A 57671-nucleotide genomic window follows, 5' to 3' on the forward strand; every position below is an offset into this window, starting at 1 on the left:
CATAGAATGTTGTCAGTCTCGTCGAGCAAGATAGTTTTTCCAACCCAGCCGTTGTAAATCATCCCCGAATATTTGTGCTGGGCAACCTTGGGCATACCAGTGGTGCCGCCAGTATGAAAATAGCATGCGACACGGTCAATCTGGGGGTCTTCGAACTGCAACTTGGTCGGTTGCTTGGCCATCTCAGCGTTGAAATTCTTGTAGGTCGCCTGATTTTTGATTGTCAGTTTGGGCCGTATCAGCGGCACGATGATCTTTTTGAGACCGGTAAGGTAACGGTGCAGATCGACCTCGAGTACCGTCTTCACATTCGGCGCCAGCGCCACCGCCTCTGCGGTTTTATCAGCGACATCCGTCTTTGGGAACGGGCGCAGAGTAACCACGACCTTTGCATTCGTCTCCCGGAGGATAGAGCCGATCTGCTCGGCGTCCAGCAGCGGGTTTATCGGATTTACAATGCCCGCAATCGACCCGCCAAACAGGGTAATCGCGGTTTCCATGGCATTAGGCAGCACAAAGGCAACAACATCATCGGGACCGATGCCGAGACTGCGAAACAGATTGGCGGCTTGCACGGACTTATCATGCAGTTCCTGCCATGTCAGCGTCTCGGCAGGGTCTTTGGGCCCTGAGAACAGCTGATAGCTGATGGCGTTGCGCTTCGGAAATTTGGATGTGGTATCGGCCAGCAGACTATAGAGTGTCTTGTGCACATCGCGGTCTTCCCACGTGCTTTGAGCCTCGATAGCGTCACGGTCGATTATTCCAGAAAATCCCATGTGTCGTCCTCCCCTGTGCTGCCACTTTTTGTGACATGCGTAATTTGTCAAATGACGATGAACCGCTTGCGAATGAATTTCAAGCAAACCATCACATTAGACGTAGCGTTATGGGCGTCCCTGCCCAAACGTCAATTAACTAAAAGGGATATGAGGGCATCCCGCTCGTGCAGGAAGGGGCTGCACACCGGGTTTCTCACCGGAGTGCAGCAGACTGAGTTAGACCGCAGGAATGCGCAGTACCTGACCGGGATAGATTTTATCGGGATGCGTCAGCATCGGCTTGTTAGCCTCGAAAATCTTCTCGTAATGTGCGCCATTTCCAAGTGTCTTGGCGGAAATCGCCCAGAGAGTGTCACCCTTCTCAACGGTGTGGAACGTAGGCTCGCCCTCACCACCTGTCACATCGTCCTCGACCTGCGCCACGCCTTCGACATTGCCTACGGCAAGGATGACTTTTTCTCGCATTTCTTGTGAGGCGGCTTTTCCGGTAACGGTGACTTTGTCTCCCACAACCTTGATGTCCAAACCTTCGGCATCAAGGCCCAGCTCTTTTAGTTCGTCCTGCAATGCGGCGCCGGAAACTTCGGCATCATCACCACCGCCGAACACTTTTTTGCCGGCATCTTTTACGAAACTCCACAGACCCATTTTAATACTCCTTGAATGGATTGGTTTATGTGCAGAGTCTTTTACCCCCCGCACTCATTGCGCAAGAGGGAATTATTCAGCCGCAATGCCATCGGTAAATTGCAAGCGGGCCAACCGTGCGTAAAGCCCACCTTTAGCCACCAGCGCATCATGGGTGCCGGTATCGACAATATGTCCGGCTTCTAGCACCACGATACGGTCTGCTTTTTTTACGGTTGCCAGACGGTGCGCAACGATCAGTGTTGTGCGGCCAGCGCTCAATTCCTCAACCGCTGCCTGCACCGCACGCTCGCTTTCGGCATCTAGCGCACTCGTAGCCTCGTCCAGCAAAAGCACAGGGGCCGCGCGCAAAATGGCGCGGGCAATCGCTATGCGCTGCTTCTGGCCACCCGACAGCATCACACCCCTCTCTCCCAGATAGCTGTCATACCCTTCTGGAAGTGCTGCAATGAAATCATGTGCGGCGGCAGCGCGCGCTGCGGTTTCGATTTCGGCATCGGTCGCTTCGGGACGACCAAAGCGAATGTTTTCGCGGGCGGAAGCGGCAAAGATAACAGGGTCCTGTGGAACCAGCGCGATTTCGCGGCGAAAGGCATCTCGGGACAGATCACGAAGATCCACACCGTCAAAGGTGATGCGCCCTGACTGCGGATCATAGAAGCGCAATATCATCTGGATAATTGTTGTTTTACCCGCACCCGAGGGACCGACAAAGGCTACGGTTTCTCCCGGCTTAATCTCGAGCGTAATCCCGTCCAATGCTGCCGTTTCGGGCCGCGCCGGATACCGGAAGCTGACATTCTCGAAGCGGATATGTCCCTGAACCGGCTGAGCGAGAATTTGCGCAGCGGCAGGATCGTTCACGGGGTCCTGTGTTTCCAACAGGTCAACCAAACGCTCGGTAGCTCCCGCAGCACGCTGTAGCTCTGACCAGATTTCCGACAGGGCGGCAACGGCGCCTGCAACCATTACAGCATAGATCAGGAACTGGATCAGCGCGCCCACAGTCATTACCTCTGCACGCACATCGCGCGCACCGATCCACAACACGCCGACCACGCCAGAAAACACGAGAAAAATCACAATCGACGTCAGATAGGCCCGCGTACGGATACGCCTGCGCGCGGCCTCGAACGAATTTTCGGTCATATCTGCAAACTGCTTGCGGCTCGCACTCTCGTGGGTGAAGGCCTGTACCGTTTGTACCGCACTCAAACTCTCGGAGGCATTGCCGGACGAGGCCGCGATCCAGTCCTGATTCTCGCGGCTAATCACCCGAAGACGGCGACCCAGCACCAGAATTGGAACAACCACCAGCGGCACAATCAGTAAAACCAGTCCCGCCAGCTTGGCCGAGGTCAGCAACATCAGGATCAAACCGCCAACAAATGTTAGAAAATTTCGCAACGCAATCGAGATACTCGAACCGATGACACTCAGAATCAAGGTGGTGTCGGTGGTAATCCTGCTCAAAACTTCACCGGTCATGATCCGCTCGTAGAACACGGGGCTCATCGAGATTACGCGATCAAACGTGGCCTTGCGGATGTCTGCGACCACTCTCTCTCCCAGCCGCGTCACCAGCGCGTAGCGCAGCGCAGAGCCGATAGCCAACAGACCTGCAATCGCCAATGCGGCTATGAAATACTGATCCAACAGCGCTTCTTCACCCACATTGAAGGTGTCGATTACGCGGCGGACGGCAAGCGGCAGCGCGAGAGAAATCATCGCAGTGGCCACCAATGCGGTCAAAGCTGCGGCCATTAGAATGCGATAAGGTCGCAGAAACGGAACAAGTGCGCGTAATGCCCCGATCTGGCGCGAGGTCGCGCGTTCTTCGGTGGCCGAGGGAGGGGGCGTGGAAGCATCCGCCATGCGCTGTCCTTTACAAAATCTTGCACCGCTTAGTGGCGCGCAGACTGCGCAGGGTCAAGCGCTGCACTGTCGCATCAGTCTTGGGGAAGTTTTTGGAGCGGGCGGAGGGAATCGAACCCTCATCTTCAGTTTGGAAAACTGAGGTCTTAACCATTACACAACGCCCGCGCTGATGCTTGGGTATGACATCACCGGCGGAGCGTCAAGATGGAGCGACGTTAGATTTGCACGGAATTTATCCTATCTTCCGACAACCTGCCCCAGCAGACCCGGTACGGCGGCGCTCAAACCGGTTTTGCGCGCCAGTTGCCAGCCCAGCACCTGATTGCTTGACAGGCACGGCAGGCCTGTTGCGGCCTCGATGCGTCCGATCACATCAAGCGTCCGCAAGTTTGTACAGGAAAGAAATACGCCCTGATTCTCGCCCTGCGCAGCCAGATCACAGGCTGCCTCGAGAATGGAATCGGCGGAAATACGAACAACACTTGCTTCGTCCGCTTCCTCGAAACTGCCGAAAGCCTGCGTCTCGATGCCCGCAACGCCTAACGCGGCGCGCAGGCGATCCGATACATCCGCCGTGTAGGGCGATAAAAATGCCAACCGCTTTAGATGGAGCACCCTGCACGCTGCAATTAACGCACTCAGCGGATCCGCGACATGCGCAGTCTGCACCCCCGCCCCGATCAGTTGCGCGACCTGAAGAGAGCCAATCTGCGCCGAGGCCGATGTACAGCCGTAGCCTACAGCGGCATAGGGCAGCGCCTGAGGTAAAAGACCCGCAGCACCGGTCAAATGGGCCGACATGGCGCGCAGGCTGTCGGGGGTGACCTGCGGCGCGCTTGGGACGCGGCTCACATAGAGCGGCACACCAGCAGGCAGAATACGGCGCAGATCGCCCTCAATCGTCTCGTCGGTTTGCAAGACGATCAAACCCAATGGTGGCGGCCCGTCCGGCACCCGGGTATAAGAATAACGCGTCACAGGATCACGATCTCGCGCCCTGCGCGCGGGGACAGAAAGCGCGGCGCACCATTCGTGATTACGATATTTTCCTCATGCACCATCATCCTGCCCTCACCCGTTGTAATCCCCGGCTCGAGTGTGATGACCATGCCCGCCTCCAGCACCGTATGATCCGCGGGGACAAGTGAAAGCCCTTCGGTCAATTGCATGCCCAAGCCGTGCCCAAGTCGCCCCGCATCAGAGCCAACACCGCCCCCTGTTACAATCAGGTCCATCGCGCGAAAAAGCTGTGCGGCAGTCGTGCCCGGCCGTGCAATATCTGCAGCCGCATCGACCGCATCAATAAGACGTGCATGGGCCGACTGCGTCTGTGCAGAAGCGGGGCCTACACTGAAATTCCTGTCGAAATCACTGAAATAGCCGTCGCGTACAAGGCCCGTGTCGAGCATCAGCACATCACCCCAAGCCAGTGGCACATCACTGGCAGGCGAAATCACATCGCCGTACCCTCCCTGCGCCGATGCCCCTGCCAGATAGGGCACCCAGTCGGCTCCCTCCTCAAGGCACATGCGCTGAAAGTCACGGAAAACCCGTGAGAGTGCGACGCCCTGTGCCGCAATCTCTGGCACGCGGGCAAATGCGCGGCCCGCAATGGCGCAGGCTTCAGCGATTTTTTCAATTTCAACCTTTGATTTGACAGCACGCAAACGGGCCACGATGCCGGCCTCACTTTGCACCGTGCCATGTAACCCCGCCTGCACCCGCCCCCAATCGGCCAATGGCATGCGCAGATGGCTCTCATATCCCATGGGCGTACCGATGGTAGCTGACCCAAGTTCGTTAAGCGTCTCCATGAGCAGACTGACGCCATCATCGGTCAAATCAGGTGCGCGCCATGTGCGGATGTCGTCGATCCACGTCTGGCCCATCAGCGCTGCACCAATGGCAGGTATCACAGCTACGGGCTTACCCTCGGCGGGCAGAACCAGAAACCACGGACGTGAGGGGCTCTCCCAAAATCTGGTAAGGAACCCGCTGAAGTAGCGAACATCGGCCTCGGTTGTAAGCAAGATTGCATCGAGGTTTGCGGCCTGCATGAGCGCTTGGGCACGGCGGGTCCGCGCTTCGTATTCCGTCTGCGCAAAACCGCGTTGCATCACGCTGGGCCTTCGCTCAGCACGCAGAAAATCCGCGATTGTGCGGTAACGTCCAATTCCTCGCGCTGCGCTTCGCTCAATGCCATCAGCGCCGATACTCCCGCAGCACCCGAAGGCGAGGATCCTAAGCCTGCAACCATACACAGACCAGCGCCCGCATGCCCTTCCGACTCCGAGATGAGCGCGAAAGCATCGGCGTCCCGTGCCAGCCCCCTGAGCGCGACGAGCGACGGCATCTTACAATCAAGGCGGCCCATCTCCGATACCGGGCCCGTACTCTCGACCGCTCTTCCGGCCTGGACAGAGCCATACAACGCCGCGGCAGCTTCCGGCTCAACAACAATAATGCGCGGGCCATCCCCCCATGCCTGACGCGCCAATGCAGCACATGCGCAAGCCAGACCGCCCACACCCGCTTGCAAGAATATATGCGTGGGGACTTCGGGCAGTTGTTCGATCGCCTCGGCCATCAGCACTGTATAACCCTCCATCAAGCGGTGAGGCCGCTCGGTGTAACCGTGCCATGATCCGTCCGAGAGCAGGTCCCATCCATTAACTTCCGCTGCTTTACCTGCCGCAAGAAGGCTTTGTTCATAGGTCTCGCCCTCGCGGATCACCTTTGCCCCTTGTTCCCCAAGCCGTGCGGCGAAAGTTTCGGGCACAGTCTGCGCAATATAGACCACCGATGATGCCCCGAATGCCGTAGCACCCGCAGCAACCGACATGCCATGATTGCCAGCGCTTGCGGTTACGTAGGTGCGTGCCGTTATATCGCCCTCCTGCGCGTCGCTGGCGATAACATATGCCGCCCCCAGCGCTTTGAAGCTGCCAAGGCCCATGCGCCCGCGCTCATCCTTGATCCAGACGTCTCTGACGCCTGCTTCGGTGGCGATAGCCGTTGCCGCGTGCAGCGGTGTGACCGCTGCCACGGGACAGCGCGCCACCAGTGCCTGCGCGCGCGCTGCGTCCTCGGAAGGCATCGGGATGTCATCAAGACCGACAAGCGGCGAAGGGCGGGTGGTGTGTAAAATTTCCATGACTGCAGCGTGAGGGCCAAGCCGCACTTGCGTCAAGGATTTTTGCAGCACCTTCCCCCAAAGGAACGGCGGATAGCGACAATCCGGAGCATCGCCCGCCTTTGCCCGGACTAAAGCACTGTCACAAATGCAAGTCGGGCAAGGATAAATGCGCAAGAACAGAGGGCGAAGAAATGCCATCTGTCAACTTTCGGCTGAGTTCGCCTGCGAAATCCTTTCAACTCAGCCATACAAGATCGAGGAACTTAGTCGCTCTCGCAGGGCGTACCTGCGGCAGCCCAGATTTCCAGATCCTGCGCCAGATCCTCGACGGAGCCAGGTGCGGGTGTGCGCCCTGCCCCTGGCACGAAGCCGTAGTTTACAAAGGCACTTGTGCGAACATGCTCAACCAACTCGACCAAATCAAAGCCGTCATTTGTGTCGGGGTTTCGCAACTGTGTGCAAACTTCGACGCTTGTTTTCCCATGCCACGCAAGCTCGACTGGCGGCAGCCGCCAGGCATCATCGATTTGGGGAGCAGCATGGGGCATTGCATTTTTGCCATCTGTACTGATGTGACACACACGGCAGGGAATGCTCTCGGCGCCGATCCGGCTTTCGCCTGCGACGATGTTCATGCCGTGCGGACGGGCCTTACCATAGCCGAGGTCGTCCCATACAGGCCGCCCGCTGTCGCCCACATGGCAATTGGTACAGCGCGGATGCGAGGTTACGGCAAAGATGCGGTCCCATGCGGCGGCCCCGCCCTCTTGCGCTTGCGCGCCTGCGGGTAGGGCTGCAGCGAGGAGTAACGCGAGAAACCTCATACGAAATCCACCGTGTTAAAAAATGGCATTTCGCGCAGGCGCGTGCCTGTTGCAGCAAAAATCGCATTGGCCAGAGCGGGTGCTGCGGGCGGTACAGGAGGCTCGCCGATGCCGCGAATGGCGGGATTATTTTCGAGGCCTCGCACTTCGATCACAGGGCACTGATGCATGCGCATCCCTTCAGCAAGGTGGTAATTGTCCTGCTCTGCACGTCCGTTTGAATAGGTGACTTCAGAATTCATCGCATGGCCCAAGCCCCAAATGACACCGCCCGCCACAATATTTTCGAAGTTAACCGGATCGACCACGCGGCCGACTTCGGCGGCGACCCAAACGCGGTCGATCCTGATGCCCGCATCGGTATCGGTCACTTCAACCACCTCCGCCACTGGCACCCCGAAGGAGGTGACAAGTGCAACGCCGCGTCCCTGTCGGGGCCCAAGAGGCGAGCCCCAATTGGACATCTGTGCCACAGCTTCCAGTACGGCGCGGGCATCAGGGTCGTTTGCAAGACGCAAGCGTTCCCCCATCGGGTCGGCACCTGCCGCATGGATAAGCTCGTCCATAAAACTTTCAGCGAAGAAACCGGCAGAAGACGCGCCGACAGAACGCCATGATGAAGTAGGGGCCAATTCAGGCACGGCATAGGCACGCACGCGCAAGTTCGGCACGGCATAGCGCATGTTCCATGCTCCCGCTGCGATCTGCGTATCCGGCCCCGGCACAGGCGCACCGAGACGGCGAGATTGAGAGCGCGATGCCGAAACGGTTGCGATATCAAGGTCCAATGCGGTCACCTGACCATTCGCATGCGCACCACGCCCGCGTGCCATACCAATCTGGCGGTTATAATCCTGCGCAAAATCCTCTTCACGGCTGAAGGTGAGTTTGACCGGTGTGCCCATAACCGTGCGTGCAATGTCAACGGCGACATCGACATTGTCAAATTCCAGACGATGACCAAAGCTTCCGCCAGCGTACTGGTTATGCAGATAGACCTGCTCTGTCTCCATCCCCAGACGCTTGGCGATGCGCTGCTGTGCAAAACCGGGGAGCTGGTGAGACACCCAGATATCCACACGCTCGGGCGTTACTTTTGCAACAGCACTTAGCGGCTCTAGCGGCTGGTGCGCCACGTAGGGGGCGCGGTATTCGGCCTCGACGGCCTGCACACCTTCCAGGGCGGCCTCGACGTCACCGTCATGACGCCACTCTTTATCCAACCGCTCGGGCGTAAAGGAAGCGGTGACGGCCTCCCAATGCTGGGCCTGTTCGGCGGGAAACGGTGCCTCGTCCCACTCATAAATAATTTCGTCCAGCGCCCGAAAGGCCCGCCATGTGTTATCTGCAATCACCGCCACACCATAAGGAAGCTCGACGATCTGCTTGAGGCCGCGCATCCCTTGGGCAGCAGAAGCATCGAAACTGCGCAGCGCGGCCCCCTTGCGCGGATTCATCCGCACAGAAGCATGTACCATGCCCTCCACCTTGAGATCGATGCCGTAGGTCTGCGCGCCAGTAGACTTATCGACAATATCCATCCGTTGGAGCGGTTTTCCAATCAATCGCCATTGCGATGGATCCCGCAGCACGACCTCGGTGACAGGTTCAATCTGCGCCGCAGATGCGGCAAGGTCCGTATACTCTATGCGTGCACCATCGGGTAGGATCACAGCACCGCGGGCGGTCTTGAGTTGGGTTACGTCAAGACCGGTTTGGATCGCTGCTGCTGCTTTGAGGGTTTCGCGTGCAACGGCGCCCGCCATCCGCAACTTGTCGAAACTGTCAGGCACCGAAGTAGAGCCGCCAGTCACCTGCGCGCCCAACACCTTCATCACAGCGCCCATCGTTGTGCGCATGGTTTGCGCGGCGAAGCTTTCGTCGTTGGACCGAAACGGCACTGCCTCGGCGGCGAGTGCGGTATTGTAATAGGCAGCGGCCGGCACGCCAGTGGTGGTCGTGATCTGGTCAAGATCGACGTCCAACTCCTCGGCGATAAGCATGGCCTGCATCGAGGCCGCGCCCTGTCCCAAATCGGTGTGCGGCGTCACGAAAGTGATGCCGTCCTCATTAATCTTCACCCATGGGTTAAAAATCGCATCCCCTGCATGTGCACTGTTCAGCAGCGGATTGGCCGGATCGCGCTTGACCAGATAGGTGCCAAAAGCCACCCCGCCCAGAATTGCGGCAGAACCCACAAGAAAAGTGCGGCGCGCGATTGTTTTCATGCGACCCATGGCTCAGGCTCCCTGCAATTTGGTTGCGGCGGTTTTGATGGCGGCGCGGATGCGCGGATAGGTTCCGCAGCGGCACAAATTACCACTCATCGCTTGATCAATCTGAGCGTCCGTAGGCTCGGCGTTCAGATCAAGAAAGCTGGCGGCCTGCATGATTTGGCCGGACTGGCAGTAGCCGCATTGGGCCACTTGATGTTCGATCCAAGCAGACTGCACTGCGTGCAACGCCTCGGCCGTGCCCAGCCCCTCGATGGTGGTGATTTCGCCATCAACATCCCCCGCCGAAAGTTGGCATGACCGCACGGCCACGCCGTCAACATGCACAGTGCACGCACCACATTGCGCGATGCCGCAGCCATATTTGACGCCCGTGATCCCCAGCTCGTCGCGCAGGACCCACAGCAGGGGCATGTCATCCTCGACGTCCACCTCGTGGGAATTTCCGTTAACTGTAAGTTTCATAGCATCGCACCTCAGGACAGGTCGTTTATTTATATTGCATCCGCTCGATCAGTTTGAGCACGAGACGGCGCGGCAAAAGCGGTATTAACCAATTGACCACAAAGCCGAGCGGTTGTTCGTTCACGGCCACCAGCGCACCCCGAAACATAGCATCGTAGCCGTATTTCGCCACAAAAGCAGGTGTTTTACCGCCATCCGCCACCAGTTTCGTACCATGCAGATCGGCGCGATCCGCAAAGCCGGTTTTGACATATCCGGGTGCCAGAACCGTGACCGTAACACCCTGCGGGCGCATTTCATGGTCCAGTGCCTGCGAAAAGCTTTGTACAAATGCCTTTGTGGCAAAATAAACCGCCTGCAACGGGCCAGGCATGAAGCCGGCAGTAGATCCTACATTAAGGATCCGGCCTTGCGCGCGTCTCGCCATATCGCGACCAAAGTGATGGCTGAGCTTGACCAGTGCCTTTACGTTGAGATCGATCATCGCCATCTCTTCGTCAATGGAGCGGTCGATATGCCGCCCGCGTCCGCCAAAACCTGCATTATTGATCAAAATGTCGATAGGAACGCCCAATTCGGCAACTCGCGCAATTAATTCCGCAGCGCCCTGATGGCTGCCCAAATCAACCGCTACAACATGCGCTTTGATTCCGTGTGCGTCCTCCAACTCGGCGGACAGCGCCTTGAGCTTACCCTCTGAGCGGGCGGTCAGGACGACATCACCACCCTTACTTGCGTGATAGCGGGCAAATTCGGTGCCAATTCCGGACGATGCGCCGGTGATGAGGGCAGTATTAGACATGTAAACTCCGACATCTGGGCAGCCTCTTGGCCGACCTTTCAATTGCCGTCTGGTCTATCATGAATGGTCACTTGCGCAACAGTAACGGGGGCGCGGGCCCTGCTTACCTTGCGCAACAGGCGCGCCGCTTGCGGGGGGCGCGCCTGTTTGATGGCTTGTGTCTTTGATTGTCTCCTGCGGCCTCGCTCAAAACTCGACAACAGCGCGGATCGATTTCCCCTCGTGCATCAGATCGAAGCCTTCGTTGATCTGATCAAGTGTGAGCTTGTGCGTGATCATGGGATCAATCTCGATCTTGCCGGTCATGTACCAATCGACAATCTTTGGTACATCGGTGCGGCCTTTTGCACCGCCAAAGGCCGTCCCGCGCCAGACACGCCCCGTCACCAGTTGGAAGGGCCGGGTAGAAATCTCGGCACCCGCAGGGGCAACACCGATAATGATGCTTTCGCCCCAGCCTTTATGCGCCGCTTCGAGAGCGGTGCGCATGACTTTTGTGTTTCCGGTTGCATCAAAAGTATAATCAGCGCCGCCCCCGGTCAGCTCGACCAGATGCGCGACGAGATCGCCCTCAACTTTTGACGGATTAACGAAGTCGGTCATGCCGAAATAGGTTCCCACCTCTTGCTTGTCATCGTTCAGGTCAACGCCAACGATCTGGTCTGCACCCGCAAGGCGCAAACCCTGAATTACGTTGAGGCCAATGCCGCCCAGACCGAAAACAATGCAGCGGGCGCCAATCTCGACCTTGGCCGTATTAATCACTGCACCGATCCCCGTGGTCACCCCGCAGCCGATGTAGCAGATTTTATCAAATGGCGCGTCCTTGCGCACCTTTGCCAATGCAATCTCGGGCACGACAGTATGGTTCGCAAAGGTAGAGCATCCCATGTAATGATGGATGGGCGTGCCATCGAGCATCGAGAAACGCGTGGTGCCATCGGGTAACTGACCGCGACCTTGCGTGATACGGATCTTCTGGCAAAGGTTGGTTTTTCCAGACAGGCAATACTCGCATTCGCGGCACTCGGGCGTGTAAAGCGGGATAACGTGATCACCCACTTCAAGGGTGGTCACCCCTTCACCCACTTCCATCACGATGCCCGCACCCTCGTGGCCAAGAATGCAGGGAAAGATGCCTTCGGGATCATCGCCCGAGCGGGTAAATTCGTCGGTGTGGCACAGCCCGGTTGCTTTAATCTCGACCAAGACCTCGCCACGCTTTGGTCCCTCAAGGTTTACCTCCATGATTTCAAGAGGTTTTCCTGCCTCGACGGCAACGGCGGCGCGGGTTCTCATCATGGTATCTCTCCTCAAAATATTCGCCCCACAGGGCCTAAAGGGGGCGGTTTTGTCAAGCAGGTCACGCGGGGGGGGGGCATGGCTCCGCACCAGGCACCAGAAAAAACCCCCTGCCCTACTGTCCCAGACTTCCCGTCAAGAAACGCAAGGGCGCGTGCCCTTGCGCTTTTCGCTACGTTCTAGACTTTGGTGATAACCGGATCTGAGGGGGCTGGCAGGTCAGGCTCGACCTCAGTGTAATCGGGCGCATCGAAAGTGGCCCATTTTTCGCCCTCCGGCAGTTCGGGCGGCATGTCACAGGACCGAAGGTGCATATTCACTTTTGCAATAAAATGCGCGGAAATCGGGGCGGTAACGAACAGGAAACCCATTACAAGCAGCTCTTGAATTGCACCGTTGTTAAATACCCCATTATAGATCACCGAGGCTAATAGAAGCGCGCCGATCCCGATGGTTCCGACCTTTGTGGGGGCATGCAGACGCGTCATGCTATCGTTGAATTTGAGCAGGCCAATCGCCCCAACGAGAGTAAAGCCTGCACCAACCACAAGGCAAAATATGACAGCGTAGATTGCGATAATTTCATACATCATTCGATGATGTCCCCCCGCAAAATGAACCGTGCGTAAGCTACGGTCGAGACAAAACCCAGCATCGCAATGATCAGCGAAGCCTCGAAATAAATCCGCGTACCCTGCGACAGCCCCATAAGTACAATCAGGCCAATCGCATTCACCACCATGGTATCAAGCGCCAGAATACGGTCTCCGGTACCGGGTCCGATCAAAACGCGGACCATCGACAAAATCTGGCACAAGCCGACGATTACAAACGCCAGTATGAGCGCGTAATCCATCAGTTCGGTTGCAAGGGTCATACAAAAATCTCCTTCAATCGGGCCTCATAGCGGTTTTTAATTTCGTCGCGTTCGGCATCAGGGTCTTCGGTGTGCAGGACATGCACCAACAGGTAGTGGCCGCTCTGCGACAGATCCGCCGAAACGGTGCCGGGGGTCAGCGTGATAGTACCGGCCAGCAGTGTAATCGCCTCCGGAGCGCGCAGATCCAGGGGGATGGTGATCCACGCAGGCTTAAGCTTGGAATTGGGGACCGAAAGGACAATCCAGGCGACCTGAATGTTGGCCACGATGATGTCCCACATCACCATCAACGTATAGCTGATCATCTTCACCGCGCGAAAGCCGACTGGCCGCTCGGGCCAGAAAGCGGCAGTCACGCGCGCGATGATAATGCCCAGGATCAGGCCGAACACGACCATCCCCGCGGTTAAGTCGTTTTGCAAAAGCGTCCAGACAACCGCCAGAAGTATCGTCAGCAGCGGGTGCGGAAAGAGCCAGTTGAACATTCGTGCCATTCTAGTGATCTCCTTCTTTGGCTGTCGCATCCGCACCATCCTTGCCACCGCTCATTTTGCCTGACGTGCCTAGAACTGTGGCGATGTATGTGTCAGGCGCAAAGAGTTGGGCCGCTGTCGCGGTGGTATAGCCGTACATGCGACCGGCAAATACCGTATGCGCGACCAGCAGCGCCAGCAGGCCGGCCACGGCGACAAACGACAGCGCGGCGGGCGCACTTCGGCCCGCAGGTGGCACAGGGGCTCCATCAGATTGTGCCTTCCAGAACAGGACAGATCCTGCCCGCGCAAAACCAACGACACTGATCAGGCTGGAAATCAATACGACCGCCCAGACCATGACTGCCGAAGGCGTATCGAAGGAGGCATTCAGCACCATAAGCTTACCCACAAAGCCCGACAGGGGCGGCAGGCCGGTCATAGCGATAGCGGCAACCATAAACAGCGCAGCGATCAAAGCGGCTCCCATCACGGGTGCCTCTGTCCGCAGTTCCAGATGACCGCGGCTTTTGCGTACCAGATCAACAATCAGGAAAAGTGCACCCGCGGCTAGCGTTGAATGGACCATATAATAAAGCGCCGACGCCATGCTCTCTTGTGTGAACAAGGCGATCGCCACCATCACCATCCCCATCGAGCTGATGACAGAAAAGGCCACAAGCCGGTCGAGCTTTTTCGCGGCGAGAACACCGATCGCACCCACCGCCAGCGACAGCAGCGCCACCGGCAGGAGCCATGTGCCATGCAGGCCTGCAGTGGCCTCAAGGTCGACAGGAAAGATCATCGTATACACACGGATGATCGCATAGGCGCCCACTTTGGTCATAATCGCAAACAGCGCGGCCACGGGCGGAGGTGCTTCGGCATAGGAGCTGGGCAGCCAGAAGTGCAGCGGAACCACAGCCGCCTTTATCGCGAAGACAAGGATCAAAAGAACCGCCGCAACCCGGATGCCCACAGTCTCGTTTGCGGTAATCATCTGGGCGCGCTGTGCCAGATCAGCCATATTGAGCGTGCCCGTTTCTGCATAGATCGCGCCCAGAGCAAACAGAAACAAGGTTGAGCCGAGGAGATTGAACAGAACATATTGCACGCCTGCGCGCAGCCGCGCATTGCCACCAGCGTGTATCATCAAACCATAAGACGCAATCAGAAGAACTTCGAAGAACACGAACAGGTTAAACAAATCCCCCGTCAGGAAAGCGCCCGCAATTCCCATCAGTTGAAACTGGAACAGCACATGGAAGTGGCGTCCCCGCTCGTCCCACCGCGATCCGATCGCGTAGAGCAGCACAAACAACGCCAGCACCGCCAACAGAAGGACCATCATCGTGCTCAGCCGGTCGCCCACCAGCACGATACCAAACGGAGCCGCCCAATCACCGAGCTTATAAAGCATGACAGTGCCGTCAGATGTTTCGATTACGAGGCCAAGTGCCATCGCGATCATGGCAAGCACGCCTGCCACCGAGAACACCCGCTGAATGCCCATATGATAGCGCGCCGCGAGGATAATAAACGGCGCAAGCATAGCCGGTAGAACAACCGGCATAATCAACCAATGATTCATGTCGCGTCCTTCCCTGTGCTGGGCTGATCGTCGATATGATCATCGTCCGTCCCCAGGTACGCCCCCAGTGCGATCATCACCACCACGGCTGTCATGCCGAATGAAATCACGATCGCAGTCAGTACGAGAGCCTGTGGTAAAGGATCTGAGTATGTGGTCGCGTCGGTCAGGATCGGCGGCGCGCCAATCGTCAGACGCCCCGAGGCAAACAAAAACACATTTACCGCATAAGTGAGGAGCGACACCCCGAGGATCACCGGAAATGTCCGCATGCGCAGCACCAGATACAGGCCTCCTGCGGTGAGAATACCGATAGCGGTTGCAACAAGGAATTCCATGTTATGCTTCCCCCCCTTTTAGCGCTTTGTTCTCGGATCGGGACGGGTTTATGTCCATGGCATAATCGCTGTCTTTGATGTGGGCGCGCCTTGCAAGGCGGCTGAACCCGTCGAGTGACAACATCACTGCCCCCACAACAGCCAGAAATACACCAAGGTCAAAGAGCGCAGCGGTCGCAATTTCGAACTCCTGAAACGGCGGAATGCGGACATAGGTAAAATCGGATGTCAGGAACGGCTTTCCCACAAACCATGACCCGATGCCCGTGAGGCCCGCAATAAGAACGCCTGCGCCAATTACCCCATGATGGGGATAGCGCTGCCGCTGGCTGGCCCAGCTGTAGCCGCTGGCCATATACTGCATCACAAGACCGATCGACACGACAAGACCCGAGATGAAACCGCCGCCAGGCTCGTTGTGGCCGCGCAGGAAGATGTAGAAACCCACCATCATGACCACGGGCATCAACACCCGAGTCATGACGACCATCATCATCGGATGCATATCGCCTGCCAACTCTTTGTCCGGCGTACGGTTCAGCAAACGTGCCCGTACAGGCCCCCCTAACAAGGTTTCGGTCAGCGCAAATATCAGCACAGCGGCAATACTCAGCACGATTATCTCGCCAAAGGTGTCGAAGCCACGGAAATCCACAAGGATCACGTTGACAACGTTTGTTCCGCCACCGCCCTTATAGCTGTTCGCGAGGTGGAATTCGGAAATTGGAGACGTGATCGCATCACGCAGCAGATAGTGATAGCTCAGGGCCATTGTCGCGGCCCCGCCCAACACCGCCACACCTGCGTCGCGGATGCGCCGCAAAACCGTGCTCTCGACGGGGGTCTCGTTGGGCAGAAAGTTAAGTGCGAGCAGAAGCAGGATCGTTGTCACAACCTCAACCGTGATCTGTGTCATTGCCAGATCAGGTGCCGAGAAAAATACGAAACCCACAGAGACCATGAGGCCCACAATACCGATCAGAACCAGCGACAGCAGGCGGTTGCGATGCAAAAACATCATACCTGTCACAGCAGCTACCAACATCAGCCACCCCGCAATCTCGATCGCACCGGCAGGTTGCACTTGCCGCGTGGGCGCGCCGACAGTGCCGGTTGCCCATGCGTAATATCCCGCAACAACCACAGTCACGGCCATCACAGCGCCATAGCGCGAGAAAGCACCATTGTGCAGCGGTAGCGTCAGCGCTTTGGCCAGCAGAACGACGCCATTGATCAGACCCTCGAAAATCGGCTTGGCCTCGGGGCGCGGGGTCGCGTCCCAAAGCTTGAGCAGTGGGTTGAAAAGGGCCAGAACAATCAAACCACCGAGAACTGCCACAATGGACATATAAAGCGCCGGTACCAAACCGTGCCAGATTTTGAAGTAGGCGGTGGGCACATCCGCCACACCTCCCAGCACTGCGGCAGTGATACTTTTGACCGCAGGCTCTGCTATAAATGGTGCGACACCGATCACCACAACCAGAACCACCAAAAGTGCTGGCGGCAGCCACAGACCCGCTGGGGGATCGTGCGGTTTTGCCGGATAATCGTCGCGCTGCGGTCCCAGAAATGTGTGACCGATTAGCCGGAAACAATATGCAGCGGAAAAGAGCGAGCCCACAACCGCAAGTGTCGGCACGATCCAGTGATTGCCACCCAGCACCGTATGATAGGCCTCTTCCAGCATCATTTCCTTGCTCAGAAATCCGTTGAGAAGGGGAATACCTGCCATTGAGAGCGCAGCAAGAGTTGCGATGACAAAGGTGACAGGCATGAGGTGGCGCAACCCACCAAGACGGCGGATGTCGCGGGTATGCGTCTCATGGTCGATGATCCCTGCCGACATAAAAAGTGCTGCTTTGAACGTGGCATGGTTGAGAATGTGAAACACCGCCGCCATCGCACCAAAGGCTGTGCCAGTACCCAGCAGCATCGTGATCAGACCCAGATGCGACACCGTCGAGAATGCCAAAAGTGCCTTCAGATCATGTTTGAACAATGCGATCACAGCCCCAAGGACCATTGTGATCAGACCTGCGCCTGTGACTAGCCAGAACCATTCGGGCGTACCCGACAGCACGGGCCACATACGCGCCATCAGAAAGATTCCCGCCTTAACCATCGTGGCTGAATGCAGATATGCGGATACCGGCGTGGGTGCCGCCATCGCATGTGGCAGCCAGAAGTGGAACGGAAACTGTGCAGATTTCGTAAAACAACCCAGCAGGATCAGAATAAGAGCGGGCAGATACAGCGGACTTTCCTGAATAAGTTCGCGGTTTTGCAAGATCACACTCAGATCATAGCTCCCCACAATCTGGCCGAGGAGCATCATGCCCCCGATCATCGCAAGGCCACCCATGCCCGTGACAGTGAGCGCCATACGCGCGCCCTCCCTGCCTTCTGGCAGGTGCTTCCAATAGCCGATGAGCAGAAAGGAAGAGAGCGAAGTCAGCTCCCAAAAGACCAGCAAGAGGAGGATGTTATCGGATAAAACAATCCCGACCATCGCGCCCTGAAACAACAGCAAATAGGTGAAGAACTCACCCATGTTGTCCTCACGCGCCAGATAGAACCGTGCGTAGGTGATGATCAACAGTCCGATACCCAGAATAAGCGTGGCAAAGAAAAAACCAAGCGCGTCGAGCATCAGGGTGAAATTAAGCCCCAGCGAGGGGATCCAGTCGGCGCGGAACGTAACGACATCACCGGCCATTACCGTGGGCAGGTTTGTCAGCAGCCCGATAAACGCCGCCAGCGTTATCGTAAACGTGACGCCCGCGCATGCGGCACGTCCCGCTTGATTCATCAAACCTGGCAGCAAAGCGCCGAGAAATGGCAAGGCAACTATCAAAAGAAGTGACACGTCTGCTCCATACTGTTGGGGCCCGCAGATGTTTCCCTGCTGGGCTTGTCGGCTCGCCCCGATATGGAATCATGACGAAAGTTCACATTAGTCTACGCGACATTTAGGAAAGGTGCGAACCGATACCAAGATGCGCAACGCAATTTATTGAGGTTTTCGTCATATACAACGGCCACCGTCCACTTCCATGCATACGCCAGTGATCATAGATGCCTCGTCCGAGCACAGATAGCAGGCGGCATTTCCCATATCCTCGGGCGTGGAAAACCGGCCCAATGGAATGGTCGAGATAAATTTTGCGCGCATCTGGGGCGTGTCCTCACCCATGAACGACTTGAGCAATGGCGTCTCCCCCGCCACGGGATTGAGGGCGTTCACACGCACTCCTGAGGGTGCCAGCTCGACTGCCATTCCCTTTGTCGCATTGTTCATCCAGCCTTTGGAGGCATTGTACCAGTTGAGGTTGGGGCGCGGTGAAACGCCTGCTGTTGACGCGATATTAAGGATATTGCCCTGCCCGCGTGCTTTCATCAACGGGACGATATTGCGCGCCGTGAGATAGACGGATTTGCAATTCACTGCAAAGACACGGTCGAATTCATCATCGCTGATCGTCTCCATCGGTGCAGGAAGATGGGTGATCCCCGCATTGTTGACCAGAATGTCGATGTGGCCCCATGCGTCCACCGCCTGCGCAGTCATGGCAGCAACGCTGGCTCCGTCAGCTACATCGACGGTCGCAACAATTGCATGTGCGCCCATTTCCTGCCGCAGATCTTCGGCCATGGCGGTATTAAGATCGGCAATCATGACCTGGGCGCCTTCGGCCACAAACTTACGAATTATGCCCGCGCCAAAGCCCGAAGCGCCGCCTGTTACAATGGCTGTTTTCCCTTTGAGACGCACCGCATGATCCTCCATGTTATCGTGAATATTATCCGTGAAACGCTGCGACAGTTTTAAGCGCAGTAAAACCGTAAAGCGCCTCGAACCCTTTTTCGCGGCCATGTCCGGACAGGCCCGACCCGCCAAAAGGCAGCTCGACACCTCCACCGGCACCGTAATTGTTCAAAAACACCTGGCCCGCGCGCAAAGCACGTGCCAGCCGCATCTGCCGCGCCCCGTCGCGTGTCCAAACTGAGGCGACAAGCCCGTAGGCCGTACCGTTTGCAATCGCCAATGCCTCTGCTTCGTCCTCAAACGGGATAATCACCTGTACAGGGCCAAAAATCTCGTCTTGTGCAAGCGTGTGACCGTGCGGCACGCCCTCGAATAGCGCAGGCGCGAAATAGGCCCCGCCTGACGGGGCACCCCCCTCAACCTCGCCCCGCGCGACCAGATTGAGGTCGGCGCCTTTGGCCAGAAACCCTTCGACGATCTGTTTTTGTCGCATGGATACCAGAGGTCCGACGCTCAGGTCCGCCATAGCCGGACCGGCACGGAGCGCGCGGTACCGCTCCGCCATTTTGCTCACTACCGCATCATACACGCCGCGCTGCACCAGGATCCGCGAAGAAGCAGAACAGGTCTGGCCCGCGTTCTGGATTCCAGCATTGACAAGAAACGGCAGAGCCGCGTCGACATCGGCATCGTCAAACACCAACTGCGGAGATTTTCCGCCCAGCTCCAGCGTAACGGGCACGAGATGCTGCGCGGCAGATTGCTGGATCAGCCGCCCCGTGCCCACCGATCCGGTAAAAGAGATGTGATTTATCCCGCTGTGCGCCGTGAGCGCCGCTCCGGCCTCCGCGCCCAGGCCGGACACAATATTGAGGGCACCATCGGGCAACCCTGCGCGCCGCGCCAACTCGCCAAAGGCGAGTGCTGTCAGACAGGCCTCCTCGGCGGGTTTGAGGACGACCGCGTTGCCTGTGGCCAGTGCAGCCCCGACCGAGCGGCCGATGATCTGCATGGGATAATTCCACGGAATGATATGCCCCGTGACGCCATGCGCTTCGCGCAGAGTATATACAGTATAGCCGTCAAGATAAGGGATCGTCTGGCCGTGCAACTTGTCCACCGCACCTGCATAAAACTCCAGGTACCTTGCAAGTGCGACAACGTCCGCACGCGCCTGAGTGAGTGGCTTACCCACGTCCAGCGCTTCGAGCTCTGCCAGTGCGTCAATGTTCTCAAGGACCAGCGCGCCGGTCTTTTGCAAAATACGCCCCCGCTCTACCGCAGTGGCGCGGCCCCACGGCCCCTCGAAGGCGGACCGCGCTGCCGTCACGGCACGGTCTATATCCGATGCCCCGCCCCGCGCAATCTCGCACAATGTGCTACCATCAGATGGATTCACCAAAGGCAGTGTCTGTCCGCTGTCGCACGGTGCCCACCTTCCTCCGATCAGGCAATGGGTAGGATCAATATCAAGCGGGCGCAGGGGCATGGGATCGTCCTGAATGAGTTTTTCGCAGCTTGGCAATCATGCGCGATCTTGGCAAGGTGGTTAACGCGCTGCCTCGCTCGCAAAGCCGCTCTCCTTTTTCCGGCACAGGTTCATGTTACCGCATCACGTATTTCCGGATAACGCCACGGAAACTCGGCCTCGGTCTCTATTAAAGTTGCGGATTGACAAAACATGGCCACATTTAAGTCCCAATTTCGGTTCTAATTACAATATGTGTTTATTGTTCACTGAAGGAACTAGGTTATGTCACGTACATGGATCATTGGCGCGGTTGCCATTACCGCAGTTGCAGCGCTGAAGACCTTTATTATTATACAGTTTCTGATGCCCGATACTGCTGTTAGCTTCGCTACGGTATCCGGCCTCTTCGCGCTATTTTTTGCTCTTACCGCAGCAGTGGCCTACGTCAGCTTCACCCAGTTGCGCGCCCTGATGGAGCGCCAACGAAAAGAAAAACTGGCCCCCGGTGCCGGAGAGCCTGTGGCGAAGGAAACCGTAATTTTGCGCAATGCGACCACATGGGGATTGTCGCAAGCGGAAGCAGATGTGGCAATTTTTGTGGTCAAAGGTTTTTCGAACGGTGAAATCGCGGAAATGCGTGGTTGCGCTATTGCTACTGTTAAGACCCAACTGGGCCGCATTTACCAAAAATCGGGCCTCGCTTCGCGTTACCAGCTCATCGCTTTTGTAACCGACGAAGTATGCTCGATGGCCAATGAGCATGAGGAAGAACCAGCGCAAGTGGTGACACGAAATGTCCTCCCTCTTTCAGGGCGAACTAAATCGGCTGCACCGCAGAACCAAACTCACCTCGCCTGAGGATAGCTTTTCCAACGGCACCATTTCTTTTGACAGCCGCCCAGACTGGTCCCTGCCCTAGCGGACCAGTTGGACCGTTTCGCAATGATGTCCGGTGAGTTCCAACTCCCCAGCACCCAGTTCAAGCCCCGCCGCGCCCAGCGCAGAGTCGAGCACAGCATCAACCGGTGTTGTCAGGGTAGACAGTAATCTGCCCGGCAGAGCGTTGAGCAATGTCGCGATGAGCGGTGCGGCAGCACCTGCGACCAACCCCTCCTGCCCCGGCTTTACACGAAATTCGGTGTTTTGCGTCGACAGCAGCCCGCCCACGGCGGAGGTCAACAATTCCCCGGAGCCGAATGAGCGTATAACGTCAGCGTTCATAATATCTTGGCGTGTGAATGTAACAGTCTCAGACTGAGATTGCCCCACTGGAACATAAGAGCGGGCCTGAATCGTAATGCCCGTGACCTTGAGCGAGGTGACGAGTAACGGGATCGTCAGGTTAACCTCCAACATGTCAGCAAACTCAAGACTGGCAGGATCTACCGCTCCGGATGATTCGGGAAGTTTGCCCAAATAGAGGGCGGCCACAGCTGTGCCATTGGCGGGATGCAGCGGGATCGATGATGTCGAAAACCGCGCCGCTACATCAAGCGGGTTGGGAGTGCTACAACCGATCTCCTCAAGGGTGGCAGTAGCGCCCGCGACCTCGGCGTAAATCGGAAGATTGACAGAGGCAATTTCGATACCGTCACCAAAACCGCCAAGCAAAGATGTCGCAACTTTGGTTTCCGATTTCAAACGGACTGCCGCGCGGTGCAATTGCACCCCCTCCTCACCCAGAGCGATGAGGCCGGACCGTGCAGGCGGCTCACCTGCTGTCAGGATCGTTTTAGTGGACAGGATGCCCGATATATTCACGTTAGTATTAATATTGATACCGGTTCCCACGGTTTCCGTAGCCGCCAAAGAACGCACTACATCAAGCGCCGAAAAGCGCACGCCCGACAGGAACTCTGTTGCTGTTAGGCCAAGGTCCGTATCAATACCGCCGACCAGCGACCGAAGTGTAAAATTATCCCCGCCTGCCGCATTGCGCAGCCCGTCAAGCTGAACAGCCAAGGCGGTAGGCAAAAGCGTTTGAAGTGCTCCAACCAGTTGTGATCCGTTTGCCGTGGCATTCAGGATTTCGGCCGGATTGCGTCCCACTTCGATATTGAGCGCGGCGAACAGCAGTTCAAGATCTACGCTGGTGTCATCAAGCCGCTGCAGGTCACCCGCGTTGATTGTCGCATCAATGCCGAATTCCTGCGCCAATAAGGTGTTGAGAGCATCCCCATCGAGATTTGTGATATGACTGCTCAACGAAAAACTGGCCGCACCAGTGCGTGTTGCGAGGGCCGATCGATGAAGGTTTACATGGGTATCACGGGTGAAAATACGGGCAAAATGCAAGGGTGCATCCTGTTGCAAAACAACGCGCACGCCGTTGATCCCCGGACTGCCAGCCGCAAGGACCTGAAACCGGTCTTCGGGTGCGATCGCGGGATTGCGAAGGAAACGGCCCAACTCAAGGGTTTCAAGCGCGTCAGTGCGGCTCCTGTTGCGGGCCAGCGTCTGATCGGCACGCGCAGTCGCCTCATCGGGGTGGCCAACCGCACTCATTGCTGTGAGATCGCTTGTCGATTGCAACATCGCCCGCTCGCGGTAAAGGGACGCGACGTCGACACCAAGTGCCGCGAAGCCAAGCAGCACGACCAACAGCAGCGCCACGATAACGGCAACCGCGCCATCTTCGTCGCGGGCAAAACCGGAAGTCGGGTTAATATGCAACGTATGCGCTTCCGTTAATTGTTGTGATCCCGAGCTTTAAAAAACCGTTCGCGATATCCAACAACGAGCCGTCCACGTCGTATACTACGGACACTGTGATCCCATCTACTTCCGCTGTGTCGAAGGCGATTGTGGAGGTTACGGCATCCTGAACCAACAAGGGATAGCGCGCGCCTGCTTCGTTCAAATAGCTGCGCGCGATCGCACGTCGTTCTGCCTCGTCAAGGCCCGACACACTGGAGCGTGCAGCACCCGAAGCAAGCTGGCTCACGGAATGGCTGACACCCATGAAATATCCAACAGTCACGATGCCAAACACAAGGGTCAGCAGGATCGGTGCAATCAGTACAAACTCCACCGCAACGGCGCCGGACTGATCGGCACGAAAACGAGACAGAAAGCGGGATTTAAAGGGGACCATGTGCATCAGCCTCCGTTCAGAATGTTGTCAATAACACTGAGCGCGGCAGGGCCAACCAGCACGACAAATACCGCAGGCATGATGCAGAAGATCAACGGCAGTGTCATGAGTACAGGCAAGCGTGCGGCTTTTTCCTCGACCGCCATCAAACGGTTTGCACGCTGTTCGTCGATAAGGGTGCGCATGGCGCGCGAAAACGGGGTGCCGTAGATATCCGACTGGTCGAGGGTCTGGGTAAAGACGCCAATCTCCGGCAGCGGGACACGAACGCCCAGCTTTTCATAGGCAGCGCGGCGATCATTGGTCATCTGCATTTCTGACACCATTTGCAGGATTTCCTGCGCCAGCTCAGGGCTATTGGTGGCCAATTCGGCGGCAACACGGTGCAAAGCGGGCTGCGGCCCCAGCCCAGCCTCCGAAGAAATCACCAAAAGTTCCAACAGATCGGGAAAGCTGCGGCGGATGCGGCCCAGACGTTCCTTGCGGCGCTGGTCCACGAAAAAATCCACCCCTTTGGAAAGGGTAAGGGCCACAGCAATTACACCCGCGCCGGGCATGACCATCGCAATACCCAAAGGTTTCGTCATCAATACCCAGATTACACCGGCCACCACAGCAACCAACGGTACAACAGTTTTGAGAAAGGCGTAGATCAGTAGTGCATCACGCCCTCGATATCCGGCCGAGGACAGATCGGCGGCAGCATCACTTGCCTCCCCGCCTAGAACTACAGATACACTTTCACCCATGCGGGCGACGACACGGCGCAATTTGCCCAAGTGATAGGCAAGGCTGCCGCCCTGTCGTTGAGGCGCGGAGGTTGTACGCGAAAAGCTGCCTGTGCCCGTTGCACGTTCAAGACGTTTGGACAAGCGCACACGCTCCCGCTCGGACTGGAACAGGGCAGCGATACCCATCATCGAGAGAAGCAGCCCGCCAAGAGCGAGCCAGAACACGGTTTGCGTCAGAATATCAGACATCAAGCTTTCCCATCTGACGCATCATAAACACCCCGAGGCCGATACTTGTAACAGCGACAGCTGACATCATCTGCCCGCGTGGATCAGAATAGAGCGGAGCAAGATACGCGCCGTTGAGCACTGCAATCGCGAGCGCCACGGCAAAGGGCAATGAGGCAAGGATCAGCGCGCTCGCGCGGGCCTCGGAAGACAATGCGCGGGCTTTCTTTCGCAGCTTGCGGCGTTCGCGCAACTGGCCTGCGAGGTTCTCCATCGTCTCGATCATATTGCCGCCCGTCTCGGCCTGAAGGGAGGTGGCAACTGCGAAGAAGCTGACTTCGGGTGTGGCTACGCGGGCCTGAAGGCGCGCCAGACTGTTGCTCAGAGTCTCGCCCATGCAGATTTCGTCATGACAGCGGGTAAATTCACGATGAACCGGCCCTTTTGAAGTCTCGACAACAATTCCGATGCTGTCCGAAACAGGCCGACCAGCCCGCAGGCCACGCGCAAAGACATCCAGTGCCTCGGGCAACTGCTCGGTAAAGGTGGCGCGGTAATATGCTTGCGCAATTCGCACAGCGGCGAATACGATCAACAGCGGCACAGCAATGGCCACAGGAATTGCCAGCAGCGGATGCAGGCCCAGCGCCAGCACCGATAGCGCGTAAATCCCGAGCGTTCCGAGTGAGGCCTGAACCATCAACTCTGTGATGCTAACGTGCAGGTTCGTTTGGGCAAGTTGTGCGTCGAGATGGGCGAACAGGCTGTTCTTTTCATTCTTGCGCGGCTTTGCGCGGTCCACTGATGGGGCGATGGTCAGGGCAGTGCCCTGCCGCACCCGCTGAAGGCGCGCAGTGTGGCGGCGGCGCTGACGATCAGCGGCAACTACAAGACACAGAACCAACCCTGCAAACAGAGCGATACCGGTGCCAAAGATCAGAACGGTCCAAACCATGCCTCAGCCTCCCAACAGCGCGTCGAGCGCGTCACCAAGGCCGTATTCGGCGGCGCGGCGCGCAAATTTCGGGCGATAGCCGGAGTATCGGAACTCGCCTTTTACCTCTGCCCGTGTGCTTGAGGGATCGGCATCAAAGGTAAACAGCTCTTGCAAGGTGATTGCATCGCCCGCAAGGCCTGCAATCTCGGAAATCGAGGTGATCCGGCGTTTGCCGTCCCGCATACGCGAGACCTGAATGATGAGGTGAACCGCATCCACCAACTGGCGGCGCACTACGCCTGTACCAGGTGCGAACCCTGCAAGGGCTGCCATACTCTCAACCCGTGTCAGCGCCTCGCGGGGGGTGTTGGCGTGCAACGTGGACATCGAGCCGTCATGGCCGGTGTTCATCGCCTGAAGGAGATCGAGCACTTCGTCGCCGCGAATTTCGCCAATAATTATCCGGTCTGGGCGCATCCGAAGAGCGTTGCGTACCAGCGTCCGCATGGTAATCTCGCCCGTTCCCTCGACGTTGGGTGGGCGTGTCTCGAAGCGGACAACATGGGGCTGCTGGAACCGCAACTCTGCCGCATCCTCGATCGTCACAAGGCGCTCGCCCTCTGGAATGAATTGGGACATGGCATTCATCAGCGTTGTTTTGCCAGAGCCGGTGCCGCCTGATACCAGTATGTTGAGGCGCAATATGGCAGCCATGGCAAGGAAGTCAGCCATCTGCTGGGTCATGCTACCGCCTTTTACCAACGCCTCCAGCTTTACCGGATTTGCGGGAAATTTACGGATGGTAATGGTAGGCCCATCAATTGCCAGCGGGGGCACCGCGACGTTTACACGGCTGCCGTCCTTTAGGCGGGCATCGACCATCGGCTGGCTTTCGTCTATGCGGCGACCAACGGCTGCCACGATCCGGCTTGCCACAGCGAACACATGGGCATTGTCGCGAAAGCGGATGTTGGTGAGGACAAGCTTGCCAGAGCGCTCGACATAGACCTGATGCGGGCCGTTCACCATGATATCGGTCACGGTATCGTCTGCCAACAATGCCTCCAGCGGGCCAAGACCAAGCATATCTGCCAGCACTGCCGTCACAAGATCGGAAACCTCGCGTCCGTTCAGGCGCATCTTGCGCTCCTCCGAGACCGTGCGGATCGCGTCGCGGATCAGCTGCTCCTGCTCGACCCGTGGTTGCGATACCAATTTGGAGAAATCCAGCGTTGTGGACAGCGCCTTTACCACCTCGTTTGAGGTGTTCATCAGATCGCCCGACGGCTCACGCACCAACGGGGTGGTTTTAGGCAACGCCTCGATTTGTGCTGCGGATTTGGGCGCCTCAGGTCTTTGCGGGCGTGGTTGCGGCGATTTGGCAGGGGTGGCTGCCTTCACTGCTGCTGGTGTGGCGGGGACGACTTCAAGCACCGGCTTTAAATTGGCACTTGGCGTACCAGGCGCGAGCGCGGCAGTCGCAGCCTTGAGTATTTCGCGCTGGACGGACAGCGGCCATGTCACGCCGGAGTTCTCGATTACATAAGACACAGCAACGTTTGCACGTTCAGCAGCCGACAGACCGGCAGCATTAATCTGCTTTGCGATATCAAGCACCTGAGACAGAGCATCATCCATCGCCACATTCGGGGAAAGGAGGGTCATGAGAATATCCTTTTAAGTAGCGGCAGACGTTTTGATTTTGCAGCCGGCGCAGGCCGGGCGCTCGCCTTGGCCCAGATCGCTGCAACAGATTTTGCATATGCACCGCGCGGCTGCATCTCGATCAGCGGACGGGCGGCGCGGTGTGCGCGCATCAGCGGTACATCGCTGCGCGGAAGCGTTGCGGCGATAGCATGACCAATCGTTTTGGCCACATCTTTTTGGGACAGTTTTGCATCTTTGCGCAGGTCCGACAGCACGGGGATAATCCGCAGATCGGGTGCTTGTGCCGCAAGCGCATCAATCAGGCGGCGCGCTGCATTCACGCCGGAAAATCCGGTCGGGATCACAAGAACCAGCACATCGAACCGGCGCGCCAGTTCGGGCTGTTGCATCAGGTGATCGCGGGTCACATCTGTGATCACCACATCGAATTCGGCGCACAGCGGGGAGTATAGACCAGAAAGCCCCGCCTCATAGGTTCGGGCATCCTGCCCGATCCGAACCTGATGGGAATACAGCGAGAGACGGTCGTTCAAATGATCCATCGTAGCTGCAATGAACGTCTCGTCGATCCGGTCTGGAGACATTAGCGCCTCGAACAAGCCGACAGTCTCTTCGCGGTCCAGATCAATCGCTTGGGAACCAAAGCGTAAATCGGCATCGATCAATGCGGTGCGCAGGGCCGCGCCCTTTGCCGCGGCCGCATGAAAGCCAAGGTTCTGAGCCAAAAGGCTGGCGCCCACGCCGCCGTTACTGCCGACCACAGCGATAGACATTGTTTTTGTGATGAATTCAGGTGCGGCAGCGGCCGGCTCTGGCACGAGGGAGGCTGGAACGCTCCGCTGGACCGAGAGGATCTCCTCGGCGGTGACGGGAAGGGCGAAGTATTCAAGCGCACCTGCTTTTATAAGGGCGCGGTAGGTGGTGATGTCGGATTGTGCGCCCAGCACGATAACATCAGTACCTGTGCGGCAGATCTCTGTCACACATTCGCAGGCCATCTCAACGGGAATATGCCCTATCTCCGCAAGGATGATCAGGGGCGCATTTTCTTCGGTGCAAACGCGCGCTGCGCCACTCAGACCACCACCATGCAAATCGTCACTATCGCCCACGCTGGTCTCGAGGACCGAACGGGCAACTGCCGCACCTTCATCAGTGCAAACATAAGCGGCGATATGGACGGTGGTATGATTGACGTTGGCATCGAATGGCATGGGACTTACCTGTGGATGAAAGGAATATGGCGGTGCGCGCCAAGAACTGCGCACACCGCATTTTCTTCTAAGATTTGTTATGGAGTGGCTGTTGAAGCGGGCTTGTTGTCTGTCAGCGCCTGGCTCATGGTTGCGAAGCCTTCGTTTGTCTGCCCACCGAGTGTTGCAACAGTACCGACGATCACCGCGCCTACCAGAGCGGCGAAGAGGCCGTATTCGATTGCAGTGGCGCCATCTTCGTCCTTGGAGAATGTTTTGGCGAAGGCTTTGATTGCTGTGCGTGTCATTGTCATTTCGTGGTCTCGCTTTCGAGGTTGGGGGGGATCGTTGGTGACCCGTTGATGAGACTGAACATGCAGCACAAATTAACATTGTTATATCCACCAAGGGTCGCTCTGCCCCAACTCCGCCCTAAAGAACCACCTGTATCATACCAAGGTCGTACGCCTTTCGGACCGCATTGTGGCAGGGCACCGCCCCAATTACGGCAGAGTTGCGATGCGGTTAATTGCGGCACTTTTTCCGCTGCCAACGAAGGCAAAAGTTCGGCACATCCGGTGGGTGTTGCACAGATTTTCTGGTCCATTCGATCCCAAAATTAACCGAAATTTAACGGTGTTCGAATCGCGACGGAATCGGCTTTTGCCGCATCTTCTTTCGTCCGAATGGGGATGTATCGCCTGCGGTCACATGACCACGTCGACAATGCTGACAAATATGCTTAGGCATCAGAGATGTTTTTGCGCAGATGTAATGCGTTGGAACCGGACATCGGCCCCGCGGCAAAAGGCATTCCATGACCCCCTTTATCCTCAATACACTCAGCGACCTGCGAAACCTTGGTGTCGATACGATCATTGATGTGCGTGCCCCTGCCGAATTCGCCGAGGACCACCTTCCCGGTGCCGTCAACATGCCCGTGCTCACCGATGAGCAGCGTGCCGAGGTCGGGACGATCTATACTCAGGTCAGTCCGTTCAAGGCACGCAAGATCGGTGGCGCACTTGTAGCACAGAACACCGCACGCCATTTACAGGGACCTTTGGCCGATAAGGAAGGCGGTTGGCAGCCGCTGGTCTATTGCTGGCGCGGAGGCCAACGCTCGGGCGCGTTTGCCACCATCCTCGATCAGGTCGGCTGGCGCGTGCAGCTATTGAAGGGCGGGTACAAGAGTTACCGCAGTCAGGTTGTCGCAGCCCTCTACGACACCCACCTGCCCCATCGCCTGATGCTTGTGGACGGCGGCACGGGCACGGCAAAGACGGCGCTGTTGCACGAGCTTGCGGCGCAAGGCGCGCAAATACTGGATTTGGAGGGACTGGCGGCGCACCGAGGGTCCCTGTTCGGGCGCACCGCAGAGGCACAGCCAGCGCAAAAGATGTTCGAAAGCCGTCTTGCTGTACAGCTCGGCACACTTGATCCTCACAAGATAACGTTTGTGGAGGCCGAAAGCTCGAAAATCGGTGAGCGGATGATACCTGCCGCACTTTGGGCGCGGATGGCGGATGCGCCGCGTATGATGATCAGTGCACCAATAGGGGCACGCAGCAGTTTTTTATGCGATGCCTACGCCGACCTGACGCAGGACAAGATTGAATTTAGCGCGCTGGTTGACCGTTTGCGTCCCTACCACTCTGCTGCCCGAATTACCGAATGGCAAACCGAGGTTGAACACGGAAACTGGCAGAAACTGGCCGCAGATCTGATCACGCACCACTACGATCCCCGCTATGCCAAATCTGTAGCGCGCAGGGAGGATGCCGTTCATCATGTTACATTGCCCGATCTGGAGGTAGGCACACTTGCCCGCGCCGCCAAAGCGCTGGTATCGCGATTCAGCTGAGACGCAGGCGGCCCGAACCGGCGGACAATCGGCCAATCACATGGCCCGCACAACCTTGCGCCTCAAGCGCTGTGATAACTTGCGCGACCACGGTCGCGGGCACTGCCGCGAGCAGACCGCCCGCCGTCTGCGGATCATATAGCAGGTCGTCCCCAGCGCCCTCTACCGGCGCATCCGCACGGTTGGACGCCATGAGCGAGGACGATACACCCGCCTGCGACAGCGCCTGCGCTCCGGCATAAACCGGAATTGCATTGGCATTGATCCATGCATCCAGCGCCGCGCCCTCACACATTGCGAGCACATGCCCGGCAAGGCCAAAACCGGTAACATCCGTCATCGCATTTGCGTGCGGAGAAATGATCGCCGCCTCGCGGTGCTGCGGTTGCGACATGATGGCAAGGGCCGCTGCGACATCGCGCCCATCGGCTTGACCGGCCATATCGGCAGCAAGAAGAACGCCGGAGCCGATCGGCCGCGTCAGGATCAGGACATCGCCATCCTGCGCGCCGCTCACAGTGAGTGGCATCGCGTCGCGTGTGCCCGTCACCGTAAAGCCGATTGTGAGCTCTGAACCCATGGTCGTGTGACCACCGACCAACTGTGCACCCGCGGCAGCCATCACTTCGTTGGCTACGGCCGTGATCTCGGCAATGGTGCGCGCCTGGAGCGCCTCAGACATCTGCGGCACCACAATCGAGGCAAGCGCAACCTGAGGCCGCGCGCCCATCGCCCAGACATCGCCCAGCGCATGAACAGCGGCGATCCGCGTCATCATTGCAGGATCTTCAATAGCGCTGCGCAGGTGATCCGTGCTTATCACCTGAAATCCGCCTCCGTCCTTTCGCAAAATGGCTGCATCATCGCCTGCCCCGGTAACCACTTCGCCTGATGGCTGCGCCAGTCCTGCCAGCGCACCTGACAAAATTCCTCGCCCGACCTTTGCACCACAGCCGCCGCAGAGGGGCTTTGCCGTGAGTATCTGCGCGGCCCCTATTGCCATTGAGCCCCTTGGTTGTGGCACTTGCATCGTTGACAGATCGCACAAGCGGTCCATGAAACTTTGGTCGATCCGGTCTTTCCAGCGCCACAAATATGTGCCCTGCACCGCCAAACCAAACTTCTCTGCGATGGCAGATTTACCCCCTAACGAGATCAACTTGAGATAGTTTTTTTGGGGCTTCCATGTCTTGCGCCTGCCGCCACTTAGAGCGGCACGCAGGTTGTGATGCAGAACGGGTGCGGCCCGCACTGCAAACACCCCAGCCTTGGGGCGTGGCGCATGGGGCATGACGGCGCAATCTCCAACAGCAAACACGGCTTCATCATCAATCACGCCAAGATCAGGCCCTATCTGGATGAAGCCGTCTGTCAGAGGAAGATCGGTTTGGGCGATCCATTTATGGGCAAACGCCCCTGCCGCCCCGACACATAATGCAGCCGGAACAGATTTGTTCCCCTCCAACTCAACCGCGCCTTCCTCGATGCGGACAACTTTTGCATCTGTGAGCACCGTTATGCCCAACTGAGCCATCGCGTGCAGTATCCGCCGGCGCACCATGTTGCCCACGCCCGATATTTGCGGCCCTGCCTCGATCACGGTGACGCGGGGCATGACATCCGAAGCGCGCAATGCAAAGGCCATCGCCATGGCCAATTCGCACCCCGCGACCCCGCCGCCGATCACCGCGACATCCGGCGCCACCTCTCCCTTTGCTGCGCGGGTTGAAAAATCGCGCCATCGCGCGGCGTAGATATCCAGCGGCTTGGCCCCGATGGCGTGCTGTGCAAAGCCCGCCAGATTCATCTCTGCCGTTATCCCTACGTCAATCGAGGCGACATCATAGGCCACCGGGCCGCGACTCTCCAGCATCACCTCGCGGCGCGTGCGGTCGATACCAACCGCTTTGTCGAGCAGCAATCGCGCGCCTGCATGACGGCAAAGGCGCACCAGATCAATCTCAAGATCATCGCGGCCATAATGCCCCGCGACATGACCGGGCAACATACCGGTATAGGGTGCGGTCGGGCCGGGGTTGATAACAGTAAGCCGCGCGCCCGGAAGGGGGTTCATCCCCCACGCCCTGAGCACCAAAGCATGCGCATGGCCCCCGCCCACCAGAACAAGATCACGGGTAAATGGAACGGTTGGGGTCACTGTATATCCTCGGACTTTGGTATCGGCTGTCTAAAGCAAAGCGCAATATATACATGCGGAAAAGCGATGTCGTTCATATCACGGTCGAGACCGAAAAGCGCCCCACCGGTAAAGCGAACCAATTAGGATTGACGCTTTAGTCCGCAGTATCCGCATTTGTCCTGCCATAGCAACAGTATGCCTTGACCGTGTTACTCACGCTTGCGTCAGACATGCGTCAGGCTGATCAAGGGCGTTTTTCCGTCCAGCCATTATGCAATTTCATCATAGGATGGTCTTGCCTTGTGCCACAACTGGTGAGAACGTTAACCTTTAGCGAAGCAGCCCCAAAGACCGCAGCCGCTATAAGGTTAATTTCTTGCTCACAGCGAGGAGTCAGCAAGACAGTCCTAAGCAATGAAAATACTCACACGCAAACCATGAGGTGCCGGACAAATGTTATCCAAAACTGGAATTTCGTCAAATGAGGGTGTTCCTTTGACCCCTATGCAGCTTGGCATGATTTCGGAAAGCGTTGCCTCCGGCATGCCTTGGGTAAATATAGAGCAAGTTGTCGTGCATTTTTCACCAACGCCTATAGCAGATGAGGAAGTCAGTGCAGGGCTTGGAGCACTTCGGGACAGGTACGATGCGCTGCGCGTCATGCTTTACACGAATAATGTCGGCCGCCTGGGTCAGTCTTTCGAGGTGCCTGGACCCATACCTTATGACGTGCTCGAACAAGAGGCACTTTCAGACACATCGTGGCAAACAGATCTTGAAAACTTTCTTGAGGCCGATCGCCTTCGCGGGTTCGATCTGGTTGGGCGACCTTTATGGCGTGCTAGTCTTTTGCGGTGGCAAGGGCAGAAAACGGTGCTGGTGCTAACGATGCACCATGCAATTGCCGACGGGCGTAGCATGGCACGATTGGCAAGGGAGTTGATAGAGTACTTGCGCAGCGGCGCCTTGCCGTCAGCCTCGTCCGGTACGATGAGTTTCGAGGCATTTTGCAAGGCTGCATCCAGCTTTGTTCCCAACGAAGATGCCACAGCCGCTTATTTCAGGACTTATCTAAAAGACATCGAGGACGCGGGTGCGCTTTCTTTCGTTAACAGTTCAGAAATCGTTGCGACGGGTGTGAGGAAACGCCAGCTAGTGGCAAGTCTGCCTCCCGATGATAACCGGAAACTGGCACAGGCAGCTGCCCTGTTGGGGGGGACCACAGCCAATATGGTGCAGGCGGCATGGGGCACGCTGATTTCTCGCTGGCAAGGAAAGGACGCCGTAACCTTCGGCGTTGTCAGATCAGGGCGTCATGCATTTCCCGACACTGAAGCGACTGTCGGATGCCTGATTAATACATTGCCCACCTGTGTAAAGCTATCGGCTGATTTGACGGTGGCCGCATTGGTGACTGCGCTGCGCGACCATACACTGTCCCTACATTCGCTCGAACAAACACCTCCCGATCTGATCCGAAAATCGATCGGCCTGCATGGGTCAAAACCGCTTTTTGAAACGGCAATCATGTTCGAGAACGCAGCGATGGAAGACCTCATTACGGGCGGTGAGAAGTCTGGTCTTGTCGATAAAGTCGAGCTTCGTGAAGAAGGGGGCTTGCCCCTTATGCTGTCTGCCTATGCTGGTAGTGCGCTTAAACTACAGCTTGAATATGATCCTTCCATTATATCCGAGGCACTCGCCGGACGCCTTTTTGCACACCTCGAAAGATTAATGCACGCCCTATCGCAAGCCGGTGAAAACACTAAAGTAGGCGATCTTGATATGTTGGAGCCGGACGAGAAGCAGATGCTTCTCGAATGGTCAAAGCCAGATGTTCCCCTGCAAACGACAGCAACCTGTTTGATTGAACTCTTTCAGGATGCTGTGAACATTGCGCCGGAATCTATCGCGCTTAAAATGATTGATGGGCGTGCAGAGGTGACATTTGCCGAGCTTGATCGCCGCTCGGATCACCTTGCCCATATTCTTTCCGATCATGGTGCCGCTGCAGGTGAGGTTGTTGCAATCAACCTTGATCGTTCCGCCGACTTTGTCGTGGCGGTGATCGCTGCCCTCAAAACCGGTGCCGCATTCATGCCTGTCGATCCCGCCCATCCGCACGTAAACCGCGCGCATATGGTATCGGACAGCGGCGCACGGATCATTGTGCAGAACGATGGGGTGATCGTCGAGGGAATAGAAAATCGGTATCCGAAAGCAGATCGGTACCTTGCGGCGCCATTTCAGCGGCCTGCAAAAAACCCCGCTGCGTTGGCCTATGTGATCTATACATCAGGGTCCACAGGAACGCCCAAAGGTGTACAAGTGTCGCGCGGCAACCTAATGGCCCATATCGCAGCACTGACATCGGCATTTGAAATGCAGTCTTCGGACCGGACACTGCAATTCGCGGGCTTGTCCTTTGACGTCGCAATAGAGGAAATATTCACAACGCTGATGGCAGGCGCGACACTGGTTTTACGAAGCGACGAGATGTCGTCGTCCACAGCGGTGCTCCTTGAGGAGATAGAGGCAGAGCGCCTGAGCGTCATCAACCTGCCAACGGCATACTGGACCGTTTTGAACAGCTATATGCACAGCAGTGGCAGAGCGCTCCCCCCCTCGGTGCGCCTTGTTATTGTGGGGGGCGAAGCGATCTCATCAACGACCCTGTCAGAGTGGTTGAAAATTGCATCCGGTGCACGCTTCCTGAACGGGTATGGCCCTACCGAAACAACCATTACATGCGCATTATTCGAGCCGATCAACCACAGCGGTGACAATGATATTTGCATTGGTCGGCCCACGGCACATGCTTTGGCCTATGTCATTACCCCTGACGGCAGTCTCTCCCCTAAGGGCGCATTGGGAGAGTTGGCGATTGGCGGGCCGGCTGTCACACAAGGGTATATCGGTCGCCCTGACGCCACCGCAAAGGCCTTCGGCCCAAACAAGTTCTCTGGAAAAGGCTCCGTTTACCGAACCGGTGACAGGGGCCAATGGCGCGGCGATGGAAACCTGCAGTTCAGAGGTCGCAAAGACCGTCAGATCAAACTGCGCGGCCATCGCATCGAACTTGCCCACGTTGAACGGGTTGTAGAGCAATGCATTCCCGACGGGGAAATCATGTGCGATGTTTTGGATAAAAACAAGCCCTCGGCTCAACTTGTTGTTTGGATCGCGGCACCAGAAGCGCCGGATCTGGCAAGGGTTGATGCTTGTGTGTCAGAATTATTGCCTGGCTATATGCGGCCAAGGCTTGTGCATATCCCTGCTTTTCCCCGCACCCTCAATGGTAAAGTCGACCGTGCCGCCCTGCCAAGACCGGTGCAGAAAGCGACATCGGCCGACGATCTGATCCGCCCGGCCAGCCCGCTGGAAACGCAAATCTGTCAGATCATGGCGGCAGTACTGAACTTACCCCAAGTCGATCCCGATCAAAGCTTTTTCGATCTGGGGGGGCATTCATTGCTGTCGCTTGAGTTAATTGGACGGATCCAAATTGAGACTGGAAAAAAGCTCGGGATCGTGGACTTCAGGGTGCATCCGTCGCCGCGTGCGCTCACAAAAATGCTTGAAACGAGCAACCGCACCTCGAAAAATATCATTCCCATTCAACCTTTGGGCAGCAATCCCCCCCTGTTGGCGATCCACATTTTAGGAGCGAATGAAGAGTATTTCCGCCCGCTGGCCAAACATCTGGGAGTGGACCAACCGGTCATGGGGATTTCAGTTGGTTCATTGGCGGCCGATACTCCAACTGGCGTCGAGACAATTGCAGCCAGATACTGCGCAGAAATAAACGAACATTTTCCCAACGGGCCGATCCATCTCATGGCAGCATCATTGGGCAGCTACATTGCGTTTGAGTTGGCTCAGCAATTGCAACGCAGTGGCCGAAAGGTGGACACGCTGGCCTTTTTTGATGCATCAGGCCCAGATGGTCGTTCTGGTATTCGTGGTTTGAAAAAATTGAAGGCGCGCTTCCGGCGCGCGCGATACGTTGGATGGCGCTATCCCGCCAAAGTGGTCCAGAATTTAATATATGAAGCACGTAACCGGCTTGCCCAATACAAGATGCGCTTGAAACTCAGGAATGAGCATAACCAATCTCCAAAAACCGTTTTCGAGTTTATTGCCGCGAATGAGCTAGCGGTAAACGAATACACGCCAAAGCCAATCACAATTCCCCTCACTCTGTTTCGATCCGCAATTAACTTCTACGACACCAAAGCATCGACCGAAACCGGACTCGGATGGGCGTCAGTCGCTGAAAGTGGATTTAGCGTGATAGACATCCCGGGTGGACACCTCTCGATGCTTCAGGAACCAACCGTTTCAATCGTCGCAGATGAGCTGAAAGTAGTTCTGGATCTAAGATGATTTGTCTACGAAGGATTCTGATTGCGATTTTATCTGAAAAGATCCAACATCAATAGATGCTTTCCTGATCGTAAAAAGTGTATTTATTTCAGCAGATTGGTGCCGCTGACAAAAGAGACGTTCGAATGTCCTAAATCATCCTGATCATCAGTGAATTGGGGGCTATCCCAGATAATTGAGTGCATAAATCTGGATGCTACAAAATTCAGGCTACCAGAATGCGCAGCTATGGCTCAATCAAATCGAGACGTCCCTGCGCTAGCATATTAGGCAAAAAAGCTGTGCAGAGCCATTATGGCAGACTATGCCGGACCATAAAGTTATAGCTTTGGGATGTTGGTTTAGTGATATCTCTCCAGTTCAACAAAGAACTCCGTTCCAACACCCAGTTCACTGTTAAAGCCGATATTGCCTTGATGCGCTTCCACGATTTTTTTCGAAATACTTAGGCCCAAGCCGCTACCGCCGTACTCGCGCCCGTCCCGGGAATCTAGCTGAATAAACTCCGCGAAGACCAGCTCTTCGGAGCCGTCCTGTATACCAATTCCGTCATCGCGCACCGACAGCCTGATCAAATCTGCATTCTCCTCCAACGCGACCGTAATGGTACCATTCGGTTTGGAGAATTTCGCAGCATTGGAAAGTAGGTTCATAAGAACCTGATCTATTCTCTTCTTATCTGCGCAAACCCAGAACTCGTCAGCGGCACATTGCACGTTCAGCGCAATATTCATTTGTGTCGCATGGGGTTGAAAACGTTCTACCGCTTCCTCTACGAGATCGTGCATATCAAGTTTTTGAAAGTTAAACTTTATCTTTCCGATATCCGATGCCTGAAGGAACAAAAGATCGTCCACTAATTCTTTTAATCTACAGGTGTTGCGCGACGCAATTTCTAGCAGGCGCTCCATCTTTTGGGGAACTGGCCCCAGAGAACCCGCATTTATCAAGTCAAAAGCGCCCTTTATAGAAGTCAGGGGAGTGCGCAATTCATGATTTACAGTCGCAAGAAAGCGGGTTTTGGCTTCTAATGCGGCCTTGGTAATTTTATGTTCCTTCTCCAGTTTCTCACGTGCACGAAGGGTGCGGGTATATCCGGCTAGAAAGTTCCGTCCAAGTTCCATGATGAAGCCAAGAACAAAAATGATGGTAAACAAATTGAGCCATAGCTCTGAAGATAGCGGCGGTTGCACAACCCAAAGATCATAAGCCGGGATAAATAGTATAGAAAAGACGTAGATGATCAGACGTAAGGCAAGCACCGAAAGGAAATGATGATTGTTCATAGCAGCGAAGATAGATGCTGATACCAGCATAAACATCGGTAGGAAATGACTGTTATTCACCCCCTGCTGCAAGGCAATGCTTATGGAGAAGGCAGATATTATGATCGAACTAACGAGCGTTCCAATATGCAGTATGACCACCGCGTTCCAGATGTTTCGTGGTCGCCACGTCTTCCGCTGAATAATTAAGTGAAAAACGTAAGTATCAAATGCCTCGTACATCGCGATTAAAATCAGAAAAAATATCGCAATATCTAGATCATAATAGACGCCGGAGAGAGTGATCGCCAAAAGATAGATCACTACTCTTTGCATAAGCAGATGACGACCTACATTGGCATAGTCCTTCAGCCTACGTTCTACTGTCAAAAGATCGGCAGCGTTATTGGAGATCGAAAATCTACCTCTAAACATATTCAACAATCCCATCTGATCACATACTTTTCAAAAACATCGATCATACAGACGAACTAACGAGTAGCGCGGCTTTTGGAGTTGGTTTCTCCCCCAGCTGAAATTCAACATTGAACGTCGTACCGATACTCGGCAAACTTTCGTAAAAGATATCACCAAACATCTGTTTGGCCAACTTTTTCGAGATGTGCAGGCCCAGCCCAGACCCTTGCGTCGCGGATTGTCCGCTGTTTTCGATCTGCTCGAAACGACCGAAAACCTTACTTTCCATACCTTCTGGAATACTCCTGCCGCCATTTTTGATCGACAGCTTTACTCTCGAACCAGCAGTAGTGATGGAGCCCTCAACAACGCCCTGAGGATCGGAAAACTTGATGGCATTGGAAATCAGATTGTCGATAATCTGGCGAATTGCAAATGCGTCCCCGATTATTACCGCAGGCATGATAGACTTCAGGGCGAGTTGTACTTCCCGTTCGGCGGCGAACATTTTATTCTCCTCAAAGCTTTCTTTGAGGAGAAGTCCAAGGTCGACCGGTTTGCTCTCTAGGGTCAGTGCATCCACTTCGATTTTTTGCGCAAGAAGGATGTTCTCAATCAGCCGTGACAGGCGCCCACCGTTGCGGTGCGCGATGTTTAACAGTGAACGAATAGGATCAGGTACATCCCCGAGGCGGCCGCTGAGCGCTAGCGTCAGCCCCCCCGTTAACGAGGTCAAGGGGGTGCGTAACTCATGGCTGACTACAGAGATAAATTCATCTTTTGCTCTATTCGCGCTGTCTGCCTGTTTCAGCGCTTCCTCCAACGCCGCATTGGTGGCGATCCGGTCCGTAATATCGATGAAGGTAATACTCCACCCAAGTTCAGAGCCCGTTGGATCAAGCGGACTTTCGATTGGGCGGGCTCTGGGTTCATAGAACCGTTGACCTAAAGTGAGATGAACAGCTTTTTCAGACTTTTCCAGATAGTTTATGTTTTCGATCATTTTAGACAAGGCGGACGCAGATCCAGAGTGCAATCCAATGTCTTTCGCTGCTGCATTCATTAAGGAAATGTTCCGGTATCTATCTACCAGAACCACCGGTTCGCTCATTGTATTAAAAAGCAATGACTGGCCTACAAATGCCATATCCATGGTTTTGTTTGTCACGAGCATCCACGTGAATGAAAGAATGCCAAGGGTGAACATGAAGGCAGTTGGATCAAGGCCAAAAAAAGTAAATCCCAACCCGATATAGGCAGCGTTCGCAGTCAAGGGGGTCAAAGTGATGAAGATAAGCATTGCCAGAAGTGGCCAGGCGACCGGTTTTGCCTCCCTGAAAGCCCTTGCGAGGCGAAAGATTGCGGCGGCGACAAACGCATAAAGTATCGCAATAATTGCGAAAAAAGCGGGGCCGTGCGCAAATTTGATATAGTTCTCGCCCGATGGAATCACAGTTTTATCTGTGTAGAAGAGCAAGTGCCACTGGTTGGTCGCTGCAATCAGAAAACCGATTAAGGGAATAGCGGTTAGAACAAATCCAGCTGTGCGTTTCCCTAGCGGAATTTTGTTGTCGATGTAGTCATAAACAAAGAAACACCAAGCAACTGGTACCAATCCATTCCCAAGCCAGGCAAGAGTTGCCCATTGCAGCTGACAGGCGGCGCTATTCGACGCAGCCTCCAGACCGACCATAAGCAATGTCCAGATCATCGCGACAAAGGTAAGTGAGTAGTAGAGTTTGCCCTGAAACCTCTGGAACCTGCTCATCCAGAACAAAACAAGAGCCGCAATCGCACTCACGCCGGCAGCCGCCCAAAAAGCGGGCTCCAACATTAATCCCTGAAAGCACGTCATCATTGTCTCACTGCGACCTTCTACCTGTTGGCTCAACTCACCATGTGCATATGTTCTAAGTTTGACCTATACGTGGCGCGCAAGCGTTTTCCACTCGGAACATCGTGTCCGCGGGGAAAAAATTGTTATTGTTGCGAGGCTTGCAGCGATGGGCATGGCGCATACCACTTGGGGTGCGGTCGTAGGCACTCCCTACTGTCGCAATCCAGCCAAAAAAGGGCTGTTCCTACGTGTTGCAATGCAACGGTATCTTCAACCGCCAGACTATGGTCTAAAGCTCGGCGAGGAAATTGGGGTAAAAAAAGGTGGCGTCACACTGCGATCTGGGGGCGACCTGCGGTTTCAAGCCGCGCTTTTAGTCAAACTTATATTGTGTAAGGACGATTAACAACTGCACTGGATGACAGAATGCTCTGCTGTAACCGTACTTTAGCGTTCAGAAGGTTACGATAGATTTTTCGGTGAACCAGCGGCAGGTTATAGTGGGCAAAGCGTGACGAGAGCCTACATGGTCCAATACCGGAGTTAGAAAAGGAAACGAGCCGTGTTCAACGATGACGTCGCTGCAAAGTGTCCTGAATGTGGGTCCGCGGATGTATCCTACAGTCACCAAACAATTGCCTGCCGAGCATGCCTGCTCGAGGAGACCTTACAGTTTGATTTTCAAGCGCGCAGCCGTGACGGCAGTCAAGCATTCGACTCCATTAACAGGGCCCAAGCTATCGGAGTGCTGCAACGGTGGGATTTCGCTGGTTGAAAGGGGGGCATCTCGCGCCACTGACTAACGTCTCCGCATACCAAGTCTTAGGTATCTGTATTTGATGGCGCTTTGCTTAATTACCCTACTCAGAAAGCATGGAGGTAGGCTCTATATCAGGCAGCGAGTGCCCAATCACCGGGCAGAGATACCTTTATCTATGTCTTCAGCATAGAGGGACAAGGCGCCCTAATCGCGCAACCGATCGGCGGCTTTAGCTAAGATCCCCCGACCCTCGAGCCAGCAGAGCGACAGCGCGCACAATCGAAGTTCGGGTTGCTGACCGTTTTCAACTTGTCGTCAAGATTTCTGATACGGACATTGCTCAAACTCCGCCGGTGTTGCGGAGCAACGCTATCTCTCGGGACCAATTTAGATCACAAGCGGCTGCCCTTCAGTATACCGCAGTTGCACCCCATCGTATGGCTAACTGCGGCTAACAATACGTCGGGGAGCTGCGCGAAGTCAGCTCGCAGAAACCTTTGACAAGATGCGTCTATCCATTTGGATCTTTGCCCGATCAAAAGTCCGGCGAACCCGCTGTGTTTTACTGAGATATGGGCGAAGTGGCCGTCCCATCGTTATCGTGAGTGTATTTAGAGTTGGGGATTCACGGATCGGGCTTAGCGGGCTGAGCAGGTCGATAATGCTCGTTTCTAGGTCCGACCAGCCGTCCGTAAGATCATCATTGGCAATGCACATGAATGTCCCTGATCCAAAATATGCGTTCAACAGACGTTTATCAGCAGTCGCTGTGGAAATGGCATTGGACACTTCCGCGATAATCAGCAGCATTTCGCGGCTTGAAAGCTCAGCGTGGAGGATGTCGAAATGGTCAATCTGCAAGGCAAAAACCGAAGTTTCCGCAACCCGTTGTTGCGCTAGTTGCGACAGGTAGTTGCCGAGGGAGAATGGATCCGTGTGCTGGCAAAGGTCGCTGAGCACAACTGCCTCTTCGCAATCGAAATCATGCATACCGAACGATCCAGGAAGAGTGTCCAGCAACGATTGGTGTGCAAAAACCTTACAGCTTTCCCCCATCATTCTTTGCGCAATTTTGGTTCGGGCGACGATGCTGGAAATGGCAAAGGGTTTGGTGATGTAGTCATTTGCACCGGCGGAAAAGGCGCTTTCGATTGATCCTGTATCAGAACGGGCTGTAAGCATTACAATCGGCGTTCGATAATAGTCATGCATCTGACGAACTTTTGCGCAAACCTCTATGCCATTCATTTCAGGCATTTCGATATCCAGCAGGAGGGCATCGAAAGGATCAGCCGCATGGGAAAGAATGTTGAGCGCTTCCTTGCCGGATGACGCGACATATACGTCTTCATGCCCCTCCCCACGCAGAACCATTGACACCAAGTCTAGCACGATAGGATCATCGTCGATTATAAGAAACTTCATTTCTACCTTCTCCAATTCGTGGCTTGAGCTGCCAAACTATGCAGCGACGCGTTCCCCCAATGGTTGTGTATAAGTTTGCATAAACTGTGACGTTTTTGTGAAACCACTGCCTTTATTGCGAATTTAACATTATTTACATCATTTGGCTCTCGTGAATCCTTCGTTTTGGTACTTTCGCCATGTTTAACCAGCAAATCTGGCGAACCGAGACAGCCGCCCGATTTCGGCTTTGGCTGTTGCAAGCACTTGAATATTTGAACTGGACGTCCTTTGCCGCCAGGATGCGCCGGTGATCGGCGCGGTAGACAACTAACGCTTTAGTCCATGAATGAGACCTGAATGCGAACTGAGCCTGCGGAGATAGGGCGTCAGCCTGATATGCGAGCACCTGCCCGTCGAGAATCCGACAAATAACTGAGATATCAGCCTTGCTTCGCCGTTTGGGCAGCGCGTCTGAATTTCCGCATTTGCCGCCGTTCTGCACGTAAGATGAGCATGGCAAGTAGCGGTTGCCTCAAGGCGGCTTGGCGAAACCCTCCTGAGTAATAGGCCTGTCCCAGAGCGGCTTTTTTCGCCTCTACCCGCAACACCTTGAGCACCGCGTTATCTTGGGTCAGGCCAAACTTCAGTGCATCCTTAATTCTCTGGCGCATGACGGCAGCGTTTACCGTATAGGAGTAAGCCCGCCGCGCCGTAAATTTGGCCAAACCCATATCGTAGTAATCGTCAGGGGTTATGCCGAACCTCAGCCGGTATTTCACAAGGCGCTCCGGCAGGACGCACACCCTCCCCTCAAGCGCGGCGCGAAAACCCATTACCAGATCTTCGTAAGCGTCAGCCTCAATCGGGCCATAACTGTCATACAGACTGCGGTGCCATGCGCCCGTTGCCCCGATATACAGCGCTTTCGAGCGCGCGATTTTTGTAAGATCAGTGGTGTCATAAAGTGCGGCAATATGGAGTTTTCCAGAAAGCTCCGCACCGTCCGGTCCTATAAAATACGCGTGCGAGCAGAGCAGTAACGGCGGCGCATCCGTGGCGAATGCTTCAGCAATGCGCGTCGCGCGGTGCGGCAGCGAAATATCATCACCCGCAGCTGCAATCAGGACATCACCAGTGCTGAGTTCATGCGCCTTTTCGATATTACCCGACAGCCCGAGATTTTGCGCATTTCGGTTCAAGATAACAGTATGCGGTCCAGTGTAGTCCGCGACCACCGCCTCGACCACTGCAAACGTATCGTCGACTGAGGCATCATCGGTGATGACGATCTCCAGCGGCGTCCCGGTCTGGGCCAGCACACTTTGCACTGCCTCCGCGACAGTAACGCTTTGGTTGTAGGTCAGAAGAATGTAGGAAATCGTCGGATGTGCCATGTGGAACCTTACAATGTTGCCGCGAGCCGGTTGACAGCCTCGATCACCCTGTCTTGATCGCTGTGGGGCATTTGCGGTCCGATTGGAAGGCTGAGCATGTCGTCGGCAAATGCCTCGGCCAATGGTAACACCCCTTTAGCATAGCCACAGTCAGCATAAGCCGCCTGAAGATGCGGCGGAATGGGATAGTGGATCATGGTGCTGATCCCCTCATCCGCCAATGCTTGCATCAGCGCATCGCGCTTGGGGTGGCGCACCACGTACAGATGCCACGCAGGTTCAGTCCACAATGGAACATGAGGGGTAACAACTCCCATCAATGCCTCATTATACCGGCGGGCCAATGTGCGTCGCGCTTGCGTCCAATCATCCAGATGCGCCAGCTTCACAACCAATACAGCCGCTTGAATGGGATCTAGGCGGCTGTTGGTCCCCTGTACCTCGTTCACGTATTTCACCCGCGAGCCATAGTTACGCAAAGTGCTGACGTGCGCTGCAATATCTGCGCGGTTGGTGGTGACAGCACCTGCATCCCCCATAGCGCCAAGGTTCTTACCCGGATAAAAACTCCAACAGACAGCATCGCCGTGCGCGCCGATCCTGGTGCCTTTATAGGTGGCGCCATGTGCTTGGGCAGCGTCTTCGATCAGGACAAGGTCATGCGCGCGGGTCACGGCCAAAACCGGATCTAAATCCGCGGACTGGCCATAAAGGTGCACGGCAATGATCGCGCGCGTTCTGGGAGTGATCGCAGCTTCAATCAAGGCGGGATCCATGTTGTAAGTTTGAGCGTCAGGCTCAACCGCGACGGGTTTGGCTCCCACCGCCGAGACCGCCAGCCATGTCGCAATGAAGGTGTTGGAAGGTACAATGACCTCATGCCCCGCCCCCACACCAAGGGCGCGCAAACTAAGGATAAGCGCATCCAGACCGTTGGCGACCCCCACACAATGATCTGCCCCGCAATAATCTGCAAATGCGGCCTCGAACATCTCCACCTCGGGCCCCATTATGTACCAACCACTGTCCATCACGCGCGCCACGGCAGCATCGATTTCGGCCTGAACGGCAAGGTATCCTGCACGCAGATCTAGGAAGGGGACGGTTGACATAAATCACTCCTTAAATTCCGGCGAACAATAGCAGTTTTGCACATCGATACAACGCGCCGCTGTCATCCGTGCGCAGGTTGAATAGGCTTGAGCCAACGGAGTATGATAAGTAAATTTCAGAAGGTACGACACATGCCACAGCCCAACCTTGCGCATATTGACGGAGTGTCTTTGTCTTTGCGATTGGCCCAACCTCAAGACGCCGCCTATATACACGCGCTGCGGATGGATCCGACCTATAACAGGCATCTTTCTGCGGTGACGGGAACAGTCGAAGATCAGGCCAATTGGATCCGTCGCTATAAAGTCCGTGAAGCGGAGGGGTCTGAATATTACTATGTGATCGAGCGGCGTTTGGACGCGCAAGCCTGCGGCTTGGTGCGCTTGTACGACATCACTGGCAATCAATTCACATGGGGCAGCTGGATCCTCGACCACAACAAACCGCCAAAAGCTGCATTGGAAAGTGCGGTCCTTATTTATCAAATCGGATTTCAGCGATTAGGCAAAAACCTGTCGGTGTTTGACGTACGCGGTGATAACGCCCGCACATTGGCTTTTCATGCCCGTTTTGGCGCCGTCGAAACCGGCAAGGATAACAAAGATGTTTTTTTCCATTATCGGGCTGAACAATTTGCTGCTGACTTTGAGGGCCATATGGCCGCTTTGAAATCCACCTCGCTGGAGTAGGCTAACCCGCTCACGCCTTTTGCACCAAATCGCTGGTTAAATGAGGAAGTGATACGCTTCACATTCCCTACATCTTGGCGCGCAGTTCATAATCATGCACGTGAAGCAGCTAGAAACTCATCATAATCGCGATAGTAGTCCGCTTCATCGTAGCGATGCGATGCCAAGACCATACAAACGGCGCCTTGGCTGAAATTGTCCATCTCACGCCAGATTAGCCTATTGATATAGAGCCCCCGTTTTGGATTGCGCAGCACGAATTCGGATTTTGAGAAGCCGTCATCAATCTTGATCCGAAAGCTGCCGGACAGGGCAAACACAACCTGCTCCAGTTCACGGTGGGCATGCCCTCCCCGCTCAGAATCCACGGGCACGTTGTACAAATAGTATACACGGCGGATATCAAACGGCACGTGATTGCCACCCTCCACAAATGTCAAATCGCCGCGCGGGTCCGATACGACGGGTAAATCAATCATGCGCGTATGGCCCCTTTGCGGCACTGTAGGGTTCGTCATGATTTTATCTTCCTTCGTTTATTTTGTTCATAGTGCCCGCGAACCCAAAGGACTGCACACCCTTTTTTTTTCGAAGGGCGGAACCCAAGCACCACATATGCTTATGCGGTATTCGTGCCTGTAGAGGACATCAAGGTTTCACCGCGTTTAAGCTATAATTATCACAAGGTAACCTTGTGAAATACAGGCAGCTGCAGACGTCCGCGAGCAATGCCTACATACTGAAACTCGCCGCAATCATTATTAAGAATACAAAAAATGCCCAGCGCTCGCGCGCGCTACACGCCTTGTAGCGAGACCAAAACAGCTCTCTTGGATAAAAAAGTATCTCACAGCCATGGGCATTGATCTGAAATCATCCCTTGAGTGATTTTCCCGCATTCGCCACCTGCCGATACAGCAAGAATTGTGAAACCACTTTTGCGACGGGAAGTGGGTCAAAATAACGCGCGCGGCACTAGCCCTCAAGATCAATTCAAACGGATCGGGTCATACGCTGTCCTCACTTCATCGCGGTATGGTACCAGATTGCAATTTCCGTCCGGTTGTTGACCCCCAATTTGCGCATCAGGGAATTGACGTGCGTGTTGACAGTATTGACCGCAATGCCCAACTTTCCTGCAATGCAACGGTTTTGCGCACCGCAGGCAATCTGGGCGGCCACCTCTTCCTCGCGGTGGGTGAGGGAGCTGGTGACGACATGTTTCGGCGGCGGAGTGGCCGATGAAGGCGCGCTGTGTGGACCATGGGTAAGGTCGGTCAGTTTTGGGTCAAATATCTCAAGACCTGCGTTCACCAACGCCAGCACGGTGAATAGCCGCTCACTAAGATCATTCCACCCTACAATACCGCGTAAATTATTCGGCCAATCCCTTGGGTGCAGGGCCGCAGTTTCTTCGCGCACCGCCAAAATGCTCGCGCGGGGCGCCAGCTTTGTCATGAGTTGCGCGATTTCTTCAGCCTCGCTTGCGGTTCCGGTTTCGCCGAGGATGATTGCGATCTGGCTGACGTCTACGACATCCTTGCTCACGGCGGACAACTGCAAATCAGCCCGCTTATCAAGCATGTCTACAACTTCGAACCCTATACCATCGGGATCGGCTCTAATTGTCTGGGCGAAGCCAAGCTGTTCAAGCCTCCCTCCGCCGAAAAGGGCTACGCCTTTTCTGGTTTCAAATTTCATTACTTGTTGCATATTGTGCCTCTAAAATAAGAAGTCAAAAAACAAGACGATGTAAAAGGTACTAAAAAAACGCCGAACTGGCATAAATCAAAATTAACTATAAAACCTTAGGGGTTTTGCGTAATTCGAACCCCTTCGCGCACAGAAGGTATGCTGAAACGATCAGAACGACCGAGTTGGCTAAAATCATTAATGCGCATTTGTGAAGTAGTCTGTGATCCGCCACTCTGTCGAGGAGCAGGTTCTTGCGTGGCACCCTGTCGCGGAACGGGAACCACAGTTCTGCGTTGGCGCACAGAAAAAGCCTGCGGAGGTGCCTGACGAACAAAAGCCGTGCTGCGTACACTCAACTGCTTTACCCGAACATCTTGCGCAGCCACCGGCGCAGTCGTGCCAAGCGTTAAAAAGAGGCCAATACCTCCGCATATCGTTCTGAACATTGTGTGTGGCCTCCCAAGCGCATGCTACTTACATCAGATCCTCGACCTGCTGTTGTCGCATAGCGCATTAACCCTACGTTAACGACTAATCTCATAGAATACGGCGGCGCATTTGCCTGTGCGTTTCAAAATTGTCAATGAAAATCAATGCAATTTCACCCATATTGACTAGTCTATTTTAATGACTTGTGGCGAAATTAGGGCAATTTTTAGTCAATTCGGGCGATATTGTGCCGATCCCGAATCGGTCATGGTGCTCTCAGGCTTCGGCAAAACGTTCGAGCCACCTGGGGGGATCTTTGAGCGTCCCGACAACTTCGGGACCCCAAAAATTCCAAAATAAAATTTTTTTGGAGGAATAACATCATGACACGTTTTCTTATTACAGCGTCGGTTCTGGCACTAATGGCAAGCGGCGCATCGGCGCAGCAAACGGTATTGGGCGCTACAGCCAATGCCGGAGGCCAAAATGCAAGTGCGGTGGATTCAGACGATGGCGCGAATGCATCGGTATCAGGTGAAGTTGCAGCTGCCAATGCAACCAACGGTGCTTCCGGTACTGCAGAGCGCACGGCTACAGCCAACGTTGGCAACGGCGTAGCGGCAATGGCCGAGGGTAACGCTGCGGGCCCAGCAAACATGGCTGACGTAACATCGGCCGAGCAAGGAGCGAACGCAAACGCACAGTTCCAGCAGGGTAACGACAACGACGCGATCAACATGCAGATCGGCTCCAACCAAGAGTCCGCAACGCTACAGATCGGTAATGAAAATACCACGCTTATCAGTCAGCGAACCAATGCCAACGAAGCGGCTGCATCGCAGGTCGGTGACAATAACACCGGTATGATCGCCCAAGACGGTGCCGATAATGGTGGTGCGGTTGCGCAGTTGGGTAATTCCAACACCGGTATGATTGCCCAGAGCGGTGGTCAGAACTATGCGGCGATTGCACAAGTTGGTAATTTCAACAGATCGGTCGCATTGCAGGATGGTACGAACAACACCATTGCATCCTTGCAGGAAGGTGAAGCGAACAAGTCGTTCGTGAGCCAAGGCGCGGGTCTGTCGTTCGACGTTGCTGCGATCAACTCCACAAATGTGGGCGGTTCGCTCTCTGGAACGCTGGGCGGCGCGGTAAGTATCGGAGCGACCGGTGCATCCAATCCTTCGGCCGCAAACTCTGCTGCCAACCTCCAGCTGGGGTCTAACAACGTCTCGGCGATCGTCCAGTCTGGTAATGGCAACAACGCGGTCAACTACCAGAACAACCGCTAAACAATCCATTCCATGCGGCGAGCTTGACTTTTGCTGGTCGCATGGCCCAGGATTGACCCGAAATCTAGACCGCCCAGGCCCAACGCGGGCTTGGGCGGTTCTTGTACCCAAAGAGGTCAGGTATGACACTACCTCCAATTGCTCCCTTCGCGGCCCTTTTGATGGCCCTGCCCCACACTGCGGCGGCGTGTGACATCGCGTTGGTGCAGCAGGATGGCCATGTGAGCGTCACAGCCGAGATTACCCCCCATGAAACGGGGAACCTGTCCTATACTGTCTCTTCAATCGTGATGAACGGGAGCAACAGATCCCAAAGCATGAATGGAGGCACTGTGGACGTGACTGCGGATGCCGGTACCGTAACAGTCTGGCGCGGACAGATTTACGGCGACGCCGGGACCCGCATGACTGTCGCGATGGACGCCCGACTTAATGCGCGTACCTATAGCTGCTCGGCCCAATTCCCGTGACCCAACCGGAAAGGATACTGACATGAGGCTTTTTCGAATTACGGCGCTGATCTGCGGCCTTTTGGCCGCGCAAGGTGCACAGGCACAGCAGTTCGACTTCCTAATTGCCAATGCCAGTCTGGAACAGATCATTTCCGGTCAGCAAAGCGCGATATCTGCGGGCGTTGACGGGGCAACAGGCGCTGATGTCCAGACCTCAACCAGCATCATCCTGCAGAACGGCGCGGACAACACATCACTCAACTCTATCACAAACAGCGGCGGTTCTGCCGCTGCAATGCTACAGTCGGGTGATGACAACACGGCAAGCGCGACCATCCTGAATTCCCCGCAAAGCCGGATTGCCGGCGTGCAGATCGGCGATAGTAACAGCATGGCACTAACCATTGCAGGTGGATCAGAAAATGTGCTGGTAGGCGCGCAAATCGGAACTGCCAATACGCTTGATATCGCGCTCGTCAACAGCACGGGAACGACATTGACGTATGGCCAATTAGGTCAGGGCGTACGGGGATCGGTCACATTTGTGAATGGCGCGCCGGGGACACAAATCAGATTAGGTGGAGAGACGACACAATGAAAAGTAGACTGCTTTTTGTAGGCATTGTAACCATTTTTGCTGCAACATCCGCTCTTGCGGGGAATTTCCGGTACGAGCCACTCAGCCCCGGGCTTGGTGGAAACCCCAACCTGAACGGTTATTTGGTTGGGACCGCACAAATCCAGAACCAGTTTTTACCCAGCGGCGGAGGTGGCAGCAGCTCACCTGACATTACGTTTCCACCGATCATTATTGATCTTGGCGGCTTGGGCGGAGGACCGGAGGAGCCGGTTGAGGGTGGTTCAGGCGAACCTGCGCCAGCAGCAATGCGCCCCCTGCTTCGGATGCCGTAAGCGAAACACATCAAGCCCGCAACATATACAAAATCAAAGCAGTTAAGATCGAAGGAAACCAGCAGATTGCAATAAAACGATTTGGGGCTTTCGGTCTGGCGATTTCCGTCATTCTTACCCTCACCGCATGCGACAGCTTTACGTATGCTGAGGACTTTGGACCGACGGCCCCCGTGCCAGCCGAACTTGCTGCGCCAACAGAGCTCGGACTTAGCTTGACCGATCTACTCCCTCCCGGCCAAGCGATCGATGTAGCCGTCTATGCGTTTCCCGACAAAACCGGCGCACAGCAACCAAACGACGACTTCGCAGATTTTTCCAAAGCGGTTACCCAGGGGGGAGAAGCCGTCCTTATTGATGTTCTGCGGCAGGTCACGGACGGAGACTGGTTCAGGGTAGTCGAACGCACGGGTCTCCAGAACCTTCTCAACGAGCGCCAGATTATCGATCAGACAAATCTCGTCGCGACGGGCAACCCACGCAGCACTCTTGGACCCCTTCGCTTTGCGGGGATCATCCTTGAAGGGGGCATTGTGGAGTATGACAGTAATTATGTGACCGGCGGTGCTGGCGCGCGATACTTGGGCATAGGAGCCTCCAAACAGCATCGCAAAGACCTTGTGACGGTAGCATTGCGCGCTGTAAGCGTAGACAGCGGCGAGGTGCTTTCTTCTGTCACGACGACCAAAACGATCTACTCCAGACTCGTTCAAGGGTCAGTTTTCAGCTTTGTCGCGGTTGACGAAATTCTCGAAATCGACGCGGGATATTCCATCAACGAGCTTAGCAGTGTCGCGGTGCGCGGCGCAATCGAGCTCGCTGTGTTCAGCCTTATAATCGAGGGCGCACGCGACGGAATATGGCATTTCCAAAACCCCTCCGCAGGACGCGAACTGATTAGGCGTTATGATGCACGCTACCACCACAAGTTCTCACCCGCGCAAAAACTGGCGTTCCAGGCCGAGGCATCCGATGCAGGCTAAACGTGCCATCATAGCGGGGATACTTATGGGGCTGTCGGCTCTGCCTCTTGCTGCCCAAGACAGGTTTCGTGCCCCTGAAAGCAGGGAAGACGTCGAGGATTGGTCGCTGGAATGCTACCTTAATCAGGATGGTACCCCACAGGCGTGTCAAGCTTTTCACCGCGTCCTGATGGATAATGCAACACGCATAGCACTTGTAGCCAGCTTCGCCGTCCCGGCGGAGGGTAACGGAGTACTCTATCAAATTGCGCTGCCTTTGGGCATTGATCTGACAGCTGGCGTTTTGATGACCGTTGACGGCGATTATTCCGTTCAGGTTCCAGTTACGCGTTGCACCCTCGAAGGGTGCTTGTTGGAAGGGCGCCTCACAGCCGCGCCATACGATGCGCTTCTGACCGGAACCTCTGCAAGCTTTACTGTACGGATCCTCGGTCAGGGTGAGCTTGTGATACCGATGTCACTTGCCGGACTAGCCACTTCAATCCAACGGATTTCAGCGGCAGCCAAGCCCGCACCACCACCGGCACCGCCATCGCCTGAAAGCGCAACAGCACTGTCACCAAATTCGATTATAGATGAAGTGCCTGATCCGCTCGTCACGCTCCCCGACGATGGTGTGGGCCTTTCCCTAGCCCCCGTTACCGGCGTTAGACAGGGCGATTGAGCCTGAAACAGCGGTTTGGTTAAATGCAGGCCCCGTTGATCCCGTTTTATCAGCGGCAATCTGCCTTGCTAAGCCAGAAGCAGATTTTGGTCCAAAAGACTTCGACGGCGGACAATTCTCCTTTTGCGTCCTAATAAGGTCTTCATCTCCCGCACCCAAAAAAGCGCGTAGACACTCCACCTTAATTAGTGCCCATGAGGCACACATGACAGCAGGCGTGGTTTTTAGATGAGCGTCAGAGGTCTGGTATGGACCGTCGGCTAAAACGCGACGTGGGGGAAACAAATAGCAAAGAAGAACATATGTCTTCGGATGACGCTCCGGTTGGACATCTGTTCTGGTAACCGAATAGGAAAGAGACGAACAATATAGTGAATGCCTCACAATCCAAAATCCGATTTTCGCGTGTGAGGTTTGTGGAGCCCTATGCACTTGAACATTCTATAGAGTATGCCATTTGGTGGCGAAATAGATTAGAAAAGGGACTTTCATGAACCGATTTGCAGCTTACGCACTTGCAGGCGCGCTTGTCGCGCCACTCCCCGGCATTGCCCAAACCAACGATTTCGGCCCACTCCTTACGCCACAGGAATTTGTAGCCGTTCAGTCAGAAGCAAACCCCCTTGTTCTGGATATCCGCGCCGCGACAGGAGGGGACAATAACAGCTACGCTGAAGGACATCTTCCCGGCGCTGTCAATGCGCCTTATGCGCTCTTTCGCGGCCCTTCCGAAAACCGCGGTGAATTGGTCCCCGAAGATCGGCTTCAGGAAACCCTGCGTGGCTTGGGTATCTCGCTGGACCGCCCCGTGCTCATCGTGCACCAAGGTAGCGACGTCACAGACTTCGGTTCCGCTGCACGGGTTTATTGGACCCTCAAGACGAGCGGTGTAAGCCAGCTGGCCATACTGAATGGTGGCTTCAAGGGCTGGACCGAGGCCGGACTACCACTCGAGCAGGAAGTACAGGACCCTCGCCCAAGTGATATCGAGATATCCTATTCCGACGAATGGCTCGCCACACGCGAAGAAGTGCTGGCAATCGTAAATGGTGAGCAGGAAGCGACATTGATCGATGCGCGACCCGAAAGTTTCTGGAAAGGCGAGGCTTCGCACCCCGCAGCAGCCAAGCCGGGCACATTGCCACAATCGCAGTATTTCACCCATTCAAACTGGTTCTCTGATCAGCCCGTTATTGTGAATGCCGAAAGCGCTAAAGCGCTGGCGATCGAGAACAACCTTGATACTGGCGCACCAATCGTCAGCTTCTGCAATTCCGGCCATTGGGCGGCAACAAACTGGTTCGCAATGAGCGAACTTGCCGGTCTCGAAAATGTGAAACTGTATCCCGAGTCAATGGTGGGCTGGTCGAACGCCGGATACGAGATGGCGAATGTACCCGGTCCGTTGCGTCGCGTGTGGAACCAGATCAAAAGCGTGTTCTGAGCATTATGACCGATACCACCGCACAAGCGCCTGTTCTCACGGGTATTCTGGGTCGAGCCGTTCTGATAGGTGTGGCATTACTCGCAGTGCTCAGCCTATCAGCGGCGGCGGGCTTGCGCTATGGGCTGCTCCTTGCCGTCGGCATAGGCTTCGGTTTGGTACTTGAAGGTCTGCGCTTCGGCTTTGCAGGGCCGTGGCGTGCGATGATCCTGCGCCGCGAACCTGCGGGCCTCATTGCACAGCTTGTATCAATCGGGCTGGTCGCGATCATTGCAATCCCGCTCGTCACCGCAAATGGCACCGAGTTGATCGGCGCTCACGCGCCTGTTGGCTGGGCCATGATCGGCGGTGCATTCGTGTTCGGCGCTTGTATGCAGATCGTTATGGGCTGCGGCTCAGGTACACTTGTCAACGCCGGAAGCGGCAACGCAGTTAGTGCGGTCGCCTTGCCATTCTTTGCGATCGGATCCTTTGCCGGCGCCTATCATTTGCTTTGGTGGACCGACTTGGGATCCGCGCCCGTCGTTGCCCTGAGCGGCACTACAGGAGTAGTAATTACCGTGGCGGCTTTGGCAGCGGTCGCAGCACTTGCGCTGTTTCTTGCCGCTCCCGGAACACGACGGATCCCGGCGAGACTATGGTTCGCCGCGGCGCTGATTGCTTTGCTCGCTCTTGCCAACCTTGTTGTATCTGGGCAGCCTTGGGGCGTGGTATACGGCCTTGGATTATGGGCAGCAAAGGGCGCGACCGCTCTGGGTGCAGATCTGTCAGGCTCGGTTTTCTGGTCACTCCCCGCTAACCAGACGAGGATCGCGCAAAGCGTGTTAACGGACGTCACATCATTGACAAATATAGGCATCATTGGCGGCGCCTTTCTGGTTGCCGCATGGCGTTCGGGGCTGTCTGCACGCTTGCCCAATCTTCCCGCCCGAGCATGGGTCGGCACGATTATTGCAGGCCTACTTCTGGGCTACTCTTCCCGTCTGGCATTCGGTTGTAATGTGGGGGCGTTTTTCTCCGGTATATCCACAGGCAGCTTGCACGGTTGGGTCTGGTTCGCGGCAGCCTTCGCAGGGGCATTCCAAGGTATCCGTATCCGGCGTGCCTTGGGCTTGGAGACCTAACTATGTTAACACGTAGATTAGTCGCAGCACTGACACTCGCTGTCTTGGCGGGGATGCTCGCTCTAGATCTGAGGATGAGCCAGCCGCTGGATCCTTTCCGGACACCAGCGGTGTTGGCGCTTGGGTCAGGTCAGGCGGGAGCGGGCGCGCACTGCGCTGCCTTGCCGACCAGTAACTGACTGAACATCGTCACAGATAATTAGGTCGGCATAAGCAGGTAAGAGCCGTGGCATGCCGCCCCCCTAACACGCAGCGTCACCCGCATACGGTAATGACGCGAACAGTGCGGCGATCGGCCAAGCGCACTTAAACATGCTGGCTTCAGTCAATCTTGCACTCTGCCGCCAACATTCTGTCACCGAAAAACGATTCGGCTACACACAACGATTATGCTGCGTTCCATGCCTGAATTGAGACTTAGTAATTCTATACAGCCACAATGACGGTGCAGCTGACCCGCCGGAATGTCGCTCACCAACTGTATTAAAAAGCAGTCAATAACACGGCTATAGAGCTTGCGACGTCAAAGCGACACTGCAAGCTCTATCCAAAAGGTAGCAACCGCTATGGCAGCACAGAACATGAAACGTCTATCATGCCTCAAGGCATGTTAGCGCTAAATGCTAGACTTAACAGTTAGTTAGGCAACCTTTGCTTCAGCCTTCACGTTCTGCCTTCTTGCGCGCCAGCTTGCGCTGACGGCTAAGGGCTTCTTTTTTCTCGCGCGCCTTACGAACGGAAGGCTTTTCAAAATGCTCTTTGAGCCTCATTTCACGAAACACACCTTCACGTTGAAGCTTTTTCTTGAGCGCACGAAGCGCCTGATCAACGTTGTTATCACGAACACTTACTTGCATTTGATTTCCGCTATTTTCCAAAAAACTGTTGCATGCGACTTGCCAGCAAATTTCGGTAATATCAAACAGAATCTTTGCAGTTATACGGTTGCAGTTGGATTTTCCAACCCAACAAGAGGGATGGCAACACTACACTCGACGCCATCAAGAAATCCTACGCTATGGCAGTGCTTCAGCGCTGGGACTTTGTCGGTTAAGTGAAGACAAGTGTTGCACCACTGAACACTACGTCCAGCTAAGGAACCAAAACACTGTGTTCAACGAAATATACAGTGCGCAAGCCAGTCCAAGAATACTCTAAAAATCGTTCGTTTGGTTGGACATTGAAGTACACACGCTTAGCGACAGTTTCAGCGTAAAGTATGAGATATAATTTATAAATGGTACCCAAGGGCGGAATCGAACCACCGACATGATGATTTTCAATCTATCTTTAAGCAATTTTCGCCTGATCTCAGCCGAGCCAGTCTGAGACAAAATAGGACACATACAGACAATCAAGACATTGATCTAACAGAAAGCATCTCAGTCCTAAGCGCAACCTTAAGTAGATCAATCAGCCTCAAGTTGTCTCATTGCGACCCAGTGCAGCGCATGGGTCTTGTAATCCCAGTGAAGCCCCATTCAAACCAATTTTCTCATCCATTCTTTCTGAACCGACTTGCCGTCTGTCACAAACAGCAGGAGACAGGTCATGAGCACGTCTAGTATCACCAATGCAAAAGCCATAGTTACGAAAACCAGGAAGCCGACCGTCAGAGTGAAGATCACGGATGCCCATGTTAGAAACGTAAAGCCATCTGGTGAAAGGCGCACTATCAAGGATGAGGAATGTCGTGGCCTCACCCTCCGCGTCAGCACAGCAGACAAGAAGACATTCGCATTCATGGGCTGCGGTTGCGACGGGCAGCCAAGAACCATCACTCTGGGACAGTAACCACATCTCACTGTGAAAAAAGCACGTGAAATTGCTTATGACACCCGCCGCAAACTTCGAGATCCTGTTGAACTCGCAAATCTAATATCTTCACCACCAACTGCCGTGGAATGCACGCTCGGGGACGTGATCACCGAAGCAGAAAGCCATTTTGGAGGCAAAGGTTTTAAAATATGGAAACCCCGAGGCAAGAAGGATGCAAGCTCCACAGCCCGGCAAGTTATCAGATGTGTTTTCGAAGGTATATTCGAGCAGAACGTATCCGCAATCACAGCTCTAAATATCTCGAAACTTGCAAACTCATACACTCCCAAAAGCGGGAAAACTACGGAAAATGGTCAAGCATCCCGAGTGCTTAGCTATCTAAAAACTGTTTTGATTGGGGCAGCCAGAGCAGCAAGCGATTTACGAAATTAGGCGCCGGACGAGGGATCAATTAGATTTGCCTGACCTCTCAGTTATACACGATCCAGCGATTGACGATCACCTGTTTTCAGGTGTGCGAGATCGTGTGCTTTTGCCAGAGGAACTTGCAGCGATACTGCCGCTCCTCGTGGTCAACGGAATCGGTGAAAACGGATACTTGGATGTCGACCTTAGCCCCATCGCCCTACGATTTATTCTATTAGTCGTGTGTCGCCGCTGTGAAGTAGAAGATGCAACATGGGAACAGTTTGATTTTCATCACAAAACGTGGACGCGAAAGGTGATATGCGAGGGGCGAGAATTTGTTGTAACCCACCCTATTTCCAATGATGCGATCGAGCTGTTGAAAAGTCTGCCCACCTTTCAAAAGTCCGCCCAGAGCTCCTATGTTTTCGCAAACCGAAGTGGAAGAAAATTCAACAATTGGGATCGCGCATGCGATTCAATCAAGACTGCTTCAAGGACAAGCAACTGGCACCAGCACGATTTACGCAGAACTGTTTCCACTATTCTATCCAAGTTTGGAACTGCAGATCCTACCATAGATACTCTGCTATCTCCCAAAAACTCGTTTTCACGTGAGAACACCAGTAACACAGCCGCAGCTTACATTCACTTAGGGAAGCTCATGAAAGGGCTTCCAGATCCAATGCGAGATGCTGTGGAGCTATTGGCGGAAATCATTCACACGATAGAAAACGGAGACTTGCCGCACTGAAAAGCAGAACCATCTACCC

49 protein-coding genes and 1 tRNA gene (1 of these 50 only partly in view) are annotated in these 57671 nt (G+C 55.3%); 14 read left to right on the forward strand and 36 right to left on the reverse strand.

Going from position 1 to position 57671, the window contains the following annotated elements:
• The 20 genes from C8N30_RS18125 to C8N30_RS18220 form a co-directional block, all read right to left on the reverse strand.
• Window positions 1-779, reverse strand: partial view of an acyl-CoA synthetase gene (locus C8N30_RS18125; protein ID WP_025061371.1) — the beginning only. Its footprint begins 1099 nt before the window's first position; only the first 779 of its 1878 coding nucleotides appear in the window; its start codon is at window positions 777-779; its stop codon lies off the left edge, out of view.
• Window positions 780-998: 219 nt separating this feature from the next.
• Window positions 999-1430, reverse strand: a complete 432-nt coding sequence (gene lysM, locus C8N30_RS18130; RefSeq protein WP_025061370.1) for a peptidoglycan-binding protein LysM — start codon at window positions 1428-1430, stop codon at window positions 999-1001.
• A 72-nt stretch (window positions 1431-1502) separates the two neighbouring features.
• Window positions 1503-3305, reverse strand: coding sequence for an ABC transporter transmembrane domain-containing protein (locus tag C8N30_RS18135; RefSeq protein ID WP_025061369.1), 1803 nt, complete (start codon window positions 3303-3305; stop codon window positions 1503-1505).
• Between the two features lie 93 nt (window positions 3306-3398).
• Window positions 3399-3473, reverse strand: a tRNA-Gly gene (locus C8N30_RS18140).
• A gap of 72 nt (window positions 3474-3545) precedes the next feature.
• Window positions 3546-4286: a maleate cis-trans isomerase family protein gene (locus C8N30_RS18145; RefSeq protein WP_051567113.1), complete on the reverse strand. Its 741-nt coding sequence runs from the start codon at window positions 4284-4286 to the stop codon at window positions 3546-3548.
• Entirely contained in the window at window positions 4283-5425 is a 1143-nt protein-coding gene (locus C8N30_RS18150) for a M24 family metallopeptidase (RefSeq protein ID WP_025061367.1), read from the reverse strand. Before C8N30_RS18150 ends, C8N30_RS18145 begins: the two co-directional genes overlap by 4 nt.
• Window positions 5425-6462: a pyridoxal-phosphate dependent enzyme gene (locus C8N30_RS18155; RefSeq protein WP_025061366.1), complete on the reverse strand. Its 1038-nt coding sequence runs from the start codon at window positions 6460-6462 to the stop codon at window positions 5425-5427. Before C8N30_RS18155 ends, C8N30_RS18150 begins: the two co-directional genes overlap by 1 nt.
• Window positions 6463-6707: 245 nt before the next feature.
• The gene (locus C8N30_RS18160) at window positions 6708-7268 is read right to left on the reverse strand and encodes a hypothetical protein (RefSeq protein ID WP_025061365.1); all 561 of its coding nucleotides are present in this window, start codon (window positions 7266-7268) and stop codon (window positions 6708-6710) included.
• Complete coding sequence (locus tag C8N30_RS18165) at window positions 7265-9505, reverse strand: xanthine dehydrogenase family protein molybdopterin-binding subunit (RefSeq protein ID WP_025061364.1); 2241 nt, start codon at window positions 9503-9505, stop codon at window positions 7265-7267. The genes C8N30_RS18160 and C8N30_RS18165 overlap by 4 nt, the downstream gene beginning before the upstream one ends.
• Before the next feature lie 3 nt (window positions 9506-9508).
• The gene (locus tag C8N30_RS18170) at window positions 9509-9967 is read right to left on the reverse strand and encodes a (2Fe-2S)-binding protein (RefSeq protein WP_025061363.1); all 459 of its coding nucleotides are present in this window, start codon (window positions 9965-9967) and stop codon (window positions 9509-9511) included.
• Between the two features lie 25 nt (window positions 9968-9992).
• Window positions 9993-10769 (reverse strand): SDR family NAD(P)-dependent oxidoreductase, encoded by a 777-nt coding sequence (locus tag C8N30_RS18175; protein ID WP_025061362.1) that lies wholly within the window; start codon window positions 10767-10769, stop codon window positions 9993-9995.
• A gap of 186 nt (window positions 10770-10955) precedes the next feature.
• Entirely contained in the window at window positions 10956-12068 is a 1113-nt protein-coding gene (locus C8N30_RS18180) for an S-(hydroxymethyl)glutathione dehydrogenase/class III alcohol dehydrogenase (RefSeq protein ID WP_025061361.1), read from the reverse strand.
• 182 nt (window positions 12069-12250) lie between these two features.
• Complete coding sequence (gene mnhG, locus C8N30_RS18185) at window positions 12251-12664, reverse strand: monovalent cation/H(+) antiporter subunit G (protein ID WP_025061360.1); 414 nt, start codon at window positions 12662-12664, stop codon at window positions 12251-12253.
• Window positions 12661-12948: a K+/H+ antiporter subunit F gene (locus C8N30_RS18190; protein WP_025061359.1), complete on the reverse strand. Its 288-nt coding sequence runs from the start codon at window positions 12946-12948 to the stop codon at window positions 12661-12663. The genes mnhG and C8N30_RS18190 overlap by 4 nt, the downstream gene beginning before the upstream one ends.
• Entirely contained in the window at window positions 12945-13445 is a 501-nt protein-coding gene (locus C8N30_RS18195; protein ID WP_025061358.1) for a Na+/H+ antiporter subunit E, read from the reverse strand. Before C8N30_RS18195 ends, C8N30_RS18190 begins: the two co-directional genes overlap by 4 nt.
• A gap of 1 nt (window position 13446) precedes the next feature.
• A complete protein-coding gene (locus C8N30_RS18200) occupies window positions 13447-15015 on the reverse strand; it encodes a monovalent cation/H+ antiporter subunit D (RefSeq protein ID WP_025061357.1) in 1569 nt (522 codons plus the stop codon).
• Window positions 15012-15353 (reverse strand): Na+/H+ antiporter subunit C, encoded by a 342-nt coding sequence (locus C8N30_RS18205; protein WP_025061356.1) that lies wholly within the window; start codon window positions 15351-15353, stop codon window positions 15012-15014. The genes C8N30_RS18200 and C8N30_RS18205 overlap by 4 nt, the downstream gene beginning before the upstream one ends.
• Before the next feature lies 1 nt (window position 15354).
• On the reverse strand, window positions 15355-18222 hold the full coding sequence (locus C8N30_RS18210) for a monovalent cation/H+ antiporter subunit A (protein WP_025061355.1): 2868 nt from the start codon (window positions 18220-18222) through the stop codon (window positions 15355-15357).
• Between the two features lie 159 nt (window positions 18223-18381).
• Window positions 18382-19128: an SDR family oxidoreductase gene (locus C8N30_RS18215; RefSeq protein ID WP_025061354.1), complete on the reverse strand. Its 747-nt coding sequence runs from the start codon at window positions 19126-19128 to the stop codon at window positions 18382-18384.
• A 28-nt stretch (window positions 19129-19156) separates the two neighbouring features.
• Entirely contained in the window at window positions 19157-20611 is a 1455-nt protein-coding gene (locus C8N30_RS18220; protein ID WP_025061353.1) for an aldehyde dehydrogenase family protein, read from the reverse strand.
• A 264-nt stretch (window positions 20612-20875) separates the two neighbouring features.
• Here C8N30_RS18220 and C8N30_RS18225 point away from each other — a divergent pair, with 264 nt between their 5' ends.
• The gene (locus C8N30_RS18225; RefSeq protein WP_025061352.1) at window positions 20876-21451 is read left to right on the forward strand and encodes a helix-turn-helix transcriptional regulator; all 576 of its coding nucleotides are present in this window, start codon (window positions 20876-20878) and stop codon (window positions 21449-21451) included.
• Between the two features lie 57 nt (window positions 21452-21508).
• Here the strand turns inward: C8N30_RS18225 and C8N30_RS18230 are convergent, their stop codons facing one another.
• From C8N30_RS18230 to C8N30_RS18260, 7 genes are all read right to left on the reverse strand, one after another.
• On the reverse strand, window positions 21509-23266 hold the full coding sequence (locus C8N30_RS18230; RefSeq protein ID WP_025061351.1) for a pilus assembly protein TadG-related protein: 1758 nt from the start codon (window positions 23264-23266) through the stop codon (window positions 21509-21511).
• Window positions 23256-23693, reverse strand: a complete 438-nt coding sequence (locus tag C8N30_RS18235; protein WP_051567111.1) for a TadE/TadG family type IV pilus assembly protein — start codon at window positions 23691-23693, stop codon at window positions 23256-23258. The genes C8N30_RS18230 and C8N30_RS18235 overlap by 11 nt, the downstream gene beginning before the upstream one ends.
• Complete coding sequence (locus C8N30_RS18240; RefSeq protein WP_025061349.1) at window positions 23693-24667, reverse strand: type II secretion system F family protein; 975 nt, start codon at window positions 24665-24667, stop codon at window positions 23693-23695. The genes C8N30_RS18235 and C8N30_RS18240 overlap by 1 nt, the downstream gene beginning before the upstream one ends.
• Window positions 24660-25601: a type II secretion system F family protein gene (locus tag C8N30_RS18245; RefSeq protein WP_025061348.1), complete on the reverse strand. Its 942-nt coding sequence runs from the start codon at window positions 25599-25601 to the stop codon at window positions 24660-24662. The genes C8N30_RS18240 and C8N30_RS18245 overlap by 8 nt, the downstream gene beginning before the upstream one ends.
• Before the next feature lie 3 nt (window positions 25602-25604).
• Complete coding sequence (locus C8N30_RS18250; RefSeq protein ID WP_025061347.1) at window positions 25605-27248, reverse strand: CpaF family protein; 1644 nt, start codon at window positions 27246-27248, stop codon at window positions 25605-25607.
• On the reverse strand, window positions 27245-28465 hold the full coding sequence (locus C8N30_RS18255) for an AAA family ATPase (protein ID WP_025061346.1): 1221 nt from the start codon (window positions 28463-28465) through the stop codon (window positions 27245-27247). The genes C8N30_RS18250 and C8N30_RS18255 overlap by 4 nt, the downstream gene beginning before the upstream one ends.
• Before the next feature lie 77 nt (window positions 28466-28542).
• The gene (locus C8N30_RS18260; RefSeq protein WP_025061345.1) at window positions 28543-28758 is read right to left on the reverse strand and encodes a Flp family type IVb pilin; all 216 of its coding nucleotides are present in this window, start codon (window positions 28756-28758) and stop codon (window positions 28543-28545) included.
• A gap of 503 nt (window positions 28759-29261) precedes the next feature.
• Between C8N30_RS18260 and mnmH the strand changes: the two genes are divergently transcribed.
• Window positions 29262-30308 carry a tRNA 2-selenouridine(34) synthase MnmH gene (mnmH, locus tag C8N30_RS18265; RefSeq protein ID WP_025061344.1) on the forward strand — a complete coding sequence of 349 codons (1047 nt, stop codon included), beginning with the start codon at window positions 29262-29264 and terminating at the stop codon, window positions 30306-30308.
• Here the strand turns inward: mnmH and selD are convergent.
• A complete protein-coding gene (gene selD, locus C8N30_RS18270; RefSeq protein ID WP_025061343.1) occupies window positions 30301-32466 on the reverse strand; it encodes a selenide, water dikinase SelD in 2166 nt (721 codons plus the stop codon). The genes mnmH and selD overlap by 8 nt on opposite strands.
• Before the next feature lie 435 nt (window positions 32467-32901).
• On the opposite strand from selD, the gene C8N30_RS18275 reads away from it, so the two are divergent.
• Window positions 32902-36834, forward strand: coding sequence for a non-ribosomal peptide synthetase (locus tag C8N30_RS18275; protein WP_025061342.1), 3933 nt, complete (start codon window positions 32902-32904; stop codon window positions 36832-36834).
• A gap of 341 nt (window positions 36835-37175) precedes the next feature.
• Here C8N30_RS18275 and C8N30_RS18280 read toward each other — a convergent pair whose 3' ends face one another.
• From C8N30_RS18280 to C8N30_RS18310, 5 genes are all read right to left on the reverse strand, one after another.
• Window positions 37176-38549 (reverse strand): sensor histidine kinase, encoded by a 1374-nt coding sequence (locus C8N30_RS18280; RefSeq protein ID WP_025061341.1) that lies wholly within the window; start codon window positions 38547-38549, stop codon window positions 37176-37178.
• 28 nt (window positions 38550-38577) lie between these two features.
• Window positions 38578-40350 carry a sensor histidine kinase gene (locus tag C8N30_RS18285; RefSeq protein WP_037967800.1) on the reverse strand — a complete coding sequence of 591 codons (1773 nt, stop codon included), beginning with the start codon at window positions 40348-40350 and terminating at the stop codon, window positions 38578-38580.
• Between the two features lie 1243 nt (window positions 40351-41593).
• A complete protein-coding gene (locus tag C8N30_RS18300) occupies window positions 41594-42538 on the reverse strand; it encodes a response regulator (RefSeq protein ID WP_025061337.1) in 945 nt (314 codons plus the stop codon).
• 422 nt (window positions 42539-42960) lie between these two features.
• On the reverse strand, window positions 42961-43914 hold the full coding sequence (locus C8N30_RS18305; protein WP_025061336.1) for a glycosyltransferase: 954 nt from the start codon (window positions 43912-43914) through the stop codon (window positions 42961-42963).
• An 8-nt stretch (window positions 43915-43922) separates the two neighbouring features.
• Window positions 43923-45026: a DegT/DnrJ/EryC1/StrS family aminotransferase gene (locus tag C8N30_RS18310; RefSeq protein ID WP_025061335.1), complete on the reverse strand. Its 1104-nt coding sequence runs from the start codon at window positions 45024-45026 to the stop codon at window positions 43923-43925.
• Between the two features lie 132 nt (window positions 45027-45158).
• Here C8N30_RS18310 and C8N30_RS18315 point away from each other — a divergent pair, with 132 nt between their 5' ends.
• Window positions 45159-45716, forward strand: coding sequence for a GNAT family N-acetyltransferase (locus C8N30_RS18315; protein WP_037967797.1), 558 nt, complete (start codon window positions 45159-45161; stop codon window positions 45714-45716).
• Window positions 45717-45808: 92 nt separating this feature from the next.
• On the opposite strand, the gene C8N30_RS18320 is transcribed toward C8N30_RS18315, so the two are convergent.
• Both C8N30_RS18320 and C8N30_RS18325 read right to left on the reverse strand, forming a co-directional pair.
• Window positions 45809-46234: a sugar 3,4-ketoisomerase gene (locus tag C8N30_RS18320; RefSeq protein WP_025061333.1), complete on the reverse strand. Its 426-nt coding sequence runs from the start codon at window positions 46232-46234 to the stop codon at window positions 45809-45811.
• A gap of 502 nt (window positions 46235-46736) precedes the next feature.
• Window positions 46737-47417, reverse strand: a complete 681-nt coding sequence (locus tag C8N30_RS18325; RefSeq protein ID WP_025061332.1) for a helix-turn-helix transcriptional regulator — start codon at window positions 47415-47417, stop codon at window positions 46737-46739.
• An 806-nt stretch (window positions 47418-48223) separates the two neighbouring features.
• On the opposite strand from C8N30_RS18325, the gene C8N30_RS18335 reads away from it, so the two are divergent.
• The 8 genes from C8N30_RS18335 (at window position 48224) to C8N30_RS18370 (ending at window position 54714) form a co-directional block, all read left to right on the forward strand.
• The gene (locus tag C8N30_RS18335; RefSeq protein ID WP_025061330.1) at window positions 48224-49135 is read left to right on the forward strand and encodes a hypothetical protein; all 912 of its coding nucleotides are present in this window, start codon (window positions 48224-48226) and stop codon (window positions 49133-49135) included.
• 122 nt (window positions 49136-49257) lie between these two features.
• Window positions 49258-49605 (forward strand): curli-like amyloid fiber formation chaperone CsgH, encoded by a 348-nt coding sequence (csgH, locus tag C8N30_RS18340; protein ID WP_025061329.1) that lies wholly within the window; start codon window positions 49258-49260, stop codon window positions 49603-49605.
• Window positions 49606-49627: 22 nt separating this feature from the next.
• Entirely contained in the window at window positions 49628-50185 is a 558-nt protein-coding gene (locus C8N30_RS18345; protein ID WP_025061328.1) for a hypothetical protein, read from the forward strand.
• Window positions 50182-50499 (forward strand): curli production assembly/transport component CsgF, encoded by a 318-nt coding sequence (locus C8N30_RS18350; RefSeq protein WP_025061327.1) that lies wholly within the window; start codon window positions 50182-50184, stop codon window positions 50497-50499. The genes C8N30_RS18345 and C8N30_RS18350 overlap by 4 nt, the downstream gene beginning before the upstream one ends.
• A 215-nt stretch (window positions 50500-50714) precedes the next feature.
• Window positions 50715-51482 (forward strand): CsgG/HfaB family protein, encoded by a 768-nt coding sequence (locus C8N30_RS18355; RefSeq protein WP_198021468.1) that lies wholly within the window; start codon window positions 50715-50717, stop codon window positions 51480-51482.
• Complete coding sequence (locus C8N30_RS18360) at window positions 51472-52146, forward strand: invasion associated locus B family protein (protein ID WP_170151190.1); 675 nt, start codon at window positions 51472-51474, stop codon at window positions 52144-52146. The genes C8N30_RS18355 and C8N30_RS18360 overlap by 11 nt, the downstream gene beginning before the upstream one ends.
• A gap of 490 nt (window positions 52147-52636) precedes the next feature.
• Window positions 52637-53590: a sulfurtransferase gene (locus C8N30_RS18365; protein WP_025061324.1), complete on the forward strand. Its 954-nt coding sequence runs from the start codon at window positions 52637-52639 to the stop codon at window positions 53588-53590.
• A gap of 5 nt (window positions 53591-53595) precedes the next feature.
• Entirely contained in the window at window positions 53596-54714 is a 1119-nt protein-coding gene (locus C8N30_RS18370; protein WP_025061323.1) for a YeeE/YedE thiosulfate transporter family protein, read from the forward strand.
• A gap of 656 nt (window positions 54715-55370) precedes the next feature.
• On the opposite strand, the gene rpsU is transcribed toward C8N30_RS18370, so the two are convergent.
• On the reverse strand, window positions 55371-55571 hold the full coding sequence (gene rpsU, locus C8N30_RS18375) for a 30S ribosomal protein S21 (protein ID WP_025061322.1): 201 nt from the start codon (window positions 55569-55571) through the stop codon (window positions 55371-55373).
• A gap of 949 nt (window positions 55572-56520) precedes the next feature.
• Between rpsU and C8N30_RS19220 the strand changes: the two genes are divergently transcribed.
• Both C8N30_RS19220 and C8N30_RS18385 read left to right on the forward strand, forming a co-directional pair.
• Window positions 56521-56925 carry a hypothetical protein gene (locus tag C8N30_RS19220; protein WP_147419724.1) on the forward strand — a complete coding sequence of 135 codons (405 nt, stop codon included), beginning with the start codon at window positions 56521-56523 and terminating at the stop codon, window positions 56923-56925.
• A 25-nt stretch (window positions 56926-56950) separates the two neighbouring features.
• A complete protein-coding gene (locus tag C8N30_RS18385) occupies window positions 56951-57652 on the forward strand; it encodes a tyrosine-type recombinase/integrase (protein WP_170151191.1) in 702 nt (233 codons plus the stop codon).
• Window positions 57653-57671 lie beyond the last annotated feature (19 nt).

The organism is Sulfitobacter guttiformis (genome assembly GCF_003610455.1).
GTDB classification, from domain to species: Bacteria; Pseudomonadota; Alphaproteobacteria; order Rhodobacterales; family Rhodobacteraceae; genus Sulfitobacter; species Sulfitobacter guttiformis.

Bases quoted from the DNA above. Each gene is read 5' to 3' on its own strand.
- lysM (WP_025061370.1), bottom strand. From the start codon at position 1,430: ATGGGTCTGTGGAGTTTCGTAAAAGATGCCGGCAAAAAAGTGTTCGGC.
- C8N30_RS18135 (WP_025061369.1), bottom strand. From the start codon at position 3,305: ATGGCGGATGCTTCCACGCCCCCTCCCTCGGCCACCGAAGAACGCGCG.
- C8N30_RS18150 (WP_025061367.1), bottom strand. From the start codon at position 5,425: ATGCAACGCGGTTTTGCGCAGACGGAATACGAAGCGCGGACCCGCCGT.
- C8N30_RS18155 (WP_025061366.1), bottom strand. From the start codon at position 6,462: ATGGAAATTTTACACACCACCCGCCCTTCGCCGCTTGTCGGTCTTGAT.
- C8N30_RS18160 (WP_025061365.1), bottom strand. From the start codon at position 7,268: ATGAGGTTTCTCGCGTTACTCCTCGCTGCAGCCCTACCCGCAGGCGCG.
- C8N30_RS18165 (WP_025061364.1), bottom strand. From the start codon at position 9,505: ATGGGTCGCATGAAAACAATCGCGCGCCGCACTTTTCTTGTGGGTTCT.
- C8N30_RS18170 (WP_025061363.1), bottom strand. From the start codon at position 9,967: ATGAAACTTACAGTTAACGGAAATTCCCACGAGGTGGACGTCGAGGAT.
- C8N30_RS18175 (WP_025061362.1), bottom strand. From the start codon at position 10,769: ATGTCTAATACTGCCCTCATCACCGGCGCATCGTCCGGAATTGGCACC.
- C8N30_RS18180 (WP_025061361.1), bottom strand. From the start codon at position 12,068: ATGAGAACCCGCGCCGCCGTTGCCGTCGAGGCAGGAAAACCTCTTGAA.
- mnhG (WP_025061360.1), bottom strand. From the start codon at position 12,664: ATGATGTATGAAATTATCGCAATCTACGCTGTCATATTTTGCCTTGTG.
- C8N30_RS18190 (WP_025061359.1), bottom strand. From the start codon at position 12,948: ATGACCCTTGCAACCGAACTGATGGATTACGCGCTCATACTGGCGTTT.
- C8N30_RS18195 (WP_025061358.1), bottom strand. From the start codon at position 13,445: ATGGCACGAATGTTCAACTGGCTCTTTCCGCACCCGCTGCTGACGATA.
- C8N30_RS18200 (WP_025061357.1), bottom strand. From the start codon at position 15,015: ATGAATCATTGGTTGATTATGCCGGTTGTTCTACCGGCTATGCTTGCG.
- C8N30_RS18205 (WP_025061356.1), bottom strand. From the start codon at position 15,353: ATGGAATTCCTTGTTGCAACCGCTATCGGTATTCTCACCGCAGGAGGC.
- C8N30_RS18220 (WP_025061353.1), bottom strand. From the start codon at position 20,611: ATGCCCCTGCGCCCGCTTGATATTGATCCTACCCATTGCCTGATCGGA.
- C8N30_RS18225 (WP_025061352.1), top strand. From the start codon at position 20,876: ATGTCACGTACATGGATCATTGGCGCGGTTGCCATTACCGCAGTTGCA.
- C8N30_RS18235 (WP_051567111.1), bottom strand. From the start codon at position 23,693: ATGCACATGGTCCCCTTTAAATCCCGCTTTCTGTCTCGTTTTCGTGCC.
- C8N30_RS18240 (WP_025061349.1), bottom strand. From the start codon at position 24,667: ATGTCTGATATTCTGACGCAAACCGTGTTCTGGCTCGCTCTTGGCGGG.
- C8N30_RS18245 (WP_025061348.1), bottom strand. From the start codon at position 25,601: ATGGTTTGGACCGTTCTGATCTTTGGCACCGGTATCGCTCTGTTTGCA.
- C8N30_RS18250 (WP_025061347.1), bottom strand. From the start codon at position 27,248: ATGACCCTCCTTTCCCCGAATGTGGCGATGGATGATGCTCTGTCTCAG.
- C8N30_RS18255 (WP_025061346.1), bottom strand. From the start codon at position 28,465: ATGCCATTCGATGCCAACGTCAATCATACCACCGTCCATATCGCCGCT.
- C8N30_RS18260 (WP_025061345.1), bottom strand. From the start codon at position 28,758: ATGACAATGACACGCACAGCAATCAAAGCCTTCGCCAAAACATTCTCC.
- mnmH (WP_025061344.1), top strand. From the start codon at position 29,262: ATGACCCCCTTTATCCTCAATACACTCAGCGACCTGCGAAACCTTGGT.
- C8N30_RS18275 (WP_025061342.1), top strand. From the start codon at position 32,902: ATGTTATCCAAAACTGGAATTTCGTCAAATGAGGGTGTTCCTTTGACC.
- C8N30_RS18280 (WP_025061341.1), bottom strand. From the start codon at position 38,549: ATGGGATTGTTGAATATGTTTAGAGGTAGATTTTCGATCTCCAATAAC.
- C8N30_RS18285 (WP_037967800.1), bottom strand. From the start codon at position 40,350: ATGTTGGAGCCCGCTTTTTGGGCGGCTGCCGGCGTGAGTGCGATTGCG.
- C8N30_RS18300 (WP_025061337.1), bottom strand. From the start codon at position 42,538: ATGAAGTTTCTTATAATCGACGATGATCCTATCGTGCTAGACTTGGTG.
- C8N30_RS18305 (WP_025061336.1), bottom strand. From the start codon at position 43,914: ATGGCACATCCGACGATTTCCTACATTCTTCTGACCTACAACCAAAGC.
- C8N30_RS18310 (WP_025061335.1), bottom strand. From the start codon at position 45,026: ATGTCAACCGTCCCCTTCCTAGATCTGCGTGCAGGATACCTTGCCGTT.
- C8N30_RS18315 (WP_037967797.1), top strand. From the start codon at position 45,159: ATGCCACAGCCCAACCTTGCGCATATTGACGGAGTGTCTTTGTCTTTG.
- C8N30_RS18320 (WP_025061333.1), bottom strand. From the start codon at position 46,234: ATGACGAACCCTACAGTGCCGCAAAGGGGCCATACGCGCATGATTGAT.
- C8N30_RS18325 (WP_025061332.1), bottom strand. From the start codon at position 47,417: ATGAAATTTGAAACCAGAAAAGGCGTAGCCCTTTTCGGCGGAGGGAGG.
- C8N30_RS18335 (WP_025061330.1), top strand. From the start codon at position 48,224: ATGACACGTTTTCTTATTACAGCGTCGGTTCTGGCACTAATGGCAAGC.
- csgH (WP_025061329.1), top strand. From the start codon at position 49,258: ATGACACTACCTCCAATTGCTCCCTTCGCGGCCCTTTTGATGGCCCTG.
- C8N30_RS18345 (WP_025061328.1), top strand. From the start codon at position 49,628: ATGAGGCTTTTTCGAATTACGGCGCTGATCTGCGGCCTTTTGGCCGCG.
- C8N30_RS18350 (WP_025061327.1), top strand. From the start codon at position 50,182: ATGAAAAGTAGACTGCTTTTTGTAGGCATTGTAACCATTTTTGCTGCA.
- C8N30_RS18360 (WP_170151190.1), top strand. From the start codon at position 51,472: ATGCAGGCTAAACGTGCCATCATAGCGGGGATACTTATGGGGCTGTCG.
- C8N30_RS18365 (WP_025061324.1), top strand. From the start codon at position 52,637: ATGAACCGATTTGCAGCTTACGCACTTGCAGGCGCGCTTGTCGCGCCA.
- C8N30_RS18370 (WP_025061323.1), top strand. From the start codon at position 53,596: ATGACCGATACCACCGCACAAGCGCCTGTTCTCACGGGTATTCTGGGT.
- rpsU (WP_025061322.1), bottom strand. From the start codon at position 55,571: ATGCAAGTAAGTGTTCGTGATAACAACGTTGATCAGGCGCTTCGTGCG.